Origin of the sequence: Streptomyces sp. NPDC051018 (assembly GCF_044456085.1) — a bacterium.
Lineage (GTDB): Bacteria > Actinomycetota > Actinomycetes > Streptomycetales > Streptomycetaceae > Streptomyces.
On the sequence record NZ_JBITFN010000010.1, the window covers coordinates 169,799 to 226,565 of the forward strand.

Genomic DNA, 56,767 nt, shown 5'->3' on the forward strand with positions numbered 1-56,767 from the left:
ATTCATCGCTCGCGCCGGTCCCGTCTCGCGCCCGCCTGACGTACCGACCACGACGACTGCGCCCTTGCTGCTCGGGGCGAACGGGAACGCCCCGACAGCCGCGCCGAGTCCCTGAGGGCCGGGCCCCTCGCGCGCCCGTGCCCCCTCCCGGATGCCTCGGGTGCCTGCCACCGGATCAGTTTCCGGCGATGTTCCGCACGGCCACCGTCACCGGGTCGGAACCGCTGATCAGTTCCAGGGTCAGTCCGGCGGTGGCCGGGGTCTCGATCAACTCGGCCAGCGCCGCGGCCACATCGTCGCGGGGTACGGTTCCACGGCCCGTCGAGGCCGTGAGGCGGACCGCGCCGGTACCGGCGTCGTTCGTGAGGCTTCCCGGGCGCAGAATGGTCCAGTCGAGGTTCTGCCGGGCTCGTACGTAGTCGTCGGCCGCGCCCTTCGCGCGCAGATAGACGTCGAACTGGCTCTCACCCGCGTGCCGCGCGTCCGCGCCCATCGAGGAGACGACGAGAAGCCGGCGTACGCCGGACCGTTCGGTGGCGTCGGCGAACAGGACGGCGGCGCCCCGGTCCACCGTGTGCTTGCGGGCGATACCGCTGCCGGGCCCCGCGCCGGCGGCGAAGACGGCGGCGTCGGCGTTCCGCAGCACCGCGGTCACCTCCTCGGGAGTGGCCGACTCCAGGTCCACCACCACCGGTTCGGCACCCGCTTCGCGTACATCCGCGCTGTGTTCGGGGTTCCGGATGATGCCCGTGACCTCGTGTCCGCGCGCCGAGAGCAGCCGCGACAGACGGAGTGCGATCTGACCGTGTCCTCCTGCGATGACAATGCGCATACATACGACCGTACGTCCCGCCCCGGGTCCCGCCCGGCCGAGCACGACCGGAATCGGCCACAAGCAGTCGTAATGGGGACCGGAAGCCGCCGGAAAGCCGAAGGTGTTCCGTACGGAAGCGGGGCGGCGTCCCCGACCCCGTGCGGGCGGGCCGGGAGCCCGGGCGACCCGGTCCCCGGGAGCGGGCGGGCCCGGACCCGCGGCCCGTATCCAGGGGCGGGCAGGTCCCGAGCCCCGTACGACACAGGACAGTGGGTGCGAAGACTCGACCGGGGCGCCGGAGCGGATCGGGACCCGGACCCGCCCACACCCGCCGGCCCCGGCACCCTCACGGGCGAGCCCGGCCCGGCACCCTCACGGGCCGACTAGACGCCCACCCTTACGCGCGGCCCGGCCCCGCCGGCGTCGCAGCCCCAGGCGCGAGCCCGGCGCCGCAGTCTCAAGGCCGGGCCTGGCGGGGCAGTTCGAGGGCCACCGCCACCGCCGTGTCGCAGTACTCCCGTACCGCGCTCGTCCGCGCCACCACCCGGCCGCGGTGGATGACGATCCTGCTGTACGCGAGGGAGAGCACGCCCGGGAGCCGCTCGCCGCGCACCGCCAGCAGCTCCGCCGGGAACCCGGCCTCCACCCGTACCGCCGGCAGCCCCATCGCCGCCCGCGCGGACTCCGCCACCGCTCCGTAGGCGTCCCGGGCCGCGAGACCGTCCTGCGAGGCCAGCAGATACGCGGCCTCCAGCGGATCGGCACGCCCGACCGGGTTCGACACGTCCCGCAGGGCGCCGCTGCCCGCCGCCACCCGCACCCCGGCCGCGCGCAGCAGCCGTACGGGGGCGTTGCCGCGCTGTTCCACGGCGCCGCAGCCGCCCTGGGGCAGCGCGATCACCGTGACACCGGCCGCCGCGAGCTGGTCCGCCGCCCGGGAGGCGACCTCGCGCGGCAGCCGGGCGAGCCCGGCGCAGGGGCCGATCGCCACCCCGGGCCGCAGTCCGCCCGCCATCGCCGCCAGCCGGGCAAGCCGGGCGGGGTCGTCACCGTGCGTATGCAGATCGACGGGGCAGCCGTGCTCGGCCGCGACCTCCAGCACCGCCTCGGCGTATCCGGCCGGATCGGGATCGGCGTCCGGGCAGCCGCCCACCACTCCCGCGCCCATCTTCACGGCGTCCCGCAGCATCGCCAGACCGTCCGCGCCCGCCACGCCCGTCAGCAGGCGGGGCACCGCGACGGCCGTCAGATCGGCCAGCCCGCGCAGCGACCGGCGCGCCTGGAGGACCGCCTCCAGCGGGCCGAGGCCCTGGACATCCCCGATCCGTACATGCGAACGCAGCGCGGTCGCCCCATGGCCCAGCTGGAGCAGCGCGGCCTCGGTGGCGCGCCGCTGGACGTCCTCCTGCCCGTACGAGACGGGGCCGGGGGAGTCCGCGGTGAGCGCGGTGTCGCCGTGGGCGTGCGGTTCGGCGGGCGCGGGCAGCAGCAGAAAGCCGGTCAGATCCACCCGGGCGCAGTGCGGGGCGAGGCTGCCCGCGGTGCCGACCGCTTCGATACGCCCGCCGCTGAGCCGTACGTCGACGGTGCGGCCGTCCGTCAGCCGGGCGCCGCACAGCAGTAGCGCGGTGGTGTCGGCGGTGGCGCCGTCGGGGGGCTGCGGCAGGCTGTCGGGCATCGCGCTCCTGGGATCGCGCTCCTGTGGGGACGGTCGGGCTGGGGCCGTGTGGAGAAGGGGGGAAGATCACGCAGCCCGGGTCGAGCCTAGGGGTGCCCGGGGCGGGCATCGAGGAGGAGCGGAATAGTCGTACCGGCGTGGCCGTCGGCGTACGCGGGTGGTGGGCCCGGACGCCCGTGGCGGGGAGGATTCCCTGCGTAGGGCGGGGGCGGGCACCTGCGGACGGGCGCGGTGGAGGGGAGTCGCGTGGCGTACATGACGGCCGTGGCCACGGCCCGCGGTGTACGTGCCGGGAGCCCGGCAGGGGCGGGCCGATGCCGGACAGGGGGCCACGAAACGGATTTGGGCGAACGGCGATCGACCGTGTAATGTCTTCATCGCTCGCCCCAATAGCTCAGTCGGTAGAGCGTCTCCATGGTAAGGAGAAGGTCTACGGTTCGATTCCGTATTGGGGCTCTGATGTCGGAGATCCTCGCCTTCGGGCGAGGGGATCCGGTATCGCAGCGGTGTAGCTCAGTCGGTAGAGCAAGCGGCTCATAATCGCTGTGTCACCGGTTCAAGTCCGGTCACCGCTACACACAGTAGCCGATTGCGGGGTCGGTCCTCCGATCGGCTACTCTTTTATGCGTTTGACGTACATCGCCCATCCGTCCGTCCAAGGAGCACTCACGTGGCTGCCACAGACGTCCGCCCGAAGATCACGCTGGCCTGCGTGGAGTGCAAGGAGCGGAACTACATCACCAAGAAGAACCGGCGCAACAACCCGGACCGTCTTGAGATGAAGAAGCACTGCCCGCGCTGCAAGGCGCACACGGCGCACCGCGAAACGCGCTAACTCAGGCTCGTACACGAGGCCGTCCCCGAGTTGGGGACGGCCTCGTGTCGTTTGATCACTGTCATGGCGATCACCGTCAGTATTCCGAGCGGGAAGCCGGTTCTCTCTCAGCAGCCGGTTCAGCCCCGAGCCTCAGTATCCAGTCTCAGCCCCGAGCCTCAGTACCAAGTCTCAGTACCGGGTCTTCTCTCAGCATCCAGAGACCTCTCTCGGTATCGATCTTTCCCTCGCCGGTCATCTCTTTGTGCCGGTCACTTTTCTGACCCGGTCACTTCTGAGACCGCGCGGGAGCAGATCCACATCGGGGAAGTCGCCGGTGCGCCGGGGGTGAACCGGACCGTGATCAGAAGTCCGAGAACCAGATAGTCCGACAGTGAAAACAGCTCGATACACCACAGGTTCTGTCAGGAGCAGGAGGGAGCCAGTCCATGGCGCTCGACCAGTCCTTCGTGGGGCGGAGCTATCCGCCCACCCCGCCCTATGAGGTCGGCCGGGAGAAGATCCGTGAGTTCGCCGACGCGGTGGGGGACACCAATCCGGCGTACACGGACCAGGAGGCCGCGCGGGCGCTCGGCCACCCCGATGTGATCGCCCCGCCGACCTTCGCCTTCGCGATCACCTACCGGGCCGCCGGAGTGGTCGTCCAGGACCCGCAACTGGGTCTGGACTACGACCGGGTGGTGCACCGCGAGCAGCGGTTCGCGTACACCAGGCCGGTACGGGCGGGGGACCGGCTGGCGGTCGTCTCCACCATCGAGAGCATCAAGTCCCTCGCGGGCAACGACATCCTGGAGATCCGGGGCGAGGTGCACGACCAGGCGGGCGGGCATGTCGTGACGGCGTGGACCAAGCTGGTGGCGCGCGCCGCCGAGGAGGCGTGATGACGGCGAGGATCTCCTACGCGGACGTCGAGGTCGGCACCGAGCTGCCGGCGGGGAACTTCTCCGTGACCCGGGCCACGCTGGTGCAGTACGCGGGCGCCTCCGGGGACTTCAACCCCATCCACTGGAACGAGAAGTTCGCCGTCGAGGTCGGGCTCCCGGATGTGATCGCGCACGGCATGTTCACCATGGCCGAGGCCGTACGGGTCGTGACGGACTGGGTGGGGGACCCGGGCGCGGTCGTCGAGTACGGCGTCCGGTTCACCAAGCCCGTCGTCGTGCCCAACGACGACAAGGGCGCGCTGATCGAGGTCAGCGGGAAGGTCGCCGCGCTGCTGGACGACAACTGCGTGCGGGTCGATCTGACGGCCGTCAGCGGAGGAGAGAAGGTGCTGGGGATGTCCCGCGCCGTGGTCCGCCTCGCCTGAACCGGGCGGGACCGTACCGTACGCGGCGGGCCGTACCGTACCGGTGGCGGGGCGCCGGCCGTCCCGGTCGGAGTCGTCCGAGTCGTCCGAGTGACGGGCAGCCGGGGCGACCGGCTTCCGGCGGGGCGGCGCGGACGGCACCCGGGCGTGACCGTGTTCAGGTGACCGGCCGGGCCCGCTGTCCGGGCGGTTCGGACATCCGCAGGCCCCAGGCCCCCAGGTCCGCAGGTCCGGATGGTCACGTAGCCAAGGGCGCCCCGCCAGGGGGGCATGGTGGGGCGCCCCTTGCCCATGCCGGGCCCCGCCGGGCGACTCGCCAGGATCCGCCGGGCCCCGGCGAGTCGCCCGGCAGGAGCCCCATTGACAATGTAGTGATAGGTCACTAACTTAGTCCTCATGGCAAGGATGAGTGCGGAAGAGCGGCGCGAGAGCGTCATTCGTGTCGCCATGAGCGAGTTCGCCCGGGGCGGTTACCACGGCACGTCCACCGGGACGATCGCCGAGCGGGTCGGGGTCTCCCAGCCGTATCTCTTCCGCCTGTTCAAGAACAAGAGGGAGCTCTTCCTGGCCGTCGCGATCCGCTGTATCGAGGAGACCCCCCAGGCGTTCGCCGGCGCACTGGAGGAGTGGCCCGACAGGTCGCCCAAGGAGGCGATGGCGCTGGCCTATCAGCGCCTGATCGGCGACCGCGAGCGGTTGTTGATGCAGATGCAGATCTATGTCGCCGTGGCCACGGCGACAGCCACGGGGGACGTCGAGTTCGGAGAGAGGATCCGGTCGGCATGGGTCCGGATCTGGGAGCAGGCGCGCGGCGCGCTCGGCGGCGACGATCACGACGTCACCGAGTTCATGGCGTACGGAATGCTGATCAACACCCTGGTGTCGCTGGGCTTTCCCGGCGACCACCGGGTGTGGCGCGAGCTGATCATGGACGGTGAGCCGACGTGCGCCGCTCCGGACCGTGCCCGGCCCGGTGCCCGGGCGGCCGCGGAGGCCGAAGCGGTGCCTCGCGAGGAGGACGGTGCTCCGTCCTCCGGAACGGGTTCCAGAGCCTGATCCCGTCGTGGGATCGGGGCAGCCGGAAATCGCATGTGTGCCAATCAATGGGCCGACGTCTGCCCATTGAAGTTAGTGATCAATTACTACATTCACTTCTCGGACCACTGAGCCACTGGGGAATCCATGAATCAGCCAATCGTCCGGCGTGCCAGCGCCGCCTGGACCCTCGTCATCACCAGCGCCGCCGGCTTCATGGCCGCGCTCGACAATCTGGTCGTGACCACGGCCCTGCCCTCCATCCGCGAGGACCTCGGCGGGGAACTGGCCGATCTCGAATGGACGGTGAGCGCCTATACGCTCACCTTCGCCGTCCTGCTGATGCTCGGTGCGGCGCTCGGGGACCGCTTCGGCCGCCGCCGGCTCTTCATGGCCGGTCTGACGATCTTCACCGTGGCCTCCGCCGCCGCCGCGCTGGCACCCGGGATCGACGCGCTGATCGCGGCACGAGCACTCCAGGGAGTCGGCGGCGCGATCATGATGCCGCTCACCCTGACACTGCTCACGGCCGCGGTCCCGCCCGCACGGCGCGGTGCGATGCTCGGCATCTTCAGCGCCGTGACCGGGCTCGCGGTGGCCAGCGGTCCGCTCGTCGGCGGCACGCTGACCGAGCATCTGTCCTGGCAGTGGATCTTCTGGCTCAATGTGCCGGTCGGTCTCGCCCTGCTGCCGCTCGCCCGGCTGCGTCTCGCGGAGTCGTACGCGCCGAACGCCCGGCTCGACATCCCCGGCACCCTGCTCGTCAGCGGCGGCTTCTTCGGCATCGTCTACGCGCTGATCAACGGTCACGCGGACGGCTGGACCAGTGCGCCGATCCTCACCGGGCTGATCGTGGGCACGGTGCTCCTGATGGCGTTCGTACGCCACGGCATCGTCGGCAAGAACCCCATGCTCCCCATGCGCCTCTTCCGTGACCGGGCCTTCACCGGGATCAATATCTCCAGCACGCTGATGTTCCTGGGCATGTTCGGGGCGACCTTCCTGCTGAGCCAGTTCCTCCAGAACGTCCTCGGTTACTCGCCCACCGAGGCGGGGCTGAGGATGCTGCCCTGGACCGGGATGCCGCTGCTCATCGCGCCGTTCGCCGGTCTGCTCTCCGACCGGATCGGCGGCCGGCCGCTCGTGGCCACGGGGCTCGCGCTCCAGGCGGTCGGGCTCTCCCTCTTCGCCCTGGTCCTGGAGCCGGGGGTGTCGTACGGGGCCCAGCTGCCCGCCCTGATCATCAGCGGTGTCGGAATGTCGCTCTTCTTCGCCCCGGCCGCCAGCGTGGTCATGTCCAGCGTGCGGCCGGGAGAGCAGGGCATGGCCTCGGGGGCCAACAACGCCCTGCGCGAGGTCGGCGGTGCGCTCGGTGTCGCGGTGCTGGGAGCGGTCTTCGCGGCGCAGGGTGGCTACGGGACTCCCCGGATGTTCGCGGACGGGATCGTTCCGGCGCTCTGGATCGGCGCGGCGGCGGTGGCCGTGGCCGCGGTGGCGGCCCTGCTGATCCCGGCGCGCCGGAAGCCGGCCGCGGCGGGGGTGGCGGACGAGTCGGTCCAGTCGGACACGGCGGCAGAGCAGGACGAGCAGGACGAGCAGGACGAGCAGGACGAGCAGGACGAGCGGAAGGCCGTGGCGGTCTGAGGCCGCGGCGGGGGCGTCCCGCGGACTAGCGGGGCGAGGGTGCCCGGGGCGTTCGCTCCGGGCACCCGCACTTGTTCGCTCCGGGCACCCGCACCCGTTGTCCCGGCCGGATGCCCCGGAACCACCCCCGGTCGAGCCGCGGCGCCGATCGGGAGTACGCGGGGCGGGACCGTACGCTTGTCGGGTGCAGGAACTCTATGACGCCCCCCTCGCTCCCCTGACCACCTTCCGGCTCGGCGGGCCCGCCACCCGGCTGGTGACCGCCGAGACCGACGACGAGGTGATCGCCGCCGTCCGGGAGGCGGACGACACGGGGACCCCGCTGCTGATCATCGGCGGGGGCAGCAATCTGGTCATCGGGGACAAGGGGTTCGACGGCACGGCCCTGCGGATCGCGACCCAGGGGTTCCGGCTCGACGGCACGAAGCTGGAGCTGGCCGCCGGCGAGGTATGGACGGACGCGGTGGCCCGTACCGTCTCCGCGGGGCTCGCGGGAATCGAGTGCCTGGCCGGGATTCCCGGTTCCGCGGGGGCCACTCCGATCCAGAACGTCGGCGCCTACGGCCAGGAGGTCTCGTCGACGATCACCGAAGTCGTCGCGTACGACCGCCGGGAGGGGGAGACGGTCGTACTGTCCAACGCCGCATGCGAGTTCTCCTACCGCCACAGCCGCTTCAAGCAGCACCCCGACCGCTATGTCGTGCTGCGCGTCCGGTTCGAGCTGGAGGACGCGGAGGGGCTGTCGGCGCCCGTCAAATACGCGGAGGCGGCCCGTGTTCTCGGAGTCTCGCCCGGCGACCGCAAGGAACTCGCCGTGGTCCGGCTGGCCGTCCTCGGACTGCGCGGCGGCAAGGGCATGGTCCTGGACCCCGAGGACCACGACACCTGGTCCGCCGGATCCTTCTTCACCAACCCCGTCCTCGGCGCCGACGAGTACACCGTCTTCCTCGACCGCGTCCGCGCCCGGCTCGGCGACGGGGCCGCCCCGCCCGCCTACCCCGCGGGGCAGGGGCGCACCAAGACCTCCGCGGCCTGGCTGATCGACAAGGCGGGCTTCACCAAGGGGTACGGGAACGGCCCCGCCCGTATCTCCACCAAGCACACCCTCGCCCTCACCAATCGCGGTGAGGCCACCACCGAGGATCTGCTGGCGCTTGCCCGCGAGGTCGTCGCCGGGGTGCGCGAGGCGTTCGGAGTCACCCTGGTCAATGAACCGGTGACGGTCGGCGTCAGCCTTTGATTTTCTGATCACGGCGCTGAGCGGTCACGGCGGAACCGGCTTCCCCGAACGGAAGCGCACTTCACCCCCGGTCCGCTCCGTTCAGTACGCGACGCCGACGCACTGCTTCACCGTCAGCGGGTCGTCCGCCATCGCGAGCATCGCATGGGCCACATCGGCGCGTCCGATGGTCCGGGCGCTGCGCGGATTGCCGCCGACGGCGGTCCGGTAGACACCGGTCAGGGGCTTGTCCAGCAGCCGGGGCGGCCGTACGGACGTCCAGTCCACGGCGCTCGCGGCCAGCTCGGCCTCCATGGTCCGGAGGTCGGCGTACAGCTTCGTCAGTACGGTGCTGACCACGGCCGACAGGGCCCTGTCCAGCAGCGGCTCGCCGTCGGGGTGTCCGGCGAGGGGAGCGGCCGAGACCACCAGCAGCCGGCGAGTGCCCTCCGCCTCCATCGCGGTGAGCACCGAGCGCGTGAGCGCGGTCACGAGTCCGGCGTCGGACAGCTTGCGCAGACCCAGGCCCGAGAGCACCGCGTCCCGGCCCCCGACCACCTCGCGCAACGGCCCGGGGTCGGCCAGTTCGGCCCGGAACAGCGTGAGGCCGGGGGTCCCGGGCCCCGCCCCCGGAAGCGTGAAGCGGGCCGGATCGCGTACGACCGCCGTCACCTCGTGGCCCGCGGCCAGCGCCTGCCCCACGATCTCCCGGCCGATACCGCCGGTCGCCCCGAACACGGTGAGCCTCATGGCCCGCACCTCCAGGTGGGTAAGTATTCACTCACTCCTAGAGTGGGTAAGTACTCACTCACTCGTCAAGTCCGGTCGGAGGAACCATGCAGAAACCGGCCCGCGCCCGCATCCTCGACGCCGCCCATGAACTGATGCTCAGCCTCGGCCTCGCCCGCACCACCACCAAGGAGATCGCCCGGGCGGCCGGCTGCTCGGAGGCGGCCCTCTACAAGAGCTTCACCGGCAAGGAGGAGCTGTTCATCGCCGTACTGAACGAACGGCTGCCGAAACTCGCCCCTCTGCTGAGCGATCTCACCGCCAGGCCCGGAGAGGGCAGCCTGGAGGAGAACCTCACCGAGGTCGTCCGCCGGGCCGCGGGCTTCTACGCCCAGACCTTCCCGATCGCCGCCTCCCTCTACGCCGACCCCCGGCTCAAGGCCCGCCACGAAGCCGCCCTGCGGACGATGGGCAAGGGGCCGCACATCCCGATCCAGGGGCTGGACGCCTATCTGCGGGCCGAGCGGAGCGCCGGCCGGGTCGCCGCGGACGCCGACACCTACGCGGCCGCCTCACTGCTGCTCGGCGCCTGCACCCACCGGGCCTTCGCCTACGACGGTGACGAGGGCGGGGTGGCCGCGCCCCCGCTGGACGAGTTCGCCGCCGGTCTCGTCCGGGTGCTGCTGCGGGGGATCAGCCCGTGAGGTGACCGGGAGGGCCGGTGCGCCGGCCGGGAGGACCGGCGTGGTGGCCGGGGGCGCCGGCCAGCCAGTCGTCGACCCCGGCGAGCAGCTTGTTCCGGACATCCTCGGGGGCCGCCGAGCCGCGCACGGACTGCCGGGCCAGTTCGGCCAGTTCGGCGTCCGAGAAGCCGTGGTGCTCCCGCGCGAACTCGTACTGGGCGGCCAGCCGCGACCCGAAGAGCAGGGGGTCGTCGGCTCCGAGGGCCATCGGCACCCCGGCCTCGTACAGCGTCCGCAGCGGTACGTCCTCGGGCTTCTCGTACACCCCCAGCGCCACGTTCGACGCGGGGCACACCTCGCAGGTGACCCCCCGGTCGGCGAGCCTCCGCAGCAGGCGCGGGTCCTCGGCGGCCCGTACGCCGTGCCCGATGCGGGCGGCGCCCAGATCGTCCAGACAGTCCCGTACGGACGCGGGGCCGGCCAGTTCGCCGCCGTGCGGGGCCGCCAGCAGCCCGCCCTCCCGCGCGATCGCGAAGGCGCGGTCGAAGTCCCGTGCCATGCCCCTGCGTTCGTCGTTCGAGAGCCCGAAACCGACGATCCCGCGGTCCGCGTACCGGACGGCCAGCCGGGCGAGGGTCCGGGCGTCCAGGGGGTGCTTCATACGGTTCGCCGCGACCAGGACGCTCATACCGAGCCCGGTCCGGCGCCGCGCGCTCTCCACCGCGTCCAGGATGATCTCCAGCGCGGGAATCAACCCGCCCAGCATCGGCGCGTACGAGGTGGGGTCGACCTGGATCTCCAGCCACCCCGAACCGTCCCGTACGTCCTCCTCCGCCGCCTCCCGCACCAGCCGCTGGATGTCCTCGGGGGAGCGCAGACAGGACCGCGCGATGTCGTACAGCCGCTGGAAGCGGAACCAGCCGCGCTCGTCGGTGGCCCGCAGCCGGGGCGGCTCTCCGCCGGTCAGCGCGTCGGGCAGACGGACGCCGTACTTGTCGGCCAGTTCGAGCAGGGTGGCCGGCCGCATCGAGCCGGTGAAGTGCAGATGCAGATGTGCCTTGGGGAGCAGGCCGACATCACGTACGCGTTCCATTCTCGGATCTTGCCGCACCGCTCGGGCACGCGGCAGCCGGTTTCCCCGATCGGGCGCTTGCCCGAACGCAGAACCGGGCGGGGGCGGCGGAATCTCTCCGACCGCCCCCGCCCGGTTCCGAGTGGGGCCGTCGCCGCTCAGTCGCGCGCCTCGGCGAGCAGCTTCTGGAGGCGCGAGACACCCTCCACCAGGTCCTCGTCGCCGAGCGCGTACGACAGCCGCAGATAGCCCGGCGTACCGAACGCCTCACCCGGTACGACCGCGACCTCGGCCTCGTCCAGGATCAGCCCGGCCAGCTCCACGGAGCTCTTCGGGCGCTGTCCGCGGATCTCCTTGCCCAGAAGGGCCTTGACCGACGGGTAGACGTAGAACGCCCCCTCCGGCTCGGGGCAGAACACGCCGTCGATCTCGTTGAGCATCCGTACGATCGTCTGCCGGCGGCGGTCGAAGGCGGTGCCCATCTCGGCGACGGCGTCCAGGTCCCCGGAGACGGCGGCGAGCGCGGCGGCCTGCGAGACGTTGGCGACGTTCGAGGTGGCGTGCGACTGGAGGTTCGCGGCGGCCTTGATCACGTCCTTGGGGCCGATCACCCACCCCACGCGCCAGCCCGTCATGGCGTACGTCTTGGCCACACCGTTGACGACGACGCACTTGTCGCGCAGCTCGGGGACGACCGCCGGGAGCGAGGTGAAGGCGGCGTCACCATAGACGAGGTGCTCGTAGATCTCGTCCGTCAGCACCCACAGGCCGTGCTCGACGGCCCAGCGGCCGATGGCCTCGGTGTCCTCACGGCTGTAGACCGCGCCGGTGGGGTTGGAGGGGGAGACGAAGAGCACGACCTTCGTACGCTCGGTGCGCGCGGCTTCGAGCTGCTCGACGGAGACGCGGTAACCGGTCGTCTCGTCGGCCACCACATCGACCGGGACACCGCCGGCGAGCCGGATCGACTCGGGGTACGTCGTCCAGTACGGCGCGGGCACGATGACCTCGTCGCCCGGGTCGAGGATCGCCGCGAACGCCTCGTAGATCGCCTGCTTTCCGCCATTGGTCACCAGGACCTGCGCGGGGTCGACCTCGTAGCCGGAGTCCCGCAGGGTCTTCTCGGCGATGGCCTTCTTCAGCTCGGGCAGGCCCCCCGCCGGGGTGTAGTGGTGGAACCGCGGGTTGCGGCAGGCCTCGACGGCGGCCTCGACGATATAACCGGGCGTCGGGAAGTCCGGCTCGCCCGCGCCGAAACCGATCACCGGACGCCCGGCGGCCTTGAGGGCCTTGGCCTTGGCGTCGACGGCGAGGGTCGCGGACTCGGAGATCGCGCCGATGCGCGCGGAGACCCGGCGCTCGGTGGGTGGGGTTGCAGCGCTCATACGGTCCATGGTCCCAGACGGGAATCGTGCCCGGCGCAAGTGTTTCGACCTCCGGACACGGGGCACGGCGGCTGCTACCGGGGCCGGATCCACGGACGGGATCACGGAGCGGAACGCGGGAAGACCGGCGAGCGCGGCCGAGCGGAACCCGGGGGAGCGGCGCGGTGGCCCGCCGGCAGGGGGCCGCCGGGAGAAAGCGGACGGCGCGGGACGGTGTGACCAGGGACACCGGCGGGACTCGGCCACCCTCCGGAGTGACCAAGAACCGTTGCGGGGCTATCTGTTCGACGCGGGCCCCGGGACCACGTACACTCACTGGTCGTTGGCCCTCACCGACCACGTCCACGGATGCGGTAGGTTGGGGACGCCACAAAGGGTCGTAGCTCAATTGGTAGAGCACTGGTCTCCAAAACCAGCGGTTGGGGGTTCAAGTCCCTCCGGCCCTGCTACACACACCTTCGCCAGGATGTGTGCGCATGTACGTAGATTCAAATGAACCGCCGTGCGGCTCCACCGGGCGCGGCACGGCCACGACCCGGGATTCAGGTGAAAGAAAGTGACGGACGCCGTGGGCTCCATCGACACGCCTGATGCCGAGGACGAGGCGCCCCAGGAGAAGCCCCGCAAGGGCGGCAAGCGCGGGAAGAAGGGCCCTCTGGGCCGCCTCGCGCTCTTCTACCGGCAGATCGTCGCCGAGCTCCGCAAGGTCGTCTGGCCCACCCGGAATCAGCTGACGACCTACACGACCGTGGTGATTGTCTTCGTCGTCATCATGATCGGTCTGGTGACCGTGATTGACTATGGGTTCCAGGAAGCCGTCAAGTACGTCTTCGGCTGATCCCGCGAAGGATCGTCGGCCGGGTCGTATCGGTGCGGCGGACTTTTGCATGTGCCACCCATCTGTATCCAGGAAGAAGCAGCCACCGTGTCTGACCCGAACCTGAACGAGGCCGTTGAGCCAGGCGACGAGAACTTCGAGTCCGCCGAGTCCGCCGAGGACGAGCTCGACATCGTTGAGGCGGCGGACTCCATCGACCCCGATGAGGCGGAAGCTGCTGACGCCTCGGCCGGTGAGCCGGCCGAGGAGTCCGCGCTCCACGTCGAGGACGACACCGAGGCAGTGACCGAGGTGGCCGCCGAGGGCGAGTCCGCGGGCGAGGCCGAGGCCGCCGACGAGGTTCCCGCCGAGCCCGAGGCTCCCGTGGACCCGATCGCCGCGCTCCGCGAGGAGCTGCGGGTGCTGCCCGGCGAGTGGTACGTCATCCACACGTACGCCGGGTACGAGAAGCGGGTCAAGGCGAACCTGGAGCAGCGCGCCGTCTCGCTGAACGTCGAGGAGTTCATCTACCAGGCCGAAGTGCCCGAGGAAGAGATCGTCCAGATCAAGAACGGCGAGCGCAAGAACGTCCGCCAGAACAAGCTTCCCGGTTACGTCCTGGTCCGGATGGACCTCACCAACGAGTCCTGGGGCGTCGTCCGCAACACCCCCGGCGTCACCGGCTTCGTGGGCAACGCGTACGACCCGTACCCGCTGACCCTGGACGAGATCGTCAAGATGCTCGCACCGGAGGCGGAGGAGAAGGCCGCGCGCGAGGCCGCCGAGGCCGAGGGCAAGCCGGTTCCGTCCCGCAAGGTCGAGGTCCAGGTGCTGGACTTCGAGGTCGGCGACTCGGTCACCGTCACCGACGGCCCGTTCGCCACGCTCCAGGCGACGATCAACGAGATCAACGCCGACTCGAAGAAGGTCAAGGGCCTGGTCGAGATCTTCGGTCGCGAGACCCCGGTCGAGCTGAGCTTCGACCAGATCCAGAAGAACTGACCGAGACCCACCGAAGCGGTCGCGACCACCCGGGTCCAGCGGGACCCGGATGCGCTCCGCTGTTGGAACATATGCCTCCGATCAGGTCGGAACCGCCCCTGTGGCAGTTCTGACCTGTCGGTTTTTAACCGTGCAGCCATACCCGTTATCGTTGTGCGGTATGCCTCCATCCGGATGATCGGGTGGGGTGCTGGAAACTCTCACTAGGACCCGGAGAGAGCAATGCCTCCCAAGAAGAAGAAGGTCACGGGGCTGATCAAGCTCCAGATCCAGGCCGGCGCGGCCAACCCGGCTCCGCCGGTCGGCCCCGCCCTGGGGCAGCACGGCGTCAACATCATGGAGTTCTGCAAGGCCTACAACGCCGCGACCGAGTCGCAGCGCGGGATGGTCGTGCCGGTGGAGATCACGGTCTACGAGGACCGTTCCTTCACCTTCATCACCAAGACTCCGCCGGCCGCCAAGCTGATCCTCAAGGCCGCGGGTGTGGACAAGGGCTCCGGCGAGCCGCACAAGACCAAGGTCGCCAAGCTGACGCGCGACCAGGTCCGTGACATCGCCACCACCAAGATGCCCGACCTGAACGCCAACGACCTGGACGCCGCCGAGAAGATCATCGCGGGTACTGCCCGTTCGATGGGGATTACCGTCGAGGGCTGACGAGCGAACTCGTGCAGTGGCCGGCTGAGGTACGAGGCCGTCCGCGGAGCGAGTGAGTGAGAGAAGCCCGAGCACACATGCAGTGGGCTGAAGGTTCCGTACGGCACCTGTGGTAGGGCCAAGCGCTGGTCCGCACCACAACTCCACACCTGAACGAAACAAACAGGAGCAGAAGTGAAGCGCAGCAAGACTCTCCGCGCTGCGGACGCCAAGATCGACCGGGAGCGTTCGTACGCCCCGCTCGAGGCCGTCCGTCTCGCGAAGGACACCGCGTCCACCAAGTTCGACGGCACCGTCGAGGTCGCTTTCCGCCTGGGCGTCGACCCGCGCAAGGCCGACCAGATGGTCCGTGGCACCGTGAACCTTCCGCACGGCACCGGCAAGACCGCCCGGGTCCTGGTCTTCGCGACCGGTGACCGTGCCGAGGCAGCGCGTGCCGCGGGCGCCGACATCGTCGGCGCCGACGAACTGATCGACGAGGTGTCGAAGGGCCGTCTGGACTTCGACGCCGTCGTCGCCACCCCGGACCTCATGGGCAAGGTCGGCCGTCTCGGCCGGGTGCTCGGTCCGCGTGGTCTGATGCCCAACCCGAAGACCGGCACCGTCACCCCCGATGTCACCAAGGCCGTGACCGACATCAAGGGCGGCAAGATCGAGTTCCGCGTCGACAAGCACTCGAACCTGCACTTCATCATCGGCAAGGTCTCCTTCGACGAGACGAAGCTGGTCGAGAACTACGCGGCGGCGCTGGAGGAGATCCTCCGTCTTAAGCCGTCCGCAGCGAAGGGCCGCTACATCAAGAAGGCGACCATCACCACGACGATGGGCCCCGGCATCCCGCTGGACTCCAACCGCACCCGCAACCTCCTCGTCGAGGAGGACCCGGCCGCCGTCTGATCCCGGCGACGACCGGGGAGCGCGTGAGCGTTCGCAGACCGGAACGGTCCCCGCGCCTCTGTGGAGGCGCGGGGGCCGTTTTCTTGTGTCCGCTTTCTCGTGTCCGCCTTCCTTCCGTCCGCTTCCTTGTGTTCGGGGCCTTGTCACAGGGGTGCGTTACGGTGCAGGAGATCTGAAGACAATCAAGGGGTGGGTCATGAGCAAATCCGCAATCAGGCGCGTGGGCGTCTCCCTCATGGCGTTGGCCGTGATGACCGGAGCGGCGGCCTGTCAGAGCGGCGACGGGAACGGGGGCGGCAAGAAGCAGGCCGGGGAGAAGGCGGCGAACAGCGGGATACAGTCCACCGCCGAGGTCACCAAGGTCCTGACGGCCGCGTACAGGAAGACCTCGGACGCGAAGTCCGCGAAGGTCGACATGACCATGAAGATGCCGGCCGGGATGGACGGCGGCGGCGACATGGAGATGTCCGGTGTCATGGGGTGGGATCCCACGGTGATGGACATGACCATGAAGGGTTCGGCCTTCGCGCCGGCCGCCGCTCAGGGCGGGCCCGAGCAGGTCCGGATGGTCTGGGTCGACAACGTCATGTACATGGACATGGGGGCCGCGGCCGCCAAGGACATGGACGGCAAGCGCTGGATGACCTTCGACCTGGCCTCCCTGGCCGAGCAGTCCGGTGACAAGGCCCTCCAGAAGCAGCTGACGGGCAGCCTGGAGAGCATGAACCAGAGCCCGGCCGAGCAGCTGGCGGTGCTTCTGGAGTCGAAGAGCATCAAGCACATCGGCCCGGAGAAGGTCGGCGGTGTCGAGACCCAGCACTACAAGGGCACGCTCACGGTCGCCGAGATGGTCGACGCCAATGAGTCGCTGGTCCTCGACGCGGAGGAGCGCAAGGCGCTGCTCGACGGGGTGAAGAAGGCGGGCATCACCGGGTACGACACCGAGGTCTGGGTCAACGCGGACGGCTTCCCGGTCAAGATGGACATCGGGATCACCACCCCCCAGGGCACGATGGAGATGGTCGCCAACTACTCGGACTACGGGGCGAAGGCCACGGTCCAGGCGCCGCCGAAGCAGGACACCTTCGACCTCATGGAGATGATGAAGAACCTGGGGCAGGAGCCTGGGGCATGAGCGGTGCCGCGTCCTCGTAACGACGGACCCTGAAGCCGGACCGGCCCGTGCACCGGCTCCGCCCGGACGGCGGCACGGCATGTCCCGGGGCCGGCGGGTCTCTCCCGGCCCGGGCGGGCCCATGGCGGCTGTAGCGGACACCGGTCGGGGTTCGGGTGTCACAGGAGGCTCACAGGGCCCACACGGGACTCAGAGGCCCCTCAGAGCCGCTTTCCCCTCGTACGCCTCATCGAGCCCCCGGCGGCGGCCCCGCAGCCGCCCGGGGGGCCATGAAGGCGATTTGCCTGAGCCGACGCCCCTCACGTACGCTTCCCCGGAAGCCAAAGACCGCTGGTCGTTGCCGCGTGCTCGCAAGAGGGTGCGGCGACCGAAGGAACCGCTAGCTGCGGACGGCCTGCGCAGGTGATTTCGTGGATACGCTCCCGTGACTCGTCCCGGTCGAGCTACGCCCCGTGCGCCTGCGCCGGGGCGTTTCGTTTTGCCCAGTCCCCCTCCTTCGGGCCCGCGCGGTCCTCATCACCCGGAAGGAGGCCGACGCTCATGGCAAGGCCTGACAAGGCTGCCGCGGTGGCCGAGCTGACGGACAAGTTCCGCAGCTCGAACGCCGCCGTGCTGACCGAGTACCGGGGCCTCACCGTGGCCCAGCTCAAGGAGCTGCGCCGTTCGCTCGGTGAGAACGCCCAGTACGCCGTGGTGAAGAACACGCTGACCAAGATCGCGGCCAACGAGGCCGGGATCAACACGCTCGACGACCTGTTCAACGGTCCGACGGCGGTTGCCTTCGTCACCGGTGACCCGGTGGAGTCGGCCAAGGGTCTTCGTGACTTCGCCAAGGACAACCCGAATCTGATCATCAAGGGCGGTGTCCTTGATGGCAAGGCGCTGTCCGCCGATGAGATCAAGAAGCTTGCGGACCTCGAGTCCCGCGAGGTTCTGCTCGCCAAGCTGGCGGGCGCCATGAAGGGCAAGCAGTCCCAGGCTGCCGCGCTCTTCCAGGCGCTTCCCTCGAAGTTCGTCCGCACCGCGGAGGCGCTTCGTGCCAAGCAGGCCGAGCAGGGCGGTGCCGAGTAATTCGGCTCGCGTTCTGATCGGTGCCGCCGTCCTGCGGCGCTGATCGCAGCGGGCCGTCTTTCGTCAGACCTGCCGCTCAGGCAGACGCCCGCCGTCATACACATCCGGCACCAGCCGATTTAGTGGAAGGATCGCCCATCATGGCGAAGCTCAGCCAGGAAGACCTGCTTGCGCAGTTCGAGGAGATGACCCTCCTGGAGCTCTCCGGTTTCGTGAAGGCGTTCGAGGAGAAGTTCGACGTCACCGCCGCCGCCCCGGCCGCCGCCGTTGTCGCGGGCCCGGGTGCCCCGGCCGCCGAGGCCGCTGTCGAGCAGGACGAGTTCGACGTCGTCCTCACCGGCGCCGGCGAGAAGAAGATCCAGGTCATCAAGGTCGTGCGCGAGCTGACCTCCCTGGGTCTGAAGGAGGCCAAGGACCTCGTCGACGGCACCCCGAAGCCGGTCCTGGAGAAGGTCGCCAAGGAGGCTGCCGAGAAGGCCGCCGAGTCCCTCAAGGCCGCCGGCGCGTCCGTCGAGGTCAAGTAACCCCTCGTGACTCCCCGAGTCACCACGCCGTGACTCTGTGAGTCTCGTCATACGGCCCCGAAGCGGGCCGTAGGGCGGGGCACCGCCAAGGGCGATCACCCATCCGGGTGGTCGCCCTTCGGCGTCCCGCCAGGGCTGCGCCGCACTTCGGAGGGGGCCGAGTATGGTGATCTTCGCCGTGCGCCTCGTTCGCTCTCAGTGCCTGGTCAGTGACGATCTCAGCAGCCAGTTCGGAGCAGGGGGCCTTGACGAACCGCACGCAGCGCGCAATTCTCAGGACGCGTCGTCACAACGATCCGGATCCGAGGCATGGATCGGCGGCGGAGTGGGCAGTATCGATGTGCGCCTCATGGCGCGAGGGTTCGCGGAGTTGAGTACAACGAGGGCAGCGAGGGTCTCGAAAAGCCCGCACTGGACATCAGTGTGCCAAGTGGCTACACTGACCCTTTGCGCTGCCTGTTAACTGCTCCCTGCCCGTCACCAGGGGCATCCCCTCGCATGAGCACTGTGGACCGAATACTTCCTGACCTGGGATTTCGGCTCCCCTGCCCGGCTTGGGACCGGTACGCGCGTAGTGAGTCCGAGCCCTCGGAAGGACCCCCTCTTGGCCGCCTCGCGCAACGCCTCGACCGCGAATACGAACAACGGCGCCAGCACCGCCCCGCTGCGCATCTCCTTTGCAAAGATCAAAGAGCCCCTTGAGGTTCCGAACCTCCTCGCGCTCCAGACCGAGAGCTTTGACTGGCTGCTCGGCAATGCCGCTTGGAAGGCTCGCGTCGAGGCGGCTCTGGACAGCGGACAGGACGTCCCCACCAAGTCCGGTCTGGAGGAGATCTTCGAGGAGATCTCCCCGATCGAGGACTTCAGCGGGTCGATGTCCCTGACCTTCCGCGACCACCGCTTCGAGCCTCCGAAGAACTCGATCGACGAGTGCAAGGAGCGTGACTTCACCTACGCCGCGCCCCTCTTCGTCACGGCCGAGTTCACCAACAACGAGACCGGCGAGATCAAGTCCCAGACGGTCTTCATGGGCGACTTCCCGCTCATGACCAACAAGGGCACCTTCGTCATCAACGGCACCGAGCGTGTCGTGGTGTCCCAGCTCGTCCGCTCGCCGGGCGTGTACTTCGACTCCTCCATCGACAAGACGTCCGACAAGGACATCTTCACCGCCAAGATCATCCCGTCCCGGGGTGCCTGGCTGGAGATGGAGATCGACAAGCGCGACATGGTCGGTGTCCGTATCGACCGCAAGCGCAAGCAGTCCGTGACCGTCCTCCTCAAGGCCCTCGGCTGGACGACCGAGCAGATCCTCCAGGAGTTCGGCGAGTACGAGTCCATGCGCGCCACCCTGGAGAAGGACCACACCCAGGGTCAGGACGACGCGCTGCTCGACATCTACCGCAAGCTCCGTCCGGGCGAGCCGCCCACGCGTGAGGCCGCGCAGACGCTGCTGGAGAACCTCTACTTCAACCCCAAGCGCTACGACCTCGCCAAGGTCGGCCGCTACAAGGTGAACAAGAAGCTCGGCGCGGACGAGCCGCTGGACGCCGGCGTGCTCACCACCGACGACGTCATCGCGACCATCAAGTACCTGGTCAAGCTGCACGCCGGTGAGACCGAGACGGTCGGCGAGTCCGGTCGCTCGATCATGGTCGAGACCGACGACATCGACCACTTCGGCAACCGCCGTATCCGCAATGTCGGCGAGCTGATCCAGAACCAGGTCCGTACGGGTCTCGCCCGTATGGAGCGCGTCGTGCGCGAGCGCATGACCACCCAGGACGTCGAGGCGATCACGCCGCAGACCCTGATCAACATCCGGCCGGTCGTCGCCTCCATCAAGGAGTTCTTCGGCACCAGCCAGCTGTCCCAGTTCATGGACCAGAACAACCCGCTGTCGGGCCTGACGCACAAGCGCCGTCTCAACGCGCTCGGCCCCGGTGGTCTCTCCCGTGAGCGGGCCGGCTTCGAGGTCCGCGACGTGCACCCGTCGCACTACGGCCGTATGTGCCCGATCGAGACGCCCGAAGGCCCGAACATCGGTCTGATCGGCTCGCTGGCCTCCTACGGCCGGGTCAACGCGTTCGGCTTCATCGAGACGCCGTACCGCAAGGTCGTCGACGGCCAGGTCACCGACGAGGTCGACTACCTGACCGCCGACGAGGAGGACCGCTTCGTCATCGCGCAGGCCAACGCGCCGCTGACCGACGAGTTCCGCTTCGCCGAGTCCCGGGTGCTGGTCCGCCGCCGCGGCGGCGAGGTCGACTACGTGCCCGGCACGGACGTCGACTACATGGACGTCTCGCCGCGCCAGATGGTGTCGGTCGCGACCGCCATGATCCCCTTCCTGGAGCACGACGACGCCAACCGCGCCCTCATGGGCGCGAACATGATGCGCCAGGCCGTTCCGCTGATCACGGCCGAGGCGCCGCTGGTCGGCACCGGCATGGAGTACCGCTGCGCGGTCGACGCCGGTGACGTCATCAAGGCGGAGAAGGACGGTGTGGTCCAGGAGGTCTCCGCGGACTACGTCACCGTCGCCAACGACGACGGCACCTACACCACGTACCGGGTCGCCAAGTTCTCCCGCTCCAACCAGGGCACCTCGGTCAACCAGAAGGTCATCGTCTCCGAGGGCGACCGGGTCATCGAGGCCCAGGTCCTCGCAGACGGCCCGGCCACCGAGCAGGGCGAGATGGCGCTCGGCAAGAACCTCCTCGTGGCGTTCATGCCGTGGGAGGGCCACAACTACGAGGACGCGATCATCCTGTCGCAGCGCCTCGTACAGGACGACGTCCTCTCCTCGATCCACATCGAGGAGCACGAGGTCGACGCCCGTGACACCAAGCTCGGCCCCGAGGAGATCACCCGGGACATCCCGAACGTCTCCGAGGAGGTCCTCGCCGACCTCGACGAGCGCGGCATCATCCGCATCGGCGCCGAGGTCATCGCCGGGGACATCCTGGTCGGCAAGGTCACGCCCAAGGGCGAGACCGAGCTGACCCCGGAGGAGCGGCTGCTGCGCGCGATCTTCGGCGAGAAGGCCCGTGAGGTCCGTGACACCTCGCTGAAGGTGCCGCACGGCGAGACCGGCAAGGTCATCGGCGTACGCGTCTTCGACCGCGAGGAGGGCGACGAGCTGCCGCCCGGCGTCAACCAGCTCGTCCGGGTGTACGTCGCCCAGAAGCGCAAGATCACCGATGGTGACAAGCTCGCCGGCCGTCACGGCAACAAGGGTGTCATCTCCAAGATCCTGCCGATCGAGGACATGCCCTTCCTGGAGGACGGCACCCCGGTCGACATCATCCTCAACCCCCTCGGCGTCCCCTCCCGGATGAACCCGGGACAGGTCCTCGAAATCCATCTCGGCTGGCTCGCCAGCCAGGGCTGGAAGGTCGAGGGCAACGAGGACTGGATGGAGCGGCTGAAGGCGATCGGCGCCGACGACGTCGCCCCCAGCACCAATGTCGCGACGCCGGTCTTCGACGGCGCCCGCGAGGACGAGATCTCCGGACTATTCGAGTCCACGATCCCCAACCGTGACGGCGACCGGATGGTCCTGCCGTCCGGCAAGGCGAGGCTGTTCGACGGCCGCTCCGGTGAGCCGTTCCCGGACCCGATCTCGATCGGGTACATGTACATCCTCAAGCTCCACCACCTGGTCGACGACAAGCTGCACGCCCGGTCGACCGGTCCGTACTCGATGATCACCCAGCAGCCGCTGGGTGGTAAGGCCCAGTTCGGTGGCCAGCGCTTCGGTGAGATGGAGGTGTGGGCGCTGGAGGCTTACGGCGCCGCGTACGCCCTCCAGGAACTGCTGACCATCAAGTCCGACGACGTCACCGGCCGCGTGAAGGTCTACGAGGCCATCGTCAAGGGCGAGAACATCCCCGAGCCCGGCATCCCCGAGTCCTTCAAGGTGCTCATCAAGGAGATGCAGTCCCTGTGCCTCAACGTGGAGGTGCTGTCCTCGGACGGTATGTCCATCGAGATGCGCGACACCGACGAGGACGTCTTCCGCGCTGCGGAAGAGCTCGGCATCGACCTGTCCCGGCGCGAGCCGAGCAGCGTCGAAGAGGTCTGACGGGTCCGGCCGGGACCACCCCAGGTGATCCCGGCCGCTGCCCCGGACCCCGTACAGACCACCTTGAGACACAACCCTGAGAGGGATTGACGCATAGTGCTCGACGTCAACTTCTTCGACGAGCTTCGGATCGGCCTGGCCACCGCTGACGACATCCGCCAGTGGTCCCACGGTGAGGTCAAGAAGCCCGAGACCATCAACTACCGCACCCTCAAGCCCGAGAAGGACGGACTCTTCTGCGAGAAGATCTTCGGCCCCACCCGGGACTGGGAGTGCTACTGCGGCAAGTACAAGCGTGTCCGCTTCAAGGGCATCATCTGTGAGCGCTGTGGCGTCGAGGTCACCCGCGCCAAGGTGCGCCGTGAGCGGATGGGCCACATCGAGCTGGCCGCTCCCGTCACCCACATCTGGTACTTCAAGGGCGTTCCCTCACGCCTGGGCTACCTCCTCGACCTCGCGCCGAAGGACCTGGAGAAGGTCATCTACTTCGCCGCGTACATGATCACGTTCGTGGACGAGGAGCGCCGTACGCGCGATCTGCCGTCGCTGGAGGCGCATGTCTCCGTCGAGCGCCAGCAGGTCGAGAACCGCCGTGACGCCGATGTCGAGGCCCGCGCCAAGAAGCTCGAAACCGATCTGGCCGAGCTGGAGGCCGAGGGCGCCAAGGCGGATGTGCGCCGCAAGGTGCGCGAGGGCGCCGACCGTGAGATGAAGCAGCTGCGCGACCGCGCCCAGCGCGAGATCGACCGTCTCGACGAGGTGTGGAACCGCTTCAAGAACCTCAAGGTCCAGGACCTGGAGGGCGACGAGCTGCTCTACCGCGAGCTGCGCGACCGCTTCGGCACCTACTTCGACGGCTCGATGGGCGCCGCCGCGCTCCAGAAGCGCCTGGAGTCCTTCGACCTGGAGGAGGAGGCCGAGCGCCTCCGCGACATCATCCGTACCGGCAAGGGGCAGAAGAAGACCCGGGCGCTCAAGCGCCTCAAGGTCGTCTCCGCGTTCCTCCAGACCAGCAACAGCCCCAAGGGCATGGTGCTGGACTGCGTCCCGGTCATCCCGCCGGACCTGCGTCCGATGGTGCAGCTGGACGGTGGCCGCTTCGCGACCTCCGACCTGAACGACCTGTACCGCCGGGTCATCAACCGGAACAACCGTCTGAAGCGCCTGCTCGACCTCGGTGCCCCCGAGATCATCGTGAACAACGAGAAGCGGATGCTCCAGGAGGCCGTCGACGCGCTGTTCGACAACGGCCGCCGCGGCCGTCCGGTCACCGGCCCGGGCAACCGTCCGCTGAAGTCCCTGAGCGACATGCTCAAGGGCAAGCAGGGCCGCTTCCGCCAGAACCTGCTGGGCAAGCGCGTCGACTACTCGGCCCGTTCCGTGATCGTCGTCGGCCCGCAGCTCAAGCTGCACCAGTGCGGTCTGCCCAAGGCGATGGCGCTGGAGCTGTTCAAGCCGTTCGTGATGAAGCGCCTGGTCGACCTGAACCACGCGCAGAACATCAAGTCGGCCAAGCGCATGGTCGAGCGCGGCCGCACCGTCGTGTACGACGTCCTCGAAGAGGTCATCGCCGAGCACCCGGTGCTGCTGAACCGTGCGCCCACGCTGCACCGCCTCGGCATCCAGGCGTTCGAGCCCCAGCTCGTCGAGGGCAAGGCCATCCAGATCCACCCGCTCGTCTGCACCGCGTTCAACGCGGACTTCGACGGTGACCAGATGGCCGTCCACCTGCCGCTCTCCGCGGAGGCGCAGGCCGAGGCCCGCATCCTGATGCTGTCCTCGAACAACATCCTCAAGCCGGCCGACGGCCGTCCCGTCACCATGCCGACCCAGGACATGGTGCTGGGCCTGTTCTTCCTCACCACCGGTGAGGAGGAGCGCGAGGTCAAGGGCGAGGGCCGGTCCTTCGGTTCCACCGCCGAGGCGATCATGGCGTTCGACGCCCGTGAGCTGTCGCTCCAGGCCAAGGTCGACATCCGCTTCCCGGTGGGCACCATCCCGCCGCGCGGCTGGACCCCGCCGGCCGACGAGGACGACGGCGCCGTCGGCGGCCTCGGCGGCTCCTGGCAGCAGGGCGACAGCTTCCGGCTGCGTACGACCCTGGGCCGCGCGCTCTTCAACGAGCTGCTGCCCGAGGACTACCCCTTCGTCGACTACTCCGTCGGCAAGAAGCAGCTCTCCGAGATCGTCAACGACCTCGCCGAGCGCTACCCCAAGGTCATCGTGGCGGCGACGCTCGACAACCTGAAGGCGGCGGGCTTCTACTGGGCGACCCGTTCCGGCGTCACCGTCGCCATCTCGGACGTCGTCGTCCCGGAGGCGAAGAAGGAGATCGTCGCCTCGTACGAGGCCAAGGACGAGAAGATCCAGAAGCAGTACGAGCGCGGTCTGATCACCAAGCAGGAGCGCACGAACGAGCTGATCGACAACTGGACCCGCGCGACCAACGAGGTCGCCGAGGCGATGAACGCGAACTTCCCGAAGACCAACCCCATCTTCATGATGGTGAACTCGGGCGCTCGCGGAAACATGATGCAGATGCGTCAGATCGCCGGTATGCGTGGTCTGGTGTCCAACGCCAAGAACGAGACGATCCCGCGTCCCATCAAGGCGTCCTTCCGTGAGGGCCTGTCCGTGCTGGAGTACTTCATCTCCACGCACGGTGCCCGTAAGGGTCTGGCCGACACCGCCCTGCGTACCGCCGACTCGGGTTATCTGACCCGTCGTCTGGTGGACGTCTCGCAGGACGTCATCATCCGCGAGGAGGACTGCGGCACCGACCGCGGCCTCAAGCTGCGGATCGCCGTGAAGGACAGCGAGGGCAGGCTCCGCAAGGCCGACGACGTCGAGACGTCGGTGTACGCGCGGATGCTCGCCGAGGACGTCGTCGTCGAGGGCAAGGTCATCGCGCCCGCCAACGTCGACCTCGGCGATGTGCTCATCGACGCGCTCGTCGGCGCGGGCGTGGAGGAGGTCAAGACCCGCTCGGTCCTGACCTGTGAGTCCGCGGTCGGCACCTGTGCGTACTGCTACGGCCGTTCGCTCGCCACCGGCAAGCTGGTCGACATCGGTGAGGCGGTCGGCATCATCGCCGCCCAGTCCATCGGTGAGCCCGGCACCCAGCTGACGATGCGTACCTTCCACACCGGTGGTGTGGCCGGTGACGACATCACCCAGGGTCTGCCGCGTGTCGTCGAGCTGTTCGAGGCGCGTACGCCCAAGGGTGTCGCCCCGATCTCGGAGGCGGCCGGCCGCGTCCGTATCGAGGAGACCGAGAAGACCAAGAAGATCGTCGTCACCCCGGACGACGGCAGCGACGAGACGGCGTTCCCGATCTCGAAGCGTGCCAAGGTCCTGGTGCGCGAGGGCGAGCACGTCGAGGTGGGCCAGGCGCTGACCTTCGGTGCCACCAACCCGCACGACGTGCTGCGCATCCTCGGCCAGCGGGCCGTCCAGGTCCACCTGGTCGGCGAGGTCCAGAAGGTCTACAACTCGCAGGGTGTGTCGATCCACGACAAGCACATCGAGATCATCATCCGGCAGATGCTCCGCCGGGTGACGATCATCGAGTCCGGCGACGCGGAGCTGCTGCCGGGCGAGCTGGTCGAGCGCTCGAAGTTCGAGACCGAGAACCGCCGTGTGGTCACCGAGGGCGGTCACCCCGCCTCCGGCCGTCCGCAGCTGATGGGTATCACCAAGGCGTCGCTGGCCACCGAGTCCTGGCTGTCGGCGGCGTCCTTCCAGGAGACGACCAGGGTCCTGACCGACGCGGCGATCAACGCCAAGTCGGACTCCCTGATCGGCCTCAAGGAGAACGTCATCATCGGTAAGCTCATCCCGGCCGGTACGGGTCTGTCCCGCTACCGCAACATCCGGGTGGAGCCCACCGAGGAGGCCAAGGCCGCGATGTACTCGGCCGTCGGCTACGACGACATCGACTACTCGCCGTTCGGCACCGGCTCCGGCCAGGCCGTTCCGCTGGAGGACTACGACTACGGTCCGTACAACCAGTAAGGCGAAGGTCCGCCGAGGGCGGCCACCCCGTGCACACGGGGTGGCCGCCCTTCGGCGTTCAACGGGGTCAGCGGCCCGCCAGCTCCCAGAGGGCGAGCAGCAGACCGGCGCTCGCGGTGACCGCGGCGATGCTGGCCAGGGGCCAGCGGGCGCGCTCCAGACTGTCCAGGCGGGACTCCATCTCGGCGAGCTGTTTGTCGGTCTGGTCGCTGCGCTGGACGAGGAGCGCGAGCGCGCCGTCGGCACGGGCGAATCCGGCCTCCAGCGTGCCGCGCAGCCGTTCCAGCTCCACGGCGACGGCGACGGTGACGGTGACCGGGTCGCCGTGCTCAGGCTCGCTCATCGGCGGCTCCGTCGGTGGGGGCGGGCGTGGTGGTGTGTGCGGGTGCGGTCGCGGGGGCGGTGCGCAGCCAGGGCGGCAGCAGGCGCTGGACGCCGTCCACCGCCATGATCCTCGTCAGGGCCCCCGCGACGGCGAGTGCCCCGGCGACCCAGGGGAGGGTGGCGGGAAGCCCCGACGCGTCGGCGATCGCGGGCAGGACGACGGCGATGCCCACGGCACTCTGGAGGACGGTACGGACCGTGCGCCGGGTGGCTTCGGACATGTCCGGGCTCCTTCAGACGGTGTTCTGCGAGGTGTACGGGACCTTCAGGGCGTGCCAGGAGGCCCGGCCGGGCCACCCGTCCGCGTCGGAGCCGCCGAAGCCGAGCTTCCGCTGCCACTTCGCGTAGGAGCGCCGGTCGGCCTCGCCCCAGCGGGGGCCCGGCCCCACGCGGTACGCGGAGCAGCCCTCGGCGACCAGCCGCCGGCCCATCGCGGTGACGATCGGGGAGCTGGGCGCGGCCTTGAAGAACGGCGTACCGGGGAAGGGCTGGTAGCGGGGGTCGGCGGGGCCGGACGGAGTGCCGGGGCCGGCGGGGGCGCCCGGTGCGGCCGGAGCGGTCGGTGCGCTGGACAGCCGGCGGGTGATCCGGGTGCGCAGGTAGGCCATGGCGAACCCGCGCGGGTCGCTCTTGCGGTCGGACCACTCCAGATGCCCGATCACGCACCTGGCGCTCCAGCCGTGCGCCCGGCAGACCGCCGAGGACGCCCGCTCGACGGCGGCGAGCTGCGCGGCCGGCCAGGGGTCGCGGCCGTCGCCGAGGTTGACGCACTCGAAGCCGTAGAAGCGGGCGTTGCCGTCCACCGCGCCCGCGCTGCCCTGGTGCTCGCGCGGAGGGCTCGGGCGGGAGCCGTACGCCTCCTCGGCGACCTGCCGCAGAACGTCCGGGTCGCCGCCCCCCGCGTGGTTGGCGCGGCCGTTGCCGACCAGATGGACCGTGCCGTCCTTGGCGATCACTCCATGGCACAGGGGGCCGGGCAGCCCCCGGTAGCCGTTGAAGCAGAGCGCCACGGAGGCCGGGGTGCCGCTGCTGACCGTGTGGTGGATCATCACTCCGTGCACGGGGCCCCAGGCCCCCGCGTGATTGCGGTTGTGGGAGCGCCAGCCGTGGTGTTCGACCACGGTGACGCCCTCGGCACGCAGGGCGGCGAGGAGCCGGTCCGCGGTGAGTGGGGTGGCCATGGGTGTCCTCCGAACAGAGAGAGCCCCGCCCGGCGGGTTGCCGGGCTCGGGGCGGCGGGCCGGGCGCGCGGGCGCGCCGGCGGGTCGCGCGGTCGGGGGAGAGCGGGTGGGGGTTCGCCCGGCCGGTGCCGCCCGCCGGGCGGCCGGTCGCGCGGTCCGGGCGCGAGTGGGCGGGGTTCGCCTGCCGGGCGGCGGGCCGTTTGAGCGGTGAGCGGGCGGGCCCGTACCGTCCGGCTCGTCGGTGTACGGGCCCGGGGGCGCGGGGCGGGCCGGGGGTCAGGGGCCGGCCGGGGGCTGCCAGGTGGCGCAGAGCGTGGCGTACGCGGCACGGCGGGCCTCGAAGTCGGCGAGGGCGGCGGCGACGGCCTGCGGGACCGCCGTGTGGTTGGGCGGGACCGGCCCGGGGGCCGTCGGGGGCAGCAGCACGTCGCCCGAGCCGTACAGCACGCTGAACGCTCCGCCGGTCTCCCGGAGTTGGGCGCTCACATACACCGTCGGGTGGGTGCCGCTGACCGGATCCGGTTCCACCGGGCTGCCGGAGGTGTCGTCGTGGATGCGGATGTGGACCGTGTGGCCGCCCTCGGTGACGGTGGCGCGGCCGAAGTAGTCGAGAGCGATGCCCCAGGGCTGGGTCGGGTCGATGACCATGGTGCCTTCCGTAGGTTGTCGGGCGGCCCGGAGGGCCGGGTGTGGCTGATGGCCGCTTGCCGTCTGCGGCTTCCAGGGGAGTGGCCGCCCGGTCCTCCGGGGCGCCCTGGCTGCTGACGGGGAGATGCGCTGCGGTCGCCGCTCACGGAGATGGCAGCGGGGTGTTCCTCGGGACGGCGGCATGCCGTGGCACACGAGGAGGCGTGGAGGAAGGAGCGGCGGGCCCGCCGGGTCCGGGCCGGCGTCGACTCGGGCGAGGGGCGCCACCGGGCCGCGGGCAGCCGACGAGGCCGGTACGACCCTGTGGTCGGACGGCTCGCCGCCCACGGCCGGGGGGCCGTCCGCGGAGGTGTCGTGCCCGCGGTGCCGGGCGCGCGGTGGGTGGCGGGCCGTCCGCGGTGTCCGTCCGGTCAGGGGCTCTGGGTGCCGTACATCATGGCGGGCTGGGCGTACACCGTTCCGCTCGTGCTGGTGACCATGGCCTGCACCTCGACCTTGACCGTACCGCCGAAGCGGGTCGCCATGTCGGTGGTGACCGGGGCCGTGTGGTCGAAGAGCGTGGGCGCCGTGACGGTGGGGCCCCACGCGACACCGTCGACCAGCACCTTCACCTGGCCCGTGGCACCGGCGGAGACCCGGGTGTATATATAGAGCCGCATCTGGGGCTGCCAGATCGGATTGAAGGACCGGGCGATGGTGGACCAGCCGGTCGCGGTGGTCTGCGGCCAGTTCGCGGAGCCGAGGTCCTGCGGCGGGAGCATCGCCAGCCAGGGCCGGGCGAGCCCGCCCGTGGAGATGTCGTCGGAGACGATCTCGTGGCCGTAGGGGTCGTACAGCCGCAGTACCTGCGTGGAGGTCCCGAGGCCGTTGCCGTTGAACAGCGAGAGCGCGTACTCGCCGGTCTGGCGGCGCAGCGCCATCCCGTACTCCTGACCGCTCCACGCGCCCACCCGCAGAACGGCGTTGTTGCTGCCGGGCGCCCGTACGGAGAGCGAGCCCCCGTCGGTGATCTCGACCGCGCCCCCGCTGATCTCATTGAGGGCCGGGCGGGTGTTGACGGCCGTGGACAGCTGCTGGATACGGCGTTCCATGGCGGTGAGCCGGTCGATGATGTCTTCGGGCAACTGGGGCATCAGCCCTCCTCCAGATACAGCTCGGCGGTGTCGGGGCGGCCACGCTGCGGGGGGCTGACCTTCACGCCGATGATGCGGTAGCGGGCGTCCAGCCCCTCCGGGTGCCACTCGTCGGTGATGCGGATACGGGTGGAGCGGCCGAGCAGCGACGGCGGTACGACTCCGCCGAGGCGGATCGTGATCTCGGGGATCACCACGGCGCCGCGGGCCCGGGCCAGTTCGGCCGCGGCCAGCGAGTTCAGGGTGGCCGTACTCGTGACCTCGTTGTGGTCCGAGGACAGGTCGATCCGGGGCCAGCCGCCCGCGATCAGGTCGTCGGCGACCCGCTCCGCCGAGACGAGCGGCCGGGACTCGGCCGCCTGGTTGTTGTTGACGGAGGCACCGCGCGTCCGGGCGGTGGTGCCGCCGCGGGTCGCGTCGCGCGGGAAGGAGTACGACAGGATCGCCCCGGGCCGGTCGAGGACCAGATCCGTGGAGCCGGTGCGGATCACGGGGCTGCCGAGGCGCAGCTGCCGTATCCGCTCCCCGGTGGCCGGGTCGCGGTAGACGGCGATGTGGTGCTCGAACCCGCCCTCCAGGGTGGCGAGCTGGTCCAGCGCCTCCGCATAGACGGTCTCGTCGCCGTCCCGCCACGACACGGTCCGGCGGGTGGCCGACACCTCGTCGCCGTACTGGACCCGGAGATCTCCTCCCGCGCCCGACTGGAGTTCCCGCCACAGCTCCCGGGCCACCTCGAACTGGCTCTTCGACGCGTACGACAGGTTCTTGCGGATCCGGCGCCTGCCCGCGTACGAGTCGAAGGTGGCCGCCTGGATGCCGAGGGTCAGCACTCCGCGCTCGCTGCTCTGGAGGGTGCTGGTCCAGATGATCCCGCCCCACCACAGATCGCCGCCGCGCTCCAGATAGACCGCGGTGCGGCCTTCCTCGACGCGGCGGACGCGTGCGGCGAGGGCCGTGTCGGGGACGGGGACGGTGCCGGACAGGGAGCCGGGTTTGCCGATGTAGTCGTCGAACTGGACGTCCCGCAGGGGCAGGATGTCGATCGTCCGGTCGGTCAGCAGATCGCAGAAGATCGCCCGGTAAGGGGTGTTCGGTGTCATGGTTCGCTCCCCGGAAGGGTGGTCCGACGGCGGTTCAGGTCTGGGCGTCGACGCGCAGATACACGCCGTCGAACCACGCCCTGACCCCGGCGTTGCTGCTCCGGTGCAGCGCGGTGAGCGTGTAGGAGGTGCCCGGGATCAGGCTGTGCAGCCGCATCACGCTGGACACCGACGCCGCGACGGAGCCGGAGTAGACCACCGCCAGATTGTCGTTGGGCTCCAGATCGACCGTGGCGCCCCGGGTGACCCGCAGGCTCATATAGGCGGTGGCCGTGTCGCTCGCCGCCGTGTACACCCTCGACCCGTAGGAGATCAGTACGGAACGGGACGCCGGTGCCGTGAAGGTGAGGGTGAGCGGGTTCGCCGTCCGTTCCACCAGCGTCGGTGTGTACGTCAGCGATGTGGTGTAGCCGCCGTCGTCGGTGGCGTTGAAGGCCGGTCCCGGCACCGCGGGCAGCCAGGCCGTGCCGTTCCAGCGCTGGAGCACCCCGCCGGCGGTGTCCCGGTACTGGCCGGTGTAACTGGCGCTGCCGAGCGCGCCGGCGGGCGCGATCCCGCCGAGCGCGGACGGGTAGGGGACCCAGGCCGAACCGTCCCAGCGCTGGAGGGAGCCCCCGGAGTCCTGGTACTGGCCGGGGTAGGCGCCGGGCCGGATCTCGCCCAGCACCGGCAGGATGCCGCCGAGGGCCACGATCGAGGTGCGCAGGTCCCTCAGCGAGGTGTTCCAGTTGATGCCCCCGGTGCCCGCGCTCGCGGTGGCCGGGACCATCACCTCGTAGAGGGGAAGGCTCAGCGGTGGTGTCGCCGGGGGCACCGGTGTCTGCGCGGGGGTGCCCTGGATGATCTCGGCGACGGCTTCATGGCGGTTGGAGGAGTCGTACAGACTGTCGTAGACGCGGAGGACGACGAGGTCGATCCGGCCGAACTGGGCGTCACCCGGCGCGAAGACAAGGGTCAGCGCCGAGGCCAGTGCCACCGGATAGACGCCCTGGCCGGACTGGCCCTGGATCACGGCCCGCCCCGGGTTGAGCGTCGCCGACATCGCGGCTGTGCCGCCGTCCAGCGAGAAGCCGGAGGCCCGGTACTGACCGCTGTTGGAGCCGGCCAGGATGCCGGAGCGCGCCTCCAGGGTGTTCTGGGGGGTCGTCGCGCCGATCTGGGTGAGGCGGGTGTCCTCGCGGGTCTGGCCGGTCTCGGCCACCCAGCTGCTGCGCAGATTCATATGCGGTCTCCGATCGGGGAAGGGCAGGGCAGGGCGCGCCTCGGTGGGGTGTGCCTCGGCGGGGCGGGGTACGGGAGGGGCGGCCGGGGCCCGGGGGAGGGAGGCCGGGTCACTCGGGGTGGCCGGGCCTGTGGTCAGGGCGGCGGGGCACTCGCGCGGCCGGGACGCCCGGGGCGGAAGGGGCGGCCGGAAGTCAGGACTTGATCCACTCGGCCGAGAGCGTGGTCGCGTAACCGGAGCCGCCGAGGGTCCGGACCGCGGACGTGTGGGACTGATAGCCGCTCAGCTGAAGGGTGTTGCCCGCGGTGAGCCTGATCAGGCACTGCCCGCCGACCACCACGGTGAAGGCGCCGGCCGGGTTCAGCCAGGTGGCGCGGGGCACTCCCGTCTCGTTGACCAGCACCCGGGCCCCGCGTGCGCCGTTGGCCGAATCGCCGCTCCAGGCGATGTGCGCCGAGACGCGCCACCAGCCGGTCCGGGGGACCGTATAGGCGTTGGTGCCGTTCCAGCCGGTCGCGTCGTCCACGTCGACCGCCTGGAGTGTGACGGGGGTCCACGTGTTGGAGCCGATGCTCTGCATCGCGGTCTGCGACACGCTGAACAGCACCGACGAGCGGCCCTCGGCAAAGGTCCAGGCCGAGCCGTCCCAGCGCTGGAGGATGCCCGCGTTGTCCCGGTACTGGCCGGTGTAGGTGCCGCTGGTGATGGCGCCGTTGGGCGCGATCCCGCCGACCGCCTTGGGATACGAGGTCCAGGCCGTCACCCCCCAGCGCTGGAGGACTCCGCCGCTCTCCCGGTACTGGCCGCTGTACACCCCGTCGAAGCCTCCGGTCGGGGTGATACCGCCGAGGGCGACCATCGGATACAGCAGCGGGGTGACCGCAGTCGCCCAGGCGATCCCGCCCGTGCCGGCCGAGGTCCCCGCCGGTACCGACACCCGGTAGAGCGGGATGGTGCTGCCGGGGCCGCTCGCGGGGACGGCCGGAGTGGCCGAAGGAGTCCCCTGGACCAGCCGTATCCGCGCCTCGGAGGCACCGGCGTGCTCGTAGTCGTCGTCCTGCACCACCAGTTCCACCAGATCGATCCGGCCCTGGAGGGGATCGCCGTCGGCGAAGGTCAGGGGCTCGGCGGCGGTGACGGCGACCATATAGGCACCCTGGTCGGTCTGCGCGCCCTGGACGACGGCCCGCCCCGGTCCGACGGAGCACTGCATTCCGGCCGCGCCGGTCAGCGCGAAGCCGCCCGGCACGATGCCTCCCCGGGAGCGCAGGGGGGCCGATCCCGCCGCGCCCCCTTCGGGGGTCAGCAGGGCGGAGAGGGTGATACGGGTGTCCTCACGGGTCTGGCCCGAGGGCTGGAGCCATGCGGCGCGTACGGTCATGGTTCACCTCTTCGAAGAGCGGGGGTACGGGAGCGGGCCGCGCGTTGTCCGGGCGGGTGGCCGCGCGATGTCCCGGGGCGGGGCGGGGCGAGCGCGGTGGGCGGGGGCGGGCGTCGGTCCCGGGGGCGCGTGGGTGCGCCGGACGGCCGCCTGTGGCCCTTCGGGCGGCCGGGGGCCGGTCGGTGGTCCGGCGGGCCCGGGCGCTGCGGCGCCCGGGTGGGCTTGTGCGGCGGGGGCTCGCCCGCGAGAGCCGCGGCGCCCGGGGCGGCCCGTACATCGGGGTTCGCCCGCGCCTGCCCGTAGTACGGCGGGTGGCACGGGTCCCGTACGGTCCGGGTGTGCCGCCCGGTCCCGCGGTACGGCGGTACGCGGTACGGCGTTCCGGCTTTCCGGCGCGCGGTGGCGCCCCTCCGGCCGGGAACCGGCCCGCGCCTGTCCGCAGCACGACGGGTGCCACGGGCCCGCGCGGGCCGGTGCGCCCGCCCGGTCCGTACACGGCGGGTGCCCCCGGGACGCGGCCCGTGCCGCTACCACTCCGCGCTGCGCCACCGGACGGTCATCCGGGCGTCCGGGCCCGCCGACTCCGGCCGGAAGGACAGCTCCGCCCGGCCGGGTTCGAAGGCGAACAGCTCCTCGGGGCCGGAGTCGGCCATCGCGGTGTGGCGGCGTGACGCGGAGTTGTTGAGCGTGACCGTGCCGGCCGCGGTGTCCACCTCCAGGACGTCACCGGCCGTCAGATCGATGGCGTACCGCAGTCCCCGGCGGCTGATCCGCTCGGTGACGGCCGGTATCGCACATGGACCACGGAAGACGATCACGGGATGGGTGGGCGCGGAGCCGGTGTTCTCCGCGACGACATCGCCGGTGCTCTGCGCCCGGCCCCAGTTCAGCGGCCAGGTGAGCGGCCAGGTCAGACCGGACTCCGGCTGCGGTGGCCCGGTGGTCGCCAGCTGTTCGTTGACCGCGTAGCGGCGCGGATCGGCCGCCAGCCACTGGACGGACGCCCTGGCCGCGCCCTGGGTGGCGAAGACCCGGTCCGCGGGGACGACACGCTGGGCCACCCGGGCCCGTACCGCGAGGATCTCCCCGTGCAGCCGGACCGCGAGCCAGCGCTCGCCGTCGGTGAGGGCGAAGGACTGGCGCAGCGCGTTCAGCGCGGCCGGGCCCCGACCGGATGCCGGGTGCGTCCACACCGTGCCGCCGACCTTGCGGGGCTTGGCGTAGCGGGCGCCCGGCCAGGCGCCGTGCGAGGTGGGGCGCTCGGCGTCGGAGGAGTCGTACTCCGGCAGGTCCTCCCAGCCGGTGAGACCCGACCGGTCGACGGAGAAGGGCGTGCCGGGGCCGATGAGGAGCCCGGCCCACTGCATCTGCCCGTCCTGGGTGATGAGTGAGCCGGGCGCGAGGTCGGCGGTGTATGCGGTGGTGTTGTCGGCCATGGGGCCGTCACCTCACTCCGGTAGGGCTCAGCGATGAGCGGTGGTGAGGAAGAGCAGATCCTCGGCGGTGGCACGGGGGCCCGCGTCCGGCGTCTCGCGGAAGTGCTTGAGGACGTACGGCTTCCGGGGCCCGGACGGTTCGGGCGCCACCCGCCGGTGTTCCAGGTCGGACAGGGGCAGGATGCGCGGCGCCCGGTCGGGGGCGCCGGGGAGCACCACACCGCCGTCGGCGAGCTGCGGGATCTTGTCCAGCGTGACGCCGAACTTCTTGCCGAAGAAGGAGAAGCTGAGCTTCCGCAGTCCGTCGATGATCCAGTTGGCGAAGGCGATCAACCCGTTGACCGGCCCCTTCACCACGCCCAGCACGGTCTGCATCCCCCCTTCGAGCATGCCGCCGATGCCGCGCAGGGCGCCGGTCACACGCTCCTTGGTCCTGGTGAAGAACCCGGGGACGGTGTCGGTGATCCACTGCTGGACCGGCCGTACCGCGCCCTTCAGACCGTCGAAGGCGCGGGAGGCGATCGCGCGCAGCGCGCCCGCGGCGGCCGTGACGGCCGATCCGGTCCGTCCGATGCCGCCGATGGCACCGCCCAGGGCACGCAGCACACCGGTGATCACGGCTCGGTACGCCGTGAAGTAGGTGCGGACCGCGCTGCCCATGACCCTGAGCACCGGCCCGAGGAACGCCCCGATCCGCTGGAAGCCCTGGAGCACCCCCGCGAAGACCTGCCGCATGATCCGCCTGCCGGTCTCGGTGCTCATCGCCAGTTCGATGAGGTACGCCCCCAGGGGGATGAGGATGCCGAGGACGAAGCCGAGCGGATTGGCGCGCATGGCGGTGTTGACGCCGGTCATCACGAGGGACGCGATCGTCATGACCGTGCCGAAGGTGCCCATCAGACCGCTGACGAGGGCGGCGATGTCGATCATGGACACCAGGAGGCCGAGGACGGCGCCCATCGGTGAACCCAGCCTGGCCACCGCCGCCCTGGCCCTGGCGGCGGCGGAGGAGAACCGTCCGACTCCGCCGCCTGCGGTGGACCGTCCGGCCTTGGCCGCCGCGTTCGCCGCCGCGTCGGCCTGTTCTCTGAATCCCCGGACGGCGGTGGCCGCCGAGCGGGCCTGAGGGCCGAGGCGCCCGGTGCCGCCCGCCGCCCGCCGGATTCCGGAGGCGGCCTGCCGCAGCGCCCGCGTCGCCTGTCCGGCCTGACCGCGCAGGGCCTGGAACGCGGGGCCCGCGCCCGCGAGCGGGTCCGGCGGCAGGGCCATGGCGGCACTCATCCGCGGGCCTTCGCGAGATACATCAGCGCGTTGGCGGTCGCCTGCGGATCGCTGGAGCGGGCCGCGTGGTAGTGCTCGATATGGAGTCCGGCCCCGCCGGCGCCCGTACGTTCCTGTGCCATACGCGCCCGCTTGGCGGTGAGGGCGAGCAGCCGGTCCAGCCGGGACAGCGGCAGTACGGCCTCGGCCTCGCCGGCCTCTGCGACGATGGCGTGGACCCCGCCGCGGCGGGGCATCACGACACCGCCTGCGGCGAGCGCGGGAATCGTGGGCAGGCTCACGCCGAAGGTCTTGCCACCGACCAGGGGGACCCAGCCCGGCACGCTGACCTTGATGGAGTTCAGCCGGCCGATCATCGAGTTGATCAGTCCGATGACCGCGTTGATCGGGCTTCTGACCCCGTCCTTGATGCCGTTGAAGGCCCTGGACGCGATGTCCTTGAGGCCGTTCCAGACGCTCGACATCTTCTCCTTGACGGTGCTGAACGCCTTCGGGATCACCGTTCTGATCCAGTCGACCACCGGCATGATGACGGCCTTGATGCCGTTCCAGACCGTGCGGATGACGCTTCGGATGGCGTTCATCACCGTGGTGAGGATGGTGCGCCAGATGTTCACATACGTCCGGATGACGGTGGCGATCACCCTGACGACGGTGGTGACGGCGCTCCGGATGCCGTTCCACACCGACTTGATCAGGGCCCCGGCCGTCCTCATGATCGGGCCGACCGCCCGCATCACCGCGCCTATCACGGTTCTGATGGCGTTGAACGCGGTCCGGATGACCGTCTGCATCGTCCTCGACCGCGTGGCCATCTGGACGACGGTCTCGATGAGCGGCATGAACAGGTCGAGCAGCCGGACCAGGAAGTTGCCCTTCATGGACCGGTTGAGCCGGTCCTGCCCCTGGGCTGCCTTGTTCGCGCCGGACTGGAACCGCCCCAGCCCGCTCCCCGCCGACCGGCCGGTCGTACCCGCCTTGGCCATGGAGCGCTCGGCCTGGTCGGTGGCCGTCTTCAGCGCCTTGAGCTGCCCGCCGGAGGACTGCGCGGCCGACTTCAGCGTACGGAGCCTGCCCTCACCGGAGGCCGCCTTCTGCCGGAGCCCGTCGGCTGCCCGGCCGGCCTCCTCGGCCTTGTCCTTGAAGCCCTTCAGGGCGTTGGAGGTGGAACCCAGCGACTTTACGAGAGACATGTCTCCCTCAATTCACACATGGGCGCGGCCTCTTCACAGAGAACCGAGCGAGCCTATGAGCTGATCCACGGCGCTCCGCAGATTGCGGACGTCCTGGGTCACCGGCGCGATTCTGGGACGCTTCCCGTCCACTCCTCTGGGGTCCGGGGTATGGCGGTCCCTCACCTGTCCGGCGCTCTCGCGGGCACCGCGCAGCGCCCTGAGGATGCGCTCGATATCGTTCTCGTTGGCTGTGACCCTGCCGGGCAGGCCTTCCAGAACCTTCTTCTTCTGTTCGTCGAGGCGCGCCTTCTCCTCCCTCTTCCTGTCTTCTTCCCGCTGCTTCTCCGCGGACTTCTTGCTGAGCTTTCCGTGGATCCGCCGGCCGAGACGGTCGGTCAGCTCGTGAAGTTTTCTGAGGGAGTTGAAGTTCTTCTCGTCCACCTTCTTGAAGAGCGTCAGGTCGATCTTGAACGCCTGGATGTCGAACTTGACGACGGCCGCGTTGAACACCAGACCGAACACCAGCGGTCTGATGATCTTCAGCCAGCTCTGCATGGAGGTGACCTGGGCGTTGAGCCCCTTGAGTTGGGTCGCCACATCGGGGCCCTGGACCTTGCCCAGCATCGTGGTGAGGGCGCTGATGTCCGCGGTGTGCTTGGTGTCGGCCTGCTGGAGGTTTCCGACATCCGTCCTGAGATTGCCGACATCGGTCTTGAGGGTTCCGACGTCCTTCTCGACAGCGGCGAGGTCCTGGTCGAGGTCGGGGAGACTTCGCGCCATTTCTCCTCATTCCTGAGTGTGCGGAATTCATGGGTGGGCGGAATTCCTTGGTGGGAGGAATTCATGAGTGGGCGGAAACGGAAGAACCCGGCCCAGGGGGCCGGGTTCTTCGGGGCGCCGCGAAATCAGAGCCCTGAGACCGGGGTTGCGGAATCCGCTCCTATCGGGAGAGGAGTTCCCCGGTGAGCGCAAAGGAGCCGTAGGCGGCTCCGGCGGCGCAGATCACCATCGCGGTGATCATTCCGCAGCCGGTATGGCCGGGGTCGAGCGAGGTGACCGTGATCTTCCGGGGTGCCCGCGGGTCGTAGACGATGCCGAGCCGGTCGCCGACGCCGTCGGCCGGGGTGTGCGGGGTGCCCGTCGGGGACTCGGCCTCGACCGTGCTGCCGTCCGCCAGGGTGAAGGTGACCACCGGGAAGTGCCGGGGAGTGCCGTCGGTGTCCCGCCGCACGGTGAAGGCGACCACGGTGGCCTCCGCCGCGACTCCGCGCCGCGCGAGCCGGAACCTTCTCCGTACCTCCGCGGCGGCGCCCAGGGCCACCAGTGCGAGGACCACAGCGAAGAACCATCCGAGCACCGCTTCGGCCGTCATGCCCCGGGGTCTACCCCGGGCGGGGGAGCCCTATCGCGCGGGTGAGGGGGGCCTGCCGCCGGGCTCAGGCGAGGCGGTGGCGGATTTCCGTCAGCGCGTCGTTCCAGCCCGCCGTGTACGCGCTGGTCTCGCGAGCCGTGACCTCGGCGTCAAGGGTGGCGAGCAGGGCGTGCCGGTCGAGGGGGTTGCGGTCGCGCAGCAGTTCGCTGATGCGGTCGTGGAGCGTGTCATATGGGTGGCCGCCCCCGGTCTGAGACGTCATGGTGCCCTGCCTTCCGATCGCGTACCGGTGCGGCCCGGGCCGGAGCCCGGACCGGCCGCCGAGTCTATCGAACTGGTGTACGAAGTAGGCCGAGGAGGCGCGCGGTTACCGAGAGGGGGGAACGCGTGGGGGTCGGAGCTGCATCTGTGGGGGTGGATGGCCGGGTGTTCCGCGAGTGAACTGGAGGGGCGGCGAGCGCCGAGAGGCGGAAACGTGCGGTGCCCGGTGCCGGTCGGGAGTATGCGCGGCGGCCGGTGCTGCGCCTGCGGGGTTGGTGACCGGGCCTTCCACGAGTGAGCCGAAGAGACGGCCGGGCCGATAGGGAGGTCGCGCGATGCCCGGTGCCGCACCCGCGGGGGTGGGTGACCGGGTTTTCCGGGAGTGAGCCGAGGAGGCGCCCGAGCCCCGTGAGCAAGATCGCATGGAGGCTGGTGCCGCGCCTGTGGGGTTGGGTGACCGGGCTTTCACGAGTGAGTTGAAGAGAGGGCCGGGCCGATAGGGAGGTCGCGCGGAGGCCGGTGCCGCACCCGCGGGGGTGGGTGACCGGGCGTTTCGCGAGTGAGCCGAAGAGGCGCGCGGGTGCCGAAAGGGAGAACGCGCGGAGGCCGCGAGGAACGAGTGGTCGAGCACGATCGACTGTCGGTGCACGCTTGAGCGCCTCGGAGGTGAACCGAGCGCTCAAATAGAGGGGTCGAGCACGATCGACCGTCGGTGCACGCTTGAGCGCCTCGGAGGTGAACCGAGCGCTAAAAAAGAGGGCCCAGGCACCATGAGGGGGCGTCAAAAGGCGCGCGGTAGGGTGGTGTTGTTCCCCCCCGATCGCTTGGCTGGGAAGGCAATGCGAGTGATGGACGGGAACCTTGATGGACGGGAACAGGGACGCGGACAGAAGCGAGCCCGCGATCGACTGGACACAGCCGTCACCGGATCTTCCCCACCTTTTCGCCCGGATCTCCGAGCTGGTCCTGAGGCTGGGGCACCATCCCGCCGATCTGGTGGTGATGCCCCGTGCGGAGGCCGACCGGCGTGAGACGGCCGCGTTCACCGCGGGCTGGGCCGAGGCCGTGTCCGAGCATCTGCCCAAGGTCCTGCTCGCCTACGAGAAACGTATCGCCGAGGCGTACGCGCAGGGCCGGCTGGACGCCCGGGGCATCGGACGGCCTCGTCGCAGGGGCGGCTCCGGCGGTGACGAAAGCAAGGTGATCCCCCTGCCCCTCACTCGGCTCCTCGGACCACCGGGCCCCGTGGCCCCGTCCGGGGAACGTGCACGAGGGGACCGGGACGGAGGGCAGTCGGACGGAGAGGACCGGGACCGCGCCGGCCGGGACCGCTCCGGCGGCCCCGAGCGGACACCGGAGCCGGACGGTGAGGGACCGCGCCGCCGTGACGAACCTGACAAACCGCCGGAGCGGCACCAGGACCCCGGCATCCTGCTCTCCGCCCGGGAGTTACGGGGGAAGAAGGGCGCGCGTTCCGTCCGCAGGGTCTTGCGCGGCAGGGGCGGGCGCCCCATCGTGCCGCCGCTCGGCATCGCCCCCGCACAGGGCCGGCCCGCTCCGGGCCATGCGCCTCCCCGGAGCGAACAGACGGGGAGGGAAGTACGGAGGGGGCGGCGGCGCCCGGACGGATCCGGGGCTCCGGAGGGGCCCCGGGCACCGGACGGCGATCCGGCCGAGCGGGCCACGCCGCAAGCGCCCCCGGAGCCCGCCCCCTGAGGGGGGACGAACCCGGGGGCTCTGGTGTTCCGTCAGCCGACATCGGGTATCCGCCACATCCGCATCCGCCCATCCGGACCGGGTGCACCCGTCATGCTTCGTCCGTCGTCCGCGCTCGGCCGTCCGTCGTTCGTCCTCCATCGCCCGGAGCCCGTCCGACCGGGAGCCCGTGGCCCGGACCCCGTGGCCCGGACCCGTCGGCGGTCCCCCGGACCCCCTCAACCGAAGAATCGCGCGAGCTGTTCGGGTGAGGGAGCGCCACCATTGGTGCCGGTGCCGGTGCCGGTGCCGGTGCCGGTGCCGGTGCCGGTGCTCGTGTCCGTACCCGCGTCTGCATCCGTACGGGTACGGGTGCCCGTGCCACCGCTCCCGCCGCCCTCCGCCGTCTCCCCGCGGTCCTTCGGCCGGGGCACGGGCTCGGGGGCATCGGGCCGCTCGCCCTCCTCGTCCGTATGGACACAGGCGAACATCCAGTTGGCGGCGGCCAGATGGTCCACGGCGGCGGCCAGCAGATGATCGGTCACCGACCACTCGGCCGCCTCCCCGTGCAGCGAGCGGTTGACCGCGCTGTCCGGCGGCAGGTACTTGAGCAGTACGGCGAGCCGGCGGCTGGACACCTCGCCGCGGTGCCAGCCCAGCAGATCCGTGCCGTAGTAGCGGAGGAGGTCCGCCTCAAGGGCCTCGGCGTGTTCTTCGACGAACGCGGCGAGGCTCAGCCTTCCCCCAGGCCGAGCCCGGTCTCCCTGCCGTAGGCGTCCAGGACGGCCGCGATGTCCTGCATGGTGATGTCGTGCTTCTCGAAGCGGCCGAACTGCTTCTCGCCCATCAGGAGCGCGAGCAGCCCGTCCACGTCGTTGTCGTCGAGCTCGCGCAGCGCCCTGGCGGTGGTGCGGCTCAGTTCGGTGGGGAGGGTGAAGCTCTCGCCGTCCAGTTCGAAGGACCAGGTGCGGCCGTGAGCCTCCAGACGCTGGGCGCGGGCGGCGTTGACATCAAAAGGGGCCATGGTGACACGTACTCCTCGGGTCCGGAGCGGATGAAGGCCGATGAGCGCTTGCAGGCAGCGGTGCGCACGAGCGAGAAAGCCGTGCGCCCGAGCCGGGCAGCGGCGCGTACGAAACCGGCAGTGGTGCGTACGACGTTCGACGTACGAAGGAGGAGGGGGTGCGGGGCGGGACGGCGGGCGGCCGTCCCGCCCGGGGAGCGGGATTAGACAGCGGCGGAGTACGTGTTGTCCTTCATCACGAAGCTCGCCAGCGCCTGGCCGTCGCCCCTGGACATGGCCGTGAACGTGATGCCGAGCTGGGCCGCGGACTTGCGGGCCAGCTTGATGTCGTCCGACGCGGTGACCTGGCCGTAGGGGATGGCGAAGCGGTACTTCACGGCGGTCGGGGTACCGGCCTTGACATCGGTGAACTCCAGGCCGAGGGCCCGGACGTCCGGGTAGGCGCGGTCACCGATGTCGTACCGGTAGACGTCGGAGGCGGGGACGCCCTCCGTCTTGACCTCGCCGCCGCCCATGAAGAACGGCAGCGTGTCCTCGTTGAACTGGAGCAGCGCGAACTTCAGCGTCAGATCGCGGTCCGAGTAGACGAAGTGCACGGGGCTGACCGCCTGCCATGAGTCGACCGGCTCCAGCTTGTCCTTCTTGGCGAAGGTGACGCCGTCGGCGGAGGTGAAACCGAGGTCCTTCCAGCCGCCGCCGGTCCAGTCGGCGGTGGAGTCCGCGGTGAAGGCGGCCGGTACGGCGGTGCCGGCGGCGGCGACGAAGAGCCGGCCGGATCCGGCGACCCGGATCTCGGACGAGTTGGTTCCTGCCATGGTGGGCTTCTCCTTGGAGAGGGGGTGGTGCCGGGCCGGTGCGTCGGGCGCCGGAACGGCGAAGGCCCCGCCGGGGTCGGCGGGGCCTGATCGTGGGAGCGGGACTGAGCGGGACTGAGCGGGACTGAGCGGGACTGAGCGGGACTGAGCGGGACTGAGCGGGACTGAGCGGGACTGAGCGGGACTGAGCGGTGCTGTGCTGCCGGGCCCTGACGCGACGTCAGAAGACGTTCAGTGAGAGGCGGATCACGCACACATAGCGGTTGGCCGCCGCGTACACGTAGTCGGGTGTCCAGCGCGGCCCGTCCTCCTCCGCGACATCGGTGATCACATTGACGCCGTACGTCCTGCCGATCGCGGCGAGCAGCACCCGCCGGGCCTTGTTGCACAGGACATGGGCGGCGGACTTGGTCGGCCCGTACACCTCGAACTCGATCAGAGGCATGTCGACGTGCAGATCACCGGTCCAGGCCCCGCCACGGCGGTTGACGAGGACGGCTTCCGTGGTGCCGTTGAAGCCCGGCGGCGGGTCGACCGCGACATGGATCCCGGTGAGCGCGGTGTCCGCCCTGAGGATGTCGACGACCAGCGCCTCGACGTCTGGGAAGGCACTCGGGGGTGTGGTCATGACGGTTCACCTCGGTGCTGTGGTGGCGGGTGAGGTGCTGCCGGGCGGCGCCCTTCGAGGGGAGCGGGGGCAGAGGCGGGGCACCGCCCGACGGCAAACGGCGGAGCTGCGGCCCGTCTCGCGGGCACAGCTCCGCCGCTGCACCAACTGTGACAGAGAGCGTGCGCGCACGCAACTAGACGCGGAAAGTGTTGCCAGACGGGGAAAGTCCTGCGAATCCGCTGCACGGGGGATGGCACGGATGGAGCGGAAACCTCCGGCGCGGGCGCCGACCCCCTCACCGCGACCGGGCGGCCCGTGGTGGGAGGCTCTCCGAAGCCTGCGGGCCGCCCGGCTGTCCGATCCGGTGGAGCGCCTCCATCGGGTAGGGGGTGGTCCGGCTCTCCCGCTGGAACCGGCGGTAGAAGTCCCCCATCACAGCCGCGACCGGCGCGTCACGGACCAGGACCGCCGCGACCGGGGCGGGAATGCCCGCCGGGGACACCCCCTCGGCGCAGGTACGCACAAACGCCCTGCGCTCCTCCGGTCCGTATCCGTACAGCGCGACCGCCAGCCAGTTCACCAGATGCGTGGCGGTGTACGCCCGGTCGTAGGCGCGGTGCGCGCCGAAGAAATCGGCCTCGGCCCGTGTGCGCTCGAACCGGGAGGAGACCGCGAGGCCGTAGTCGGCGAAGAAGAGCCGCCGGCCGTCGGTCAGGATGTTCTCGAAGTGGGCGTCGAAGTGCAGCAGCCCGCGGGCGTTCATGAACGAGACGCCGGCTCTCAGCTCGTCGTCCACCATGGCGCAGGCCCGCTCGGCCGCCTCGTCACCGGCCCCGATCCGGTCACCGAGCCAGTCGTGCAGGTTCTGCGGGATGTACTCCAGGAACAGTACGAGGTTCGCCGGGGACTGCTGGAGAGCGTCGAGCCGGCGGCGTACGGCCGAGCCGCCGCCCCAGTAGGCGACGGCTCGTTCCACATCGGCCAGTTCCTCGGGGAGCGGCCGGCCGGGGCCGGGCAGTACCCGCCAGTGGTACATCAGCGGGAAGCCCTCGTGGTCTCCCGCGATCACCCAGTTCGTCGTCATGGTGTGTACGGCCAGCTCCCGCCAGGCGCCGAACCCCGGGCCGCCGATACTGCCGACGCCGTAGTGGCAGAAGAGCGGCAGCCCGAACACATTGGCCGTGGAGTGGACGTTCTCCGGCCGCAGCTCCAGATCGGTCAGGCGTACCTGTTTGGCGAAGACGGGAGTTCCCCCGACGTCCAGCAGCAGCGTCTGCCCGCCGATGCCGGAACCGATCGGTGCGGCGGCGTCCACGAGCTCCCGCAGCTCCCGATCACCGCACAGCGCCAGCGCGGTGGACACGGCTCCATGGGCGGCCAGACGTGCACCGCGGGACATGTCAGAGCTCTGCATCCGTGCCTCCGGCAGGCACCCGCCTCTCGTGCGACCAGGTCGGCGAACACCCGGGCAGGAGCTGCCGTCACCCTCTCACGCGGGGTGCGGCGATCCGTTCCTGCCCTGACGGCCGGGGTCACGCCTCGGGCGGGGCGGTGCGCGGGGCACGCCGGGCGGCGCGCGGGCTGCGCGGGCCGGTGTGCGCGGTACGCGGGGCCGGGCGCCCGGTGCGGGCGGCGCGCTCCGCGGCGAAGACGTCCTCCAGGCGGAAGAGCTGGGCCCGGCCCGCCCTCCCGGCGGCGGTCAGCCGCCCCAGCTGGACCCATTTGCGGATCGTGGCCGGGGCGACCCCGGCCTCCACCGCGGCGAGCGGTCCGGGAATCAGGGCGGGCAGTGGCTGCGGCAGCGGTTCCGGCACCCGTCTACTCCATCGCCGCGTCGAGTTCGCCCGCCCGGAAGCCCGCCGCCTCGGCCAGCTCCGCCCATCGCTCCTCGGGCCAGAGGTGGCGGTAGGCGGGGTCGTCCCGGCAGCCGCACGTCTCGTCGGAGCACAGACAGGCGGGGTTGACGCACAGCACGGCCCGGCGGTCCGGGAACGCCCGCAGCGACACCGAGTCGCACCAGGGGCAGCGACCCGAGACCCGTACGACCGGCTCGGTGTCCCCGAGGGCGCGGGCGCAGCGCCGGGCCATCCGGCGCAGCTCGTCCCGTACATGCGCCGCGAGCACCGGATGGGCCGCGATGCCGTCGAGCAGCCCGGCGATGCGCCGGAGCCGTTCGCCGACCCCGGCCCTGCCGGGCCGGGGCAGGGCGAGCCGGGCGCGTACGGCCTCCTCCAGCTCCGTCACCCCGTCGGTGATGTCGCGGATGGCGTCGGATATGTGCAGCCGGATCGGGGCGGCGCCGTGGCCCGGGACCGCGAGGCCGTGCCGCTGCTGGAGCAGGAGGGCCTCCCGGCGCTCCTCCCCGATGAGCCGGTCGCGCCCGGGGCGGGTCCCGGCGGGGGCGCCGGCGGTCGGGGTACCGCGGCCGGGTGCCAACTCCTCGGCCAGCTCGGGGAAATGGCGGACGAGCGAGGCCGTCCACAGGGCGATGTCGGTCAGGACGCGATCAGTCACGGGGTCTCCCGGAAGCTGCTCGGACACGAACGCGGACTCAGGCGGATGTGAATGCGGAGGCGGAATCGGGGACGGCGGACCCGGGCGTCCGGGCGGCCGCGGATCCGGCCGTACGGTCGGTGGCCGTGACGGACCCGGCGGCACGGGCGGTGTCGGTGTCGGACCCGGTGGTACGGGCGGCCGTGGAACCGGTGGTCCCGGTGTCGGTGAGCGACTTCGTGGTCCGGGCGGCCGCGTCGGCCCCGGGCGAAGGGGGCGCTGCGACGGACCCGGCCGTACGGGCGGTGTCGGTGTCGGACCCGGTGGTACGGGTGCCGGTGAGCGACCCGGTGGTACCGGCGGCGAGCGACCCGGCCGTACGGGAGAGCGGCACCGGGCGGCCGTTGCGCCACAGGCGGCCCGCGCAGACGCCGTCGAACCAGCTGTCCGCGGGGGCGACGGCCCGCTCGCACTCGCGCCGTACGGTGCAGACGGCGCAGGCCCGCAGCGCCGGGGCCGCCTGCCGGGCCCGCCGGGCGAAGACGACGGCGGGGGAGAGGCCGGCGCACGCGGCGGCGGCCTGCCAGGGGGAGGAGTCGGACGGATCGGAGGAGGAGTGCAGCGGCAAGACGGATCTCCAGAGTCCGGGGCCGCCCTTGCGCGCCGGGGCCTGAGAGGTCCCTGGGGCGCGGGAGGCCGACGAGTCCTGCGGCCAGTAAGGGTGGCATGTTGCGTGCGAGCGCGCAACGTAAACTTCTCTGAGGATCTTCAGGGAACTCCGGAGGGTCGACGCAATTGCGCGCATGAAATCACGTAATTCTGCGCGCGCAAGCACGCTAGAGTGGATTGTCTGAAAGACTAAGGAGCGGTACATGACAACTCGCGAGCTGGATGAGTTCGCAGGGTGGGTCGAGGGCCTGATGCGTGAGCGCGGCTACGACATCGACAGTCCGCGTGGTGGAGGGAAGTCCCGGATCGCGGACGAGGCCGGGGTGCACCGTGCCGCCGTGACCCGGCTGCTCCAGCGGCAGGGTATGCCCGACCTGGAGACCATGCGCAGAATCGCGCCGCTTCTCGGGGTCTCCGTACGCGACATGCTGATCCGGTCCGGCCGGGTCACCCCGGAGGAACTGCCGCTGGCGGCGGACCTGCTGCCGCCGGAGGACTGGCAGCCCTCGCTGGAGGACTTCGCGCGCTGGCTCGGGGTCCCGGACGACCGGCTGGATGTCTTCGTCAGAGTGGTGAACCAGTTCCTGGAGCCCGGCGACGCGTCCGTCAAGGGCCGCCGCCCGGTCGAGGGCCGCCGCGCCGCCCGGGACTGAGTCCCTCCGGACCGAGTCCCTCCGGGCTGAGTCCCTCCGGACTGGGCCGAGCCACCCTCCCGGATCCCTACCCCCACCCCCACCCCCGTTCCCGGGCGCCCCGAACCGACATGCGCCACGCGCGCGTGCGGACCCCCGCCGGCGCCGGCGGGGGTCCGGAAACCACCCCGGCAATCACCCCGTGCCCGCCGTGCCCGCCCGTGTGTCCCCGGTCGCCCGCGCATCCGGCCGCGCCCGCGCGCCTGAGTACGTGCCCGTGTACCCGCCCGTGTGCACCCGGTCGCGCCCGCGTACGTGACCGAGCGCGCGAACCCCGACCGGACCCCCGCCCGGCGCAGCGGACCGTACCCGGGCCGCGCCGTACAGTGACACGGGAGGGCGGTGTGTCCACCCGCCCGGAACCGCCTGTTCTCCGAGGTCGCCCCGGCCTTCCCGCGCGTGGGCATTTGTTTTGACCGGAGTCCATGCGGTAGGTACGCTCAGACCTTGTGCCTGGGGTGTGCCTGGGCTCGTGTGCGTGTCCTCAACCGCATGGCGAGTCCTCTGACCGGCCACCGCATTCTGCGCCTCCTCCGCCTTCGCGGCGGAGCCCCGCAGGCTCGACACACCCGACCGCGTGGGTCGGTGGGTTCCAGGTTAGTTTCACTGAACGGCACACAGAAACCGGAGAAGTAGTGCCTACGATCCAGCAGCTGGTCCGCAAGGGCCGGCAGGACAAGGTCGAGAAGAACAAGACGCCCGCACTCGAGGGTTCCCCTCAGCGCCGCGGCGTCTGCACGCGTGTGTTCACGACCACCCCGAAGAAGCCCAACTCGGCTCTCCGTAAGGTCGCGCGTGTGCGCCTGACCTCGGGCATCGAGGTCACGGCCTACATTCCGGGTGAGGGACACAACCTGCAGGAGCACTCCATCGTGCTCGTGCGTGGTGGCCGTGTGAAGGACCTGCCGGGTGTTCGCTACAAGATCATCCGTGGCTCGCTCGACACCCAGGGTGTCAAGAACCGCAAGCAGGCCCGCAGCCGCTACGGCGCCAAGAAGGAGAAGTAAGAATGCCTCGTAAGGGCCCCGCCCCGAAGCGCCCGGTCATCATCGACCCGGTCTACGGTTCTCCTCTGGTGACGTCGCTCATCAACAAGATTCTGCTGAACGGCAAGCGTTCCACCGCCGAGCGCATCGTGTACGGCGCCATGGAGGGCCTTCGCGAGAAGACGGGCAACGACCCCGTCATCACGCTGAAGCGCGCCCTGGAGAACGTGAAGCCCGCGCTTGAGGTCAAGTCCCGCCGTGTCGGTGGCGCGACCTACCAGGTGCCGGTCGAGGTCAAGCCCGGCCGCGCCTCCACTCTCGCGCTGCGCTGGCTCGTGGGCTACTCGCGCGCCCGCCGTGAGAAGACCATGACCGAGCGCCTCATGAACGAACTGCTCGACGCCTCCAACGGCCTCGGCGCTTCGGTCAAGAAGCGTGAGGACACGCACAAGATGGCCGAGTCCAACAAGGCCTTCGCGCACTACCGCTGGTAGTCGCTACCCACATCGAGACCGAGAGAAGACTGAGCCAAATGGCCACCACTTCGCTTGACCTGGCCAGGGTCCGCAACATCGGGATCATGGCCCACATCGACGCGGGCAAGACGACGACCACCGAGCGCATTCTCTTCTACACCGGTGTGAGCTACAAGATCGGTGAGGTCCACGACGGCGCTGCCACGATGGACTGGATGGAGCAGGAGCAGGAGCGCGGCATCACGATCACGTCCGCCGCGACGACCTGTCACTGGCCGCTCGAGGACGTCGATCACACCATCAACATCATCGACACCCCGGGCCACGTCGACTTCACCGTCGAGGTGGAGCGTTCGCTCCGCGTCCTCGACGGCGCTGTCACGGTGTTCGACGGTGTCGCCGGTGTCGAGCCGCAGTCCGAGACCGTCTGGCGTCAGGCGGACCGCTACGGCGTGCCGCGTATCTGCTTCGTCAACAAGCTCGACCGCACCGGTGCCGAGTTCCACCGCTGTGTCGACATGATCAGCGACCGCCTGGGCGCGACGCCGATCGTGATGCAGCTGCCGATCGGTGCCGAGGCCGACTTCAAGGGCGTCGTCGACCTGGTGACGATGAAGGCGTTCGTCTGGTCCGCCGAGGCGGCCAAGGGTGAGATGTACGACATCGTCGACATCCCGGCCACGCACGCCGAGGCCGCCGAGGAATGGCGCGGCAAGCTCCTCGAAGCCGTCGCCGAGAACGACGAGGAGATCATGGAGCTGTACCTGGAGGGCCAGGAGCCCTCCGTGGAGCAGCTGCACGCCGCGATCCGTCGTATCACCATCGCGTCCGGCAAGTCCCAGGACACCACCATCACCCCGGTGTTCTGCGGGACCGCGTTCAAGAACAAGGGCGTCCAGCCCCTGCTCGACGCGGTCGTGCGCTACCTCCCCTCCCCCCTGGACGTCGAGGCCATCGAGGGCCACGACGTCAAGGACCCCGAGGTGGTCGTCAAGCGCAAGCCGTCCGAGGAAGAGCCCCTGTCTGCGCTGGCGTTCAAGATCATGAGCGACCCGCACCTGGGCAAGCTCACCTTTGTGCGCATCTACTCCGGCCGTCTGGAGTCCGGCACCGCGGTGCTGAACTCCGTGAAGGGCCGCAAGGAGCGCATCGGCAAGATCTACCGTATGCACGCCAACAAGCGTGAGGAGATCGACGCCGTGGGCGCCGGCGACATCGTCGCCGTCATGGGCCTGAAGCAGACCACCACCGGTGAGACGCTCAGCGACGAGAAGAACCCGGTGATCCTGGAGTCCATGGACTTCCCGGCGCCGGTCATCGAGGTCGCGATCGAGCCCAAGTCCAAGGGTGACCAGGAGAAGCTGGGTGTCGCCATCCAGCGGCTCGCGGAGGAGGACCCCTCCTTCCAGGTGCACACCAACGAGGAGACCGGCCAGACCGTCATCGGCGGTATGGGCGAGCTTCACCTCGAGGTGCTCGTGGACCGGATGCGCCGCGAGTTCAAGGTCGAGGCCAACGTCGGCAAGCCCCAGGTCGCGTACCGCGAGACGATCCGCAAGGCCGTCGAGCGCGTGGACTACACCCACAAGAAGCAGACCGGTGGTACCGGTCAGTTCGCCAAGGTGCAGATCGCGATCGAGCCGATCGAGGGCGGCGACGCCAGCTACGAGTTCGTGAACAAGGTCACCGGTGGCCGCATCCCCAAGGAGTACATCCCTTCGGTGGACGCGGGCTGCCAGGAGGCCATGCAGTTCGGCATCCTGGCCGGGTACGAGATGACCGGCGTACGCGTCATTCTTCTCGACGGTGCCTACCACGAGGTCGACTCCTCCGAGCTCGCCTTCAAGATCGCCGGTTCGCAGGCGTTCAAGGAGGCCGCGCGCAAGGCCAGCCCCGTGCTGCTCGAGCCGATGATGGCCGTCGAGGTCACCACGCCCGAGGACTACATGGGCGATGTCATCGGCGACATCAACTCCCGCCGTGGCCAGATCCAGGCCATGGAGGAGCGGGCCGGTGCCCGGGTGGTCAAGGGCCTGGTGCCGCTCTCGGAGATGTTCGGCTACGTCGGAGACCTCCGCAGCAAGACCTCGGGTCGCGCAAGCTACTCGATGCAGTTCGACTCCTACGCCGAGGTTCCCCGGAACGTCGCCGAGGAGATCATCGCGAAGGCCAAGGGCGAGTAACTCACCCGAGTTCACGCTTTAGGCTTGTCACCGGAGCCCGCGGGTGCATTCCCTCCCAAACCGGAGGGAATGCGCCGGGCCCCGGCATCCCAGCAAAGATCACCTGGCGCCGATGAGTAAGGCGTACAGAACCACTCCACAGGAGGACCCCAGTGGCGAAGGCGAAGTTCGAGCGGACTAAGCCGCACGTCAACATCGGCACCATCGGTCACATCGACCACGGTAAGACGACCCTCACGGCCGCCATTACCAAGGTGCTGCACGACGCGTACCCGGACATCAACGAGGCCTCGGCCTTCGACCAGATCGACAAGGCCCCTGAGGAGCGCCAGCGCGGTATCACCATCTCCATCGCGCACGTCGAGTACCAGACGGAGTCGCGTCACTACGCGCACGTCGACTGCCCGGGTCACGCGGACTACATCAAGAACATGATCACGGGTGCCGCGCAGATGGACGGCGCCATCCTCGTGGTCGCCGCCACCGACGGCCCGATGCCGCAGACCAAGGAGCACGTGCTCCTGGCCCGCCAGGTCGGCGTTCCGTACATCGTCGTCGCCCTGAACAAGGCCGACATGGTGGACGACGAGGAGATCCTGGAGCTCGTCGAGCTCGAGGTCCGTGAGCTGCTCTCCGAGTACGAGTTCCCGGGCGACGACGTACCCGTCGTCAAGGTCTCCGCGCTCAAGGCGCTCGAGGGCGACAAGGAGTGGGGCCAGTCGGTCCTGAACCTGATGGCCGCCGTCGACGAGTCGATCCCGCAGCCCGAGCGTGACGTCGACAAGCCGTTCCTGATGCCGATCGAGGACGTCTTCACGATCACCGGTCGTGGCACCGTCGTCACCGGCCGTATCGAGCGTGGTGTCCTCAAGGTCAACGAGACCGTCGACATCGTCGGCATCAAGACCGAGAAGACCACCACCACGGTCACCGGCATCGAGATGTTCCGCAAGCTGCTCGACGAGGGCCAGGCCGGTGAGAACGTCGGTCTGCTCCTCCGTGGCATCAAGCGCGAGGACGTCGAGCGCGGCCAGGTCATCATCAAGCCCGGCTCGGTCACCCCGCACACGGAGTTCGAGGCGCAGGCGTACATCCTGTCGAAGGACGAGGGTGGCCGTCACACCCCGTTCTTCAACAACTACCGCCCGCAGTTCTACTTCCGTACCACGGACGTGACCGGCGTCGTGACCCTCCCCGAGGGCACCGAGATGGTCATGCCGGGCGACAACACCGTCATGTCGGTCCAGCTGATCCAGCCGGTCGCCATGGAGGAGGGCCTGAAGTTCGCCATCCGTGAGGGTGGCCGGACCGTGGGCGCCGGCCAGGTCACCAAGATCAACAAGTAGGTCACTTGTCGATCCGGCCTGGTTGCTCCTGAACGAGCACCAAGGGAAGAGGCCCCGCACCGGAAGGTGCGGGGCCTCTTCGCGCGAGGGGCGGCGGAGCCGCCGGGGGTGGGGCGGGGCCGGTTGCGGTACCCGGGGCCCGGGCCTGTCGGCACCGCCCTGGAACTTCACGTACCGGATCCGCGAGGAGCGAGCGGGGGCAGGGCGCATCTGCGATGGCTGCCGGCACGGCTCGCGTTGTCCGCCGGCACCACGTGCGGAGGTCTCGCGACATGTCCGCCGTTGTGCGAGGGCGCGACTTGCGTTGTCCGCCGTACGCCCGGTGAAGTCCGCGGGGCGCGGCCTGCCACGTCCGGCGGCACGTGCGATGTCCGGGGGCGCGGCCCCCGAGATCCCGCGCACCACCGGCTCGTCGCCGCGCCCGCGGACCACGGAGCGCGCGGCCCTGACGGCGGCACCCCGCCCGTGTCAGCCCGCGACGCCCGTCTCGGCCCGGCCCCGGCGCAGTATCCAGGGCTGGGCGTTCACCTCCATGCCGACCGCCGTGACCCCGGACCGGTGGACGACGAGGGAGGGGGAGCCCAGCGCGTCCCGCCACAGCATCCTGCCCGCGGGGGTCACCAACTGGATCCGGCCGTTCTGGTCCCGGCCGAGGAACACCCGCCCCCCGGGCACCGCGGCCACACTCACCGGGCCGTAACCGTCCAGTTCCCTGATCCTGCGCGTACGGGCGGGTGCGCCACCGGCCCGTACGGACAGCAGACGCGCGGACGCGGGCGCCCGGTAGAACAGCTCGACACCGCCGTCCGCCGACGGCAGGGCCGACACCGGTCCGCCGGGCACCGGCAGCGCGCCCGGGCCGCCCTCCCGGAATTCCACCGGTCCGCCGGCCGCGCTCTGCGCCCAGTGGTGCACGCTCGCGCGGCCCGCGGCGAAGACATGCACCAGTCCCGCGCCGTCGACGACCGCCGACAGGCCGTCCTGGATGTCCTCACCGCCGAGGTCCCGCCAGCGGTCCCAGGTCCCGTCCGCCCTCCGTACGCGGGTACTGAGCCCCCTCGACGCATTGCGGACGAAGAGATGGACCCGGCCGTCGGCGGCGGTCACCGCGACCGGTACGCCGATCCGGCGGCTCCCGTCGTCCGACCCCTCGGGGCTGCCGAGCCCGTTCCAGGCGAGGAACTCCCCGCCGGGCGCCCGCTGTTCGAGCAGCACGATCTCCCGTCGGTTCGACGCTCCCCGGCCGCCTATCGCGGCGAACCGCAGCGCGAACAGCAGCTGACGGCCGTCCCTCAGCGTCGCCGCCCCCAGCGTCGGCGCGAGCGGCCCCCCGCCCAGGTCGTCGGGCGCGCCCCACCGGCCGCTGCCGGGACCGGTCTCGCGCCAGCGGACCGCGCGCAGCCCCAGCACCCCGTACGCGGAGATCCGCCCGTCCGGGCCGCTGACGGCGACGGGCCGGAGCCCCGGGTAGCGGTGGTGCGTCGAGCGCACCCACCCCTTCCGGTTCCTCAGCGGGCGCACCCCGCCCACCGAGTAGTCGCCGCAGCCCGACGGGTTGCCGCAGCTCCACCGCGGATCACCGCCGTAGGGGACCAGATGGGACGCCTTCTTCTTCAGGACCAGCGGCGGCAGATTCTTGGGCCAGTGCCGGTTGTAGTAGCCCCGGAACGCCGTCGCGACGAACCCCGGCACCCGTCCGCCGTCCGCGGTCGCGTCCCGGACCCAGCGCACCATGGCCGCCCAGCTGAAACAGGCGGTGGCGGTGTGGTCGGCGTGGTCCGAGTACCCGGGCTGCTCGCTGTCCTTCCTGCGGGTCGCCTCATTGCTGTGCTGGATGTCCGGGTCCGGGTCCAGCGTCTGTATCACCGTGGGCCGGTACTGGTCCATCAGCCCCACCAGGACGTCGATGAGCCCGTCGTAGTCGTACGGGACCGTCCTGCGCAGCGGTGAGTCCTTCGCCATCACGGTGTGCACGCCGAGACCTCGGTCCCTCCAGAGCGCGGGGAGCGCGGCACGCTCCCGGGAGGTGTTCATCGGCAGATTGAGGAAGACCAGCTCCACCCGGCGGGTGCCGTGGCTCAGCGTGTCGACCTCGGCGACGCGGTCCCCGCGCAGGGAGGCGACGCCCCTGGTCCAGGGGGTGAACTTGTCCAGGCCGAGCAGGGTCGCGTACGCCTGCCGCAGTCCCTGGTGGCGCGCGGAGGAGTACGCGGCACGGTCGGAGCGGACCTCGCCGTGGTGCCCGGGGACGCGGTTGAGGCCGTTGTGCTCGCCCGCGGTCACATACACGCAGACCAGGGGCACTCCCGCGTCCAGCATCCGCTGGGTGTCCGGGTTCATGAAGTACAGGTCGTCGTCCGGGTGCGCGAGTATCTGCATCAGCTGCGCCCGCCTCGAACTCGCGATCGGCATGCCCGGCGCCGGGTCGGCCGTCGGTACGGTGCTCTGGGCCTCCGGCACGGTGCAGCCGCTGACGACTCCGGCCCCGACGAGCGCGGACACCGCGGCGAGCACGGACCTCCGGCGGGGGGCGGCGCGCCCGCCGCCGCTCCGAGGGGTGCCGCCGGACCGGCCGCCGGTGTCCGGAACCCCGTCCGGGCCGCCGGTGTCCGGATCCCCGTCCCGGCCGCCTCCGGCGGGCGCGGACGGGCATGGAACATGAACAGAAGTGTGATCCATATGGTGTGTGCTCCGTCCGCTTCCCCGGCAGCGGGCCGGTGTGCCCCCGTCTGCTTGCTGTGATCGTGAGAATCGCTGAATGGGCTGGTCAGGCCGCATCCGCGATCATCTAGACGGATTATTCGCAGTCGAGGTTGCCTCGGGCGAGGACGTGTGTTCCGGGCGGGACGGAATACGTGTCGTGCTCAAGGGGAGCCGTTGGCGGGGGGCCCGGGGCAGGGCACGGGACGGGCCCTGCGGGGCGGCCTCGGTGGGCCATGGGACAGCCTCCGGGGCGCCCTCGGGCCGGCCCGGGGGCGGCGTTCAGAGCGGCCCCGGGACGGCCTCCCGAGCGGCCCCGGGACGGCCTTCAGGACGGGTCGCGGGACGGTCTCGGGGGACGGGTAAAGGGCTTTCCGGGCGGGCGGCCCCGCTGTGACGACCCGCTCAGGCGCCGGGCGGGCCGGGAGAGTCGGACGGGAGCAGCCCGTACGGCGTCGAAGGGCCCGGAGGCGACTCCAGGGTGACCACCGTCCCGCCCAGCCCCACCGCCCACTCACCCGCGAGCGCCGACACCAGCGCGCGGTCCACCCGCCCCGGCCCCAGGCCGACCGCATAGCGGACCGGGCCGTCGCCGAAGGGGCGGGGCCAGGCGTGGAGTCCGGTGATCCCCGCGGCTTCGAGGGCCGTCAGCAGCGCCCGCATACGGCCCCGTACCCGGTCCGTCATCACCGGCGGCACCGTCACCACCGCCCAGTCCGTATGGCGTTCGGACAGCGGGGGAGGGGACAGCAGCCCGGCCCAGGGGCCGGTGCCCGACGCCGCCGCGGCCTCCAGCAGCTCCCAGGCGTGGTACAGCTCCCGGACCAGGAGATTGCGCCCGCTCGCGCCCACCTGCTCCGTACAGGACCGGACCGGCTCGGCGGGCGTCATGACCGTCACGGGAGCGCCCGTTCGGGACACCCCGTCCGGCCCGACCGCCTCGCGCCAGTCCCATGCCGCCCACATCCCGAAGAAGTGGCGCAGCAGTTCGTCGCCCTCGGCGCCCTCCGCCTCGCGGACGGTCCGTGCGGCGAGGACGGACCAGCCCAGCCCCGGCACCCCGCCGAAGGGCGCGGAGTCGAGCCCGCGCGCCCGCGCCCACGCCTTCACCTCCCGCGCGAGCCGTTCGAACGCCTTCCCCCGCGAGGGTCCCGCCAGTTCGCGTACGGCGTCGGCGTCGGTGACCGCGCCGAGCGCGACCGCGGCGGCCTCCCCCAGCCCGCTCCGGCGCGCGACGGCGGCGCCCGGCGGCACGGACCCGGTGCCGACCACGACCAGATCGACGTCGAGCCCGCCGGCGGAGAACCGCAGTCCGGGCACCCGCGCCCCGGCCACCTCGCGCACGGAGCGGGCGTCCGGAAGCGCGCGTACCAGCCGGGTCCGTACCTCTCCGAGATCCGCCGTACCCGGCAGCGCCGCGACCAGGTCCAGATCCGCCCCGGGCAGCTCGCACCCCATGCGCCGGGAACCGGCGAGGTGTACGACACCGTCCCCGGACGCGGCCCCGGGGCGGGCTCCCGCCGTGAGCGCGTCCGCGATCCGCCGGGCGAGCTCCCGGGCGCGTTCCCGGTCGGCGGGGTCCGCCGAGGGCCGTGGCACCTCCGCCACCGGCCGCGCGCCGGGGACGAGGTCCACCCCGGGGGCGAGGTCCACCCGCACCCCGTAGTGGTCGGAGACGAACAGGTCCCCGGCCGGCGAGTCCCCGCACAGCACGGCCGAAGCCACCTGACGGCCGCCCCGTACGAGGACCCGGTCCAGCCGCCCGGCGTTCCCGGTCCGCGAGGAGATCGCGGCCAGCGGATTGGCGCCCGGGTCGAAGGTGGGAGTCCGGTCGCCCGGCCCGTACGAAGTGAGCCACGCGTCCCGCATCCCCAGCACCGACTGCGGCCCGGTCCCG

The 56,767-nt window shown here is 70.6% G+C and carries 51 protein-coding genes and 3 tRNA genes (1 of these 54 only partly in view); 25 read left to right on the forward strand and 29 right to left on the reverse strand.

All coding sequences use genetic code 11. The features are described from left to right. Positions 1-175: 175 nt before the first annotated feature. On the reverse strand, positions 176-832 hold the full coding sequence (locus tag ACIBCM_RS19185) for an SDR family oxidoreductase (RefSeq protein ID WP_399244685.1): 657 nt from the start codon (positions 830-832) through the stop codon (positions 176-178). 439 nt (positions 833-1,271) lie between these two features. After that, positions 1,272-2,492: an amidohydrolase family protein gene (locus ACIBCM_RS19190; protein WP_399244687.1), complete on the reverse strand. Its 1,221-nt coding sequence runs from the start codon at positions 2,490-2,492 to the stop codon at positions 1,272-1,274. A 383-nt stretch (positions 2,493-2,875) separates the two neighbouring features. Between ACIBCM_RS19190 and ACIBCM_RS19195 the strand changes: the two genes are divergently transcribed. The 8 genes from ACIBCM_RS19195 to ACIBCM_RS19230 all read left to right on the forward strand — a co-directional run bounded on the left by ACIBCM_RS19195 (position 2,876) and on the right by ACIBCM_RS19230 (position 8,555). Then, positions 2,876-2,948 (forward strand) — tRNA-Thr (locus ACIBCM_RS19195). A 46-nt stretch (positions 2,949-2,994) separates the two neighbouring features. After that, positions 2,995-3,067, forward strand: a tRNA-Met gene (locus ACIBCM_RS19200). 95 nt (positions 3,068-3,162) lie between these two features. Beyond that, on the forward strand, positions 3,163-3,327 hold the full coding sequence (rpmG, locus tag ACIBCM_RS19205) for a 50S ribosomal protein L33 (protein ID WP_006347275.1): 165 nt from the start codon (positions 3,163-3,165) through the stop codon (positions 3,325-3,327). Positions 3,328-3,755: 428 nt separating this feature from the next. Continuing rightward, entirely contained in the window at positions 3,756-4,208 is a 453-nt protein-coding gene (locus tag ACIBCM_RS19210; RefSeq protein WP_399244690.1) for a MaoC family dehydratase N-terminal domain-containing protein, read from the forward strand. Next, the gene (locus ACIBCM_RS19215; protein WP_399244692.1) at positions 4,208-4,636 is read left to right on the forward strand and encodes a MaoC family dehydratase; all 429 of its coding nucleotides are present in this window, start codon (positions 4,208-4,210) and stop codon (positions 4,634-4,636) included. Before ACIBCM_RS19210 ends, ACIBCM_RS19215 begins: the two co-directional genes overlap by 1 nt. A 396-nt stretch (positions 4,637-5,032) precedes the next feature. Continuing rightward, positions 5,033-5,692, forward strand: a complete 660-nt coding sequence (locus ACIBCM_RS19220) for a TetR/AcrR family transcriptional regulator (RefSeq protein WP_399244694.1) — start codon at positions 5,033-5,035, stop codon at positions 5,690-5,692. A gap of 126 nt (positions 5,693-5,818) precedes the next feature. Then, a complete protein-coding gene (locus ACIBCM_RS19225) occupies positions 5,819-7,315 on the forward strand; it encodes a DHA2 family efflux MFS transporter permease subunit (RefSeq protein WP_399244696.1) in 1,497 nt (498 codons plus the stop codon). Positions 7,316-7,499: 184 nt separating this feature from the next. Further along, positions 7,500-8,555, forward strand: coding sequence for a UDP-N-acetylmuramate dehydrogenase (locus ACIBCM_RS19230; RefSeq protein ID WP_399244698.1), 1,056 nt, complete (start codon positions 7,500-7,502; stop codon positions 8,553-8,555). 81 nt (positions 8,556-8,636) lie between these two features. Here the strand turns inward: ACIBCM_RS19230 and ACIBCM_RS19235 are convergent, their stop codons facing one another. Beyond that, positions 8,637-9,284, reverse strand: coding sequence for an NAD(P)-dependent oxidoreductase (locus tag ACIBCM_RS19235; RefSeq protein ID WP_399244700.1), 648 nt, complete (start codon positions 9,282-9,284; stop codon positions 8,637-8,639). An 86-nt stretch (positions 9,285-9,370) separates the two neighbouring features. On the opposite strand from ACIBCM_RS19235, the gene ACIBCM_RS19240 reads away from it, so the two are divergent. Beyond that, a complete protein-coding gene (locus ACIBCM_RS19240; RefSeq protein WP_399244702.1) occupies positions 9,371-9,967 on the forward strand; it encodes a TetR/AcrR family transcriptional regulator in 597 nt (198 codons plus the stop codon). On the opposite strand, the gene ACIBCM_RS19245 is transcribed toward ACIBCM_RS19240, so the two are convergent. After that, entirely contained in the window at positions 9,957-11,039 is a 1,083-nt protein-coding gene (locus tag ACIBCM_RS19245; protein ID WP_399244704.1) for an adenosine deaminase, read from the reverse strand. The two genes, ACIBCM_RS19240 and ACIBCM_RS19245, sit on opposite strands and share 11 nt — an antisense overlap. Positions 11,040-11,176: 137 nt before the next feature. Then, complete coding sequence (locus ACIBCM_RS19250) at positions 11,177-12,403, reverse strand: pyridoxal phosphate-dependent aminotransferase (protein WP_399244706.1); 1,227 nt, start codon at positions 12,401-12,403, stop codon at positions 11,177-11,179. A gap of 373 nt (positions 12,404-12,776) precedes the next feature. Here ACIBCM_RS19250 and ACIBCM_RS19255 point away from each other — a divergent pair. The 10 genes from ACIBCM_RS19255 (at position 12,777) to ACIBCM_RS19300 (ending at position 26,607) form a co-directional block, all read left to right on the forward strand. Continuing rightward, a tRNA-Trp gene (locus tag ACIBCM_RS19255) sits at positions 12,777-12,849 on the forward strand. Between the two features lie 110 nt (positions 12,850-12,959). Then, positions 12,960-13,241 (forward strand): preprotein translocase subunit SecE, encoded by a 282-nt coding sequence (secE, locus tag ACIBCM_RS19260; RefSeq protein WP_399244708.1) that lies wholly within the window; start codon positions 12,960-12,962, stop codon positions 13,239-13,241. A gap of 87 nt (positions 13,242-13,328) precedes the next feature. Further along, positions 13,329-14,222 (forward strand): transcription termination/antitermination protein NusG, encoded by an 894-nt coding sequence (gene nusG, locus ACIBCM_RS19265; protein WP_399244710.1) that lies wholly within the window; start codon positions 13,329-13,331, stop codon positions 14,220-14,222. A gap of 222 nt (positions 14,223-14,444) precedes the next feature. Beyond that, positions 14,445-14,879 carry a 50S ribosomal protein L11 gene (gene rplK / locus ACIBCM_RS19270; protein ID WP_123188882.1) on the forward strand — a complete coding sequence of 145 codons (435 nt, stop codon included), beginning with the start codon at positions 14,445-14,447 and terminating at the stop codon, positions 14,877-14,879. Between the two features lie 174 nt (positions 14,880-15,053). Further along, entirely contained in the window at positions 15,054-15,776 is a 723-nt protein-coding gene (gene rplA, locus ACIBCM_RS19275; protein WP_399244713.1) for a 50S ribosomal protein L1, read from the forward strand. 196 nt (positions 15,777-15,972) lie between these two features. Continuing rightward, a complete protein-coding gene (locus ACIBCM_RS19280) occupies positions 15,973-16,911 on the forward strand; it encodes a hypothetical protein (RefSeq protein WP_399244714.1) in 939 nt (312 codons plus the stop codon). A 540-nt stretch (positions 16,912-17,451) separates the two neighbouring features. Beyond that, entirely contained in the window at positions 17,452-17,982 is a 531-nt protein-coding gene (rplJ, locus tag ACIBCM_RS19285) for a 50S ribosomal protein L10 (protein WP_389266457.1), read from the forward strand. A 140-nt stretch (positions 17,983-18,122) separates the two neighbouring features. Continuing rightward, positions 18,123-18,506 carry a 50S ribosomal protein L7/L12 gene (gene rplL / locus ACIBCM_RS19290; RefSeq protein WP_399244716.1) on the forward strand — a complete coding sequence of 128 codons (384 nt, stop codon included), beginning with the start codon at positions 18,123-18,125 and terminating at the stop codon, positions 18,504-18,506. A 604-nt stretch (positions 18,507-19,110) separates the two neighbouring features. Then, complete coding sequence (gene rpoB / locus ACIBCM_RS19295) at positions 19,111-22,593, forward strand: DNA-directed RNA polymerase subunit beta (protein ID WP_399244718.1); 3,483 nt, start codon at positions 19,111-19,113, stop codon at positions 22,591-22,593. Between the two features lie 96 nt (positions 22,594-22,689). After that, complete coding sequence (locus ACIBCM_RS19300; RefSeq protein ID WP_399244720.1) at positions 22,690-26,607, forward strand: DNA-directed RNA polymerase subunit beta'; 3,918 nt, start codon at positions 22,690-22,692, stop codon at positions 26,605-26,607. 67 nt (positions 26,608-26,674) lie between these two features. Here ACIBCM_RS19300 and ACIBCM_RS19305 read toward each other — a convergent pair whose 3' ends face one another. The 14 genes from ACIBCM_RS19305 to ACIBCM_RS19370 all read right to left on the reverse strand — a co-directional run bounded on the left by ACIBCM_RS19305 (position 26,675) and on the right by ACIBCM_RS19370 (position 39,182). Further along, positions 26,675-26,950 carry a hypothetical protein gene (locus ACIBCM_RS19305; RefSeq protein WP_399244722.1) on the reverse strand — a complete coding sequence of 92 codons (276 nt, stop codon included), beginning with the start codon at positions 26,948-26,950 and terminating at the stop codon, positions 26,675-26,677. Beyond that, entirely contained in the window at positions 26,937-27,212 is a 276-nt protein-coding gene (locus ACIBCM_RS19310; protein ID WP_399244724.1) for a hypothetical protein, read from the reverse strand. Before ACIBCM_RS19310 ends, ACIBCM_RS19305 begins: the two co-directional genes overlap by 14 nt. Positions 27,213-27,224: 12 nt before the next feature. Next, the gene (locus ACIBCM_RS19315) at positions 27,225-28,172 is read right to left on the reverse strand and encodes a peptidoglycan-binding protein (protein ID WP_399244726.1); all 948 of its coding nucleotides are present in this window, start codon (positions 28,170-28,172) and stop codon (positions 27,225-27,227) included. 276 nt (positions 28,173-28,448) lie between these two features. After that, complete coding sequence (locus ACIBCM_RS19320; RefSeq protein ID WP_399244728.1) at positions 28,449-28,820, reverse strand: ATP-binding protein; 372 nt, start codon at positions 28,818-28,820, stop codon at positions 28,449-28,451. Between the two features lie 410 nt (positions 28,821-29,230). Beyond that, on the reverse strand, positions 29,231-29,953 hold the full coding sequence (locus ACIBCM_RS19325; RefSeq protein ID WP_399244730.1) for a hypothetical protein: 723 nt from the start codon (positions 29,951-29,953) through the stop codon (positions 29,231-29,233). Continuing rightward, complete coding sequence (locus tag ACIBCM_RS19330; RefSeq protein ID WP_399244731.1) at positions 29,953-31,053, reverse strand: hypothetical protein; 1,101 nt, start codon at positions 31,051-31,053, stop codon at positions 29,953-29,955. The genes ACIBCM_RS19325 and ACIBCM_RS19330 overlap by 1 nt, the downstream gene beginning before the upstream one ends. A gap of 34 nt (positions 31,054-31,087) precedes the next feature. After that, positions 31,088-32,275, reverse strand: a complete 1,188-nt coding sequence (locus tag ACIBCM_RS19335; RefSeq protein ID WP_399244733.1) for a hypothetical protein — start codon at positions 32,273-32,275, stop codon at positions 31,088-31,090. A gap of 193 nt (positions 32,276-32,468) precedes the next feature. Next, positions 32,469-33,656, reverse strand: coding sequence for a hypothetical protein (locus ACIBCM_RS19340; RefSeq protein WP_399244734.1), 1,188 nt, complete (start codon positions 33,654-33,656; stop codon positions 32,469-32,471). Between the two features lie 527 nt (positions 33,657-34,183). Next, a complete protein-coding gene (locus tag ACIBCM_RS19345; protein WP_399244736.1) occupies positions 34,184-35,092 on the reverse strand; it encodes a phage distal tail protein in 909 nt (302 codons plus the stop codon). Positions 35,093-35,119: 27 nt separating this feature from the next. After that, positions 35,120-36,373, reverse strand: a complete 1,254-nt coding sequence (locus ACIBCM_RS19350; protein WP_399244738.1) for a tape-measure protein — start codon at positions 36,371-36,373, stop codon at positions 35,120-35,122. Next, entirely contained in the window at positions 36,370-37,566 is a 1,197-nt protein-coding gene (locus tag ACIBCM_RS19355) for a phage tail protein (RefSeq protein ID WP_399244740.1), read from the reverse strand. The genes ACIBCM_RS19350 and ACIBCM_RS19355 overlap by 4 nt, the downstream gene beginning before the upstream one ends. Before the next feature lie 33 nt (positions 37,567-37,599). After that, positions 37,600-38,328, reverse strand: a complete 729-nt coding sequence (locus ACIBCM_RS19360) for a hypothetical protein (RefSeq protein ID WP_399244742.1) — start codon at positions 38,326-38,328, stop codon at positions 37,600-37,602. A gap of 160 nt (positions 38,329-38,488) precedes the next feature. Next, on the reverse strand, positions 38,489-38,920 hold the full coding sequence (locus ACIBCM_RS19365) for a DUF3592 domain-containing protein (protein ID WP_399244744.1): 432 nt from the start codon (positions 38,918-38,920) through the stop codon (positions 38,489-38,491). Between the two features lie 64 nt (positions 38,921-38,984). Further along, positions 38,985-39,182 (reverse strand): hypothetical protein, encoded by a 198-nt coding sequence (locus ACIBCM_RS19370; RefSeq protein WP_399244746.1) that lies wholly within the window; start codon positions 39,180-39,182, stop codon positions 38,985-38,987. A gap of 863 nt (positions 39,183-40,045) precedes the next feature. On the opposite strand from ACIBCM_RS19370, the gene ACIBCM_RS19375 reads away from it, so the two are divergent. After that, complete coding sequence (locus tag ACIBCM_RS19375; protein ID WP_399244748.1) at positions 40,046-40,897, forward strand: hypothetical protein; 852 nt, start codon at positions 40,046-40,048, stop codon at positions 40,895-40,897. A gap of 218 nt (positions 40,898-41,115) precedes the next feature. Here the strand turns inward: ACIBCM_RS19375 and ACIBCM_RS19380 are convergent, their stop codons facing one another. The 8 genes from ACIBCM_RS19380 to ACIBCM_RS19415 all read right to left on the reverse strand — a co-directional run bounded on the left by ACIBCM_RS19380 (position 41,116) and on the right by ACIBCM_RS19415 (position 46,446). Next, on the reverse strand, positions 41,116-41,514 hold the full coding sequence (locus tag ACIBCM_RS19380; protein ID WP_399244750.1) for a hypothetical protein: 399 nt from the start codon (positions 41,512-41,514) through the stop codon (positions 41,116-41,118). 95 nt (positions 41,515-41,609) lie between these two features. Further along, positions 41,610-41,900, reverse strand: coding sequence for a hypothetical protein (locus ACIBCM_RS19385; RefSeq protein ID WP_399244752.1), 291 nt, complete (start codon positions 41,898-41,900; stop codon positions 41,610-41,612). A 203-nt stretch (positions 41,901-42,103) separates the two neighbouring features. Continuing rightward, on the reverse strand, positions 42,104-42,715 hold the full coding sequence (locus ACIBCM_RS19390; RefSeq protein WP_399244754.1) for a phage tail protein: 612 nt from the start codon (positions 42,713-42,715) through the stop codon (positions 42,104-42,106). A 220-nt stretch (positions 42,716-42,935) separates the two neighbouring features. Continuing rightward, on the reverse strand, positions 42,936-43,343 hold the full coding sequence (locus tag ACIBCM_RS19395; RefSeq protein ID WP_399244756.1) for a hypothetical protein: 408 nt from the start codon (positions 43,341-43,343) through the stop codon (positions 42,936-42,938). A 277-nt stretch (positions 43,344-43,620) separates the two neighbouring features. Continuing rightward, complete coding sequence (locus ACIBCM_RS19400; RefSeq protein ID WP_399244758.1) at positions 43,621-44,739, reverse strand: protein kinase family protein; 1,119 nt, start codon at positions 44,737-44,739, stop codon at positions 43,621-43,623. Between the two features lie 118 nt (positions 44,740-44,857). Continuing rightward, positions 44,858-45,115, reverse strand: a complete 258-nt coding sequence (locus ACIBCM_RS19405) for a hypothetical protein (RefSeq protein WP_399244902.1) — start codon at positions 45,113-45,115, stop codon at positions 44,858-44,860. A 28-nt stretch (positions 45,116-45,143) separates the two neighbouring features. Then, a complete protein-coding gene (locus ACIBCM_RS19410; RefSeq protein WP_399244760.1) occupies positions 45,144-45,839 on the reverse strand; it encodes a hypothetical protein in 696 nt (231 codons plus the stop codon). Between the two features lie 37 nt (positions 45,840-45,876). Continuing rightward, positions 45,877-46,446: a hypothetical protein gene (locus ACIBCM_RS19415; RefSeq protein WP_399244762.1), complete on the reverse strand. Its 570-nt coding sequence runs from the start codon at positions 46,444-46,446 to the stop codon at positions 45,877-45,879. A 244-nt stretch (positions 46,447-46,690) separates the two neighbouring features. Here ACIBCM_RS19415 and ACIBCM_RS19420 point away from each other — a divergent pair, with 244 nt between their 5' ends. The 5 genes from ACIBCM_RS19420 (at position 46,691) to tuf (ending at position 52,170) form a co-directional block, all read left to right on the forward strand. Continuing rightward, complete coding sequence (locus ACIBCM_RS19420) at positions 46,691-47,140, forward strand: helix-turn-helix domain-containing protein (protein WP_399244764.1); 450 nt, start codon at positions 46,691-46,693, stop codon at positions 47,138-47,140. A 674-nt stretch (positions 47,141-47,814) separates the two neighbouring features. After that, on the forward strand, positions 47,815-48,186 hold the full coding sequence (rpsL, locus tag ACIBCM_RS19425) for a 30S ribosomal protein S12 (protein WP_003948652.1): 372 nt from the start codon (positions 47,815-47,817) through the stop codon (positions 48,184-48,186). 2 nt (positions 48,187-48,188) lie between these two features. Next, a complete protein-coding gene (rpsG, locus tag ACIBCM_RS19430) occupies positions 48,189-48,659 on the forward strand; it encodes a 30S ribosomal protein S7 (RefSeq protein WP_100108597.1) in 471 nt (156 codons plus the stop codon). Between the two features lie 38 nt (positions 48,660-48,697). Continuing rightward, positions 48,698-50,824: an elongation factor G gene (gene fusA, locus ACIBCM_RS19435; RefSeq protein ID WP_399244766.1), complete on the forward strand. Its 2,127-nt coding sequence runs from the start codon at positions 48,698-48,700 to the stop codon at positions 50,822-50,824. A gap of 152 nt (positions 50,825-50,976) precedes the next feature. Continuing rightward, positions 50,977-52,170 carry an elongation factor Tu gene (gene tuf / locus ACIBCM_RS19440; RefSeq protein WP_399244768.1) on the forward strand — a complete coding sequence of 398 codons (1,194 nt, stop codon included), beginning with the start codon at positions 50,977-50,979 and terminating at the stop codon, positions 52,168-52,170. Between the two features lie 468 nt (positions 52,171-52,638). On the opposite strand, the gene ACIBCM_RS19445 is transcribed toward tuf, so the two are convergent. Both ACIBCM_RS19445 and ACIBCM_RS19450 read right to left on the reverse strand, forming a co-directional pair. After that, positions 52,639-54,684, reverse strand: a complete 2,046-nt coding sequence (locus ACIBCM_RS19445; RefSeq protein ID WP_399244770.1) for a PIG-L family deacetylase — start codon at positions 54,682-54,684, stop codon at positions 52,639-52,641. A gap of 591 nt (positions 54,685-55,275) precedes the next feature. Continuing rightward, positions 55,276-56,767 carry the 3' portion of a poly(A) polymerase gene (locus ACIBCM_RS19450; protein WP_399244772.1) on the reverse strand. 830 nt of this gene lie beyond the right edge of the window, so the window shows 1,492 of its 2,322 coding nt (coding positions 831-2,322); its start codon lies beyond the right edge, outside the window; the stop codon is at positions 55,276-55,278.

Excerpts from the sequence above, each read along its gene's own strand:
- fusA (WP_399244766.1), top strand. The coding sequence starts at position 48,698 with ATGGCCACCACTTCGCTTGACCTGGCCAGGGTCCGCAACATCGGGATC.
- ACIBCM_RS19220 (WP_399244694.1), top strand. The coding sequence starts at position 5,033 with ATGGCAAGGATGAGTGCGGAAGAGCGGCGCGAGAGCGTCATTCGTGTC.
- ACIBCM_RS19215 (WP_399244692.1), top strand. The coding sequence starts at position 4,208 with ATGACGGCGAGGATCTCCTACGCGGACGTCGAGGTCGGCACCGAGCTG.
- ACIBCM_RS19325 (WP_399244730.1), bottom strand. The coding sequence starts at position 29,953 with ATGCCCCAGTTGCCCGAAGACATCATCGACCGGCTCACCGCCATGGAA.
- rplJ (WP_389266457.1), top strand. The coding sequence starts at position 17,452 with ATGGCAAGGCCTGACAAGGCTGCCGCGGTGGCCGAGCTGACGGACAAG.
- ACIBCM_RS19315 (WP_399244726.1), bottom strand. The coding sequence starts at position 28,172 with ATGGCCACCCCACTCACCGCGGACCGGCTCCTCGCCGCCCTGCGTGCC.
- ACIBCM_RS19250 (WP_399244706.1), bottom strand. The coding sequence starts at position 12,403 with ATGAGCGCTGCAACCCCACCCACCGAGCGCCGGGTCTCCGCGCGCATC.
- ACIBCM_RS19210 (WP_399244690.1), top strand. The coding sequence starts at position 3,756 with ATGGCGCTCGACCAGTCCTTCGTGGGGCGGAGCTATCCGCCCACCCCG.
- rpsG (WP_100108597.1), top strand. The coding sequence starts at position 48,189 with ATGCCTCGTAAGGGCCCCGCCCCGAAGCGCCCGGTCATCATCGACCCG.
- ACIBCM_RS19190 (WP_399244687.1), bottom strand. The coding sequence starts at position 2,492 with ATGCCCGACAGCCTGCCGCAGCCCCCCGACGGCGCCACCGCCGACACC.
- ACIBCM_RS19355 (WP_399244740.1), bottom strand. The coding sequence starts at position 37,566 with ATGTCTCTCGTAAAGTCGCTGGGTTCCACCTCCAACGCCCTGAAGGGC.
- ACIBCM_RS19320 (WP_399244728.1), bottom strand. The coding sequence starts at position 28,820 with ATGGTCATCGACCCGACCCAGCCCTGGGGCATCGCTCTCGACTACTTC.
- ACIBCM_RS19350 (WP_399244738.1), bottom strand. The coding sequence starts at position 36,373 with ATGAGTGCCGCCATGGCCCTGCCGCCGGACCCGCTCGCGGGCGCGGGC.
- ACIBCM_RS19395 (WP_399244756.1), bottom strand. The coding sequence starts at position 43,343 with ATGACCACACCCCCGAGTGCCTTCCCAGACGTCGAGGCGCTGGTCGTC.
- ACIBCM_RS19225 (WP_399244696.1), top strand. The coding sequence starts at position 5,819 with ATGAATCAGCCAATCGTCCGGCGTGCCAGCGCCGCCTGGACCCTCGTC.
- ACIBCM_RS19235 (WP_399244700.1), bottom strand. The coding sequence starts at position 9,284 with ATGAGGCTCACCGTGTTCGGGGCGACCGGCGGTATCGGCCGGGAGATC.
- ACIBCM_RS19305 (WP_399244722.1), bottom strand. The coding sequence starts at position 26,950 with ATGAGCGAGCCTGAGCACGGCGACCCGGTCACCGTCACCGTCGCCGTC.
- ACIBCM_RS19390 (WP_399244754.1), bottom strand. The coding sequence starts at position 42,715 with ATGGCAGGAACCAACTCGTCCGAGATCCGGGTCGCCGGATCCGGCCGG.
- ACIBCM_RS19185 (WP_399244685.1), bottom strand. The coding sequence starts at position 832 with ATGCGCATTGTCATCGCAGGAGGACACGGTCAGATCGCACTCCGTCTG.
- ACIBCM_RS19280 (WP_399244714.1), top strand. The coding sequence starts at position 15,973 with ATGAGCAAATCCGCAATCAGGCGCGTGGGCGTCTCCCTCATGGCGTTG.
- rplK (WP_123188882.1), top strand. The coding sequence starts at position 14,445 with ATGCCTCCCAAGAAGAAGAAGGTCACGGGGCTGATCAAGCTCCAGATC.
- ACIBCM_RS19310 (WP_399244724.1), bottom strand. The coding sequence starts at position 27,212 with ATGTCCGAAGCCACCCGGCGCACGGTCCGTACCGTCCTCCAGAGTGCC.
- ACIBCM_RS19400 (WP_399244758.1), bottom strand. The coding sequence starts at position 44,739 with ATGCAGAGCTCTGACATGTCCCGCGGTGCACGTCTGGCCGCCCATGGA.
- ACIBCM_RS19345 (WP_399244736.1), bottom strand. The coding sequence starts at position 35,092 with ATGGCCGACAACACCACCGCATACACCGCCGACCTCGCGCCCGGCTCA.
- ACIBCM_RS19240 (WP_399244702.1), top strand. The coding sequence starts at position 9,371 with ATGCAGAAACCGGCCCGCGCCCGCATCCTCGACGCCGCCCATGAACTG.
- ACIBCM_RS19375 (WP_399244748.1), top strand. The coding sequence starts at position 40,046 with ATGGACGGGAACAGGGACGCGGACAGAAGCGAGCCCGCGATCGACTGG.
- ACIBCM_RS19335 (WP_399244733.1), bottom strand. The coding sequence starts at position 32,275 with ATGAATCTGCGCAGCAGCTGGGTGGCCGAGACCGGCCAGACCCGCGAG.
- ACIBCM_RS19360 (WP_399244742.1), bottom strand. The coding sequence starts at position 38,328 with ATGGCGCGAAGTCTCCCCGACCTCGACCAGGACCTCGCCGCTGTCGAG.
- ACIBCM_RS19420 (WP_399244764.1), top strand. The coding sequence starts at position 46,691 with ATGACAACTCGCGAGCTGGATGAGTTCGCAGGGTGGGTCGAGGGCCTG.
- ACIBCM_RS19340 (WP_399244734.1), bottom strand. The coding sequence starts at position 33,656 with ATGACCGTACGCGCCGCATGGCTCCAGCCCTCGGGCCAGACCCGTGAG.
- rplL (WP_399244716.1), top strand. The coding sequence starts at position 18,123 with ATGGCGAAGCTCAGCCAGGAAGACCTGCTTGCGCAGTTCGAGGAGATG.
- ACIBCM_RS19370 (WP_399244746.1), bottom strand. The coding sequence starts at position 39,182 with ATGACGTCTCAGACCGGGGGCGGCCACCCATATGACACGCTCCACGAC.
- ACIBCM_RS19365 (WP_399244744.1), bottom strand. The coding sequence starts at position 38,920 with ATGACGGCCGAAGCGGTGCTCGGATGGTTCTTCGCTGTGGTCCTCGCA.
- ACIBCM_RS19385 (WP_399244752.1), bottom strand. The coding sequence starts at position 41,900 with ATGGCCCCTTTTGATGTCAACGCCGCCCGCGCCCAGCGTCTGGAGGCT.
- ACIBCM_RS19245 (WP_399244704.1), bottom strand. The coding sequence starts at position 11,039 with ATGGAACGCGTACGTGATGTCGGCCTGCTCCCCAAGGCACATCTGCAT.
- ACIBCM_RS19330 (WP_399244731.1), bottom strand. The coding sequence starts at position 31,053 with ATGACACCGAACACCCCTTACCGGGCGATCTTCTGCGATCTGCTGACC.